Source organism: Leifsonia poae (assembly GCF_027921845.1).
GTDB classification, from domain to species: Bacteria; Actinomycetota; Actinomycetes; order Actinomycetales; family Microbacteriaceae; genus Leifsonia; species Leifsonia poae.
In genome coordinates this window covers 1-56,423 of record NZ_BSEN01000011.1, presented here as the reverse complement: position 1 = coordinate 56,423, position 56,423 = coordinate 1, and the positions used below count along the sequence as shown (strand labels likewise).

The 56,423-nt window shown below is 69.2% G+C and carries 53 protein-coding genes, 2 tRNA genes and 1 riboswitch (1 of these 56 running past the window's edge); of the genes, 36 read left to right on the top strand and 19 right to left on the bottom strand.

Going from position 1 to position 56,423, the window contains the following annotated elements:
* The 4 genes from PKE84_RS11750 to PKE84_RS11735 form a co-directional block, all read left to right on the top strand.
* A protein-coding gene (locus tag PKE84_RS11750; protein WP_271177437.1) for a UDP-glucose dehydrogenase family protein crosses the window boundary here: on the top strand, nt 1-285 show its end. Its footprint begins 1,026 nt before the window's first position; the window shows 285 of its 1,311 coding nt (coding positions 1,027-1,311); its start codon lies off the left edge, out of view; its stop codon occupies nt 283-285.
* A 75-nt stretch (nt 286-360) separates the two neighbouring features.
* On the top strand, nt 361-2,214 hold the full coding sequence (locus tag PKE84_RS11745) for a DUF4012 domain-containing protein (protein ID WP_271177436.1): 1,854 nt from the start codon (nt 361-363) through the stop codon (nt 2,212-2,214).
* Nucleotides 2,215-2,269: 55 nt separating this feature from the next.
* Nucleotides 2,270-2,851, top strand: a complete 582-nt coding sequence (locus PKE84_RS11740) for a hypothetical protein (RefSeq protein WP_271177435.1) — start codon at nt 2,270-2,272, stop codon at nt 2,849-2,851.
* Nucleotides 2,852-2,992: 141 nt separating this feature from the next.
* A complete protein-coding gene (locus PKE84_RS11735; RefSeq protein ID WP_271177434.1) occupies nt 2,993-4,006 on the top strand; it encodes an LLM class flavin-dependent oxidoreductase in 1,014 nt (337 codons plus the stop codon).
* A gap of 116 nt (nt 4,007-4,122) precedes the next feature.
* Here PKE84_RS11735 and PKE84_RS11730 read toward each other — a convergent pair.
* The 3 genes from PKE84_RS11730 to PKE84_RS11720 form a co-directional block, all read right to left on the bottom strand.
* Nucleotides 4,123-4,196 (bottom strand) — tRNA-Pro (locus PKE84_RS11730).
* Between the two features lie 97 nt (nt 4,197-4,293).
* Nucleotides 4,294-5,277 carry a metallophosphoesterase gene (locus PKE84_RS11725; RefSeq protein ID WP_271177433.1) on the bottom strand — a complete coding sequence of 328 codons (984 nt, stop codon included), beginning with the start codon at nt 5,275-5,277 and terminating at the stop codon, nt 4,294-4,296.
* Complete coding sequence (locus PKE84_RS11720) at nt 5,277-7,829, bottom strand: transglycosylase domain-containing protein (protein WP_271177432.1); 2,553 nt, start codon at nt 7,827-7,829, stop codon at nt 5,277-5,279. The genes PKE84_RS11725 and PKE84_RS11720 overlap by 1 nt, the downstream gene beginning before the upstream one ends.
* A 53-nt stretch (nt 7,830-7,882) precedes the next feature.
* Between PKE84_RS11720 and sp36 the strand changes: the two genes are divergently transcribed.
* Both sp36 and PKE84_RS11710 read left to right on the top strand, forming a co-directional pair.
* Complete coding sequence (sp36, locus tag PKE84_RS11715; RefSeq protein ID WP_271177431.1) at nt 7,883-8,050, top strand: Sp36 family protein; 168 nt, start codon at nt 7,883-7,885, stop codon at nt 8,048-8,050.
* Nucleotides 8,050-8,520, top strand: a complete 471-nt coding sequence (locus tag PKE84_RS11710) for a RidA family protein (RefSeq protein WP_271177430.1) — start codon at nt 8,050-8,052, stop codon at nt 8,518-8,520. The genes sp36 and PKE84_RS11710 overlap by 1 nt, the downstream gene beginning before the upstream one ends.
* 134 nt (nt 8,521-8,654) lie before the next feature.
* On the opposite strand, the gene acs is transcribed toward PKE84_RS11710, so the two are convergent.
* The gene (gene acs / locus PKE84_RS11705) at nt 8,655-10,604 is read right to left on the bottom strand and encodes an acetate--CoA ligase (protein WP_271177429.1); all 1,950 of its coding nucleotides are present in this window, start codon (nt 10,602-10,604) and stop codon (nt 8,655-8,657) included.
* 374 nt (nt 10,605-10,978) lie between these two features.
* Here acs and PKE84_RS11700 point away from each other — a divergent pair, with 374 nt between their 5' ends.
* The 5 genes from PKE84_RS11700 to PKE84_RS11680 all read left to right on the top strand — a co-directional run bounded on the left by PKE84_RS11700 (nt 10,979) and on the right by PKE84_RS11680 (nt 14,255).
* A complete protein-coding gene (locus PKE84_RS11700) occupies nt 10,979-12,118 on the top strand; it encodes a TadA family conjugal transfer-associated ATPase (protein ID WP_271177428.1) in 1,140 nt (379 codons plus the stop codon).
* A 13-nt stretch (nt 12,119-12,131) separates the two neighbouring features.
* The gene (locus tag PKE84_RS11695; RefSeq protein ID WP_271177427.1) at nt 12,132-13,136 is read left to right on the top strand and encodes a pilus assembly protein TadB; all 1,005 of its coding nucleotides are present in this window, start codon (nt 12,132-12,134) and stop codon (nt 13,134-13,136) included.
* Nucleotides 13,137-13,241: 105 nt separating this feature from the next.
* Entirely contained in the window at nt 13,242-13,493 is a 252-nt protein-coding gene (locus PKE84_RS11690; protein ID WP_271177426.1) for a DUF4244 domain-containing protein, read from the top strand.
* A 40-nt stretch (nt 13,494-13,533) separates the two neighbouring features.
* Entirely contained in the window at nt 13,534-13,824 is a 291-nt protein-coding gene (locus tag PKE84_RS11685; protein ID WP_271177425.1) for a hypothetical protein, read from the top strand.
* A complete protein-coding gene (locus tag PKE84_RS11680; RefSeq protein ID WP_271177424.1) occupies nt 13,821-14,255 on the top strand; it encodes an Rv3654c family TadE-like protein in 435 nt (144 codons plus the stop codon). The genes PKE84_RS11685 and PKE84_RS11680 overlap by 4 nt, the downstream gene beginning before the upstream one ends.
* Before the next feature lie 66 nt (nt 14,256-14,321).
* Here PKE84_RS11680 and PKE84_RS11675 read toward each other — a convergent pair whose 3' ends face one another.
* On the bottom strand, nt 14,322-14,567 hold the full coding sequence (locus PKE84_RS11675; RefSeq protein WP_271177423.1) for a hypothetical protein: 246 nt from the start codon (nt 14,565-14,567) through the stop codon (nt 14,322-14,324).
* Between the two features lie 211 nt (nt 14,568-14,778).
* Here PKE84_RS11675 and topA point away from each other — a divergent pair, with 211 nt between their 5' ends.
* From topA to PKE84_RS11645, 6 genes are all read left to right on the top strand, one after another.
* Nucleotides 14,779-17,688: a type I DNA topoisomerase gene (gene topA / locus PKE84_RS11670; protein ID WP_271177422.1), complete on the top strand. Its 2,910-nt coding sequence runs from the start codon at nt 14,779-14,781 to the stop codon at nt 17,686-17,688.
* Nucleotides 17,685-18,359, top strand: coding sequence for a dTMP kinase (gene tmk / locus PKE84_RS11665; RefSeq protein WP_271177421.1), 675 nt, complete (start codon nt 17,685-17,687; stop codon nt 18,357-18,359). Before topA ends, tmk begins: the two co-directional genes overlap by 4 nt.
* A gap of 38 nt (nt 18,360-18,397) precedes the next feature.
* Complete coding sequence (locus PKE84_RS11660; RefSeq protein ID WP_271177420.1) at nt 18,398-19,591, top strand: DNA polymerase III subunit delta'; 1,194 nt, start codon at nt 18,398-18,400, stop codon at nt 19,589-19,591.
* Nucleotides 19,588-21,147 carry an alpha/beta hydrolase gene (locus PKE84_RS11655; RefSeq protein WP_271177419.1) on the top strand — a complete coding sequence of 520 codons (1,560 nt, stop codon included), beginning with the start codon at nt 19,588-19,590 and terminating at the stop codon, nt 21,145-21,147. Before PKE84_RS11660 ends, PKE84_RS11655 begins: the two co-directional genes overlap by 4 nt.
* Before the next feature lie 83 nt (nt 21,148-21,230).
* A complete protein-coding gene (locus tag PKE84_RS11650; RefSeq protein WP_271177418.1) occupies nt 21,231-21,905 on the top strand; it encodes a TetR family transcriptional regulator in 675 nt (224 codons plus the stop codon).
* Between the two features lie 67 nt (nt 21,906-21,972).
* Nucleotides 21,973-22,045: transfer RNA gene (locus tag PKE84_RS11645), tRNA-Thr, on the top strand.
* Between the two features lie 84 nt (nt 22,046-22,129).
* Here the strand turns inward: PKE84_RS11645 and PKE84_RS11640 are convergent.
* Nucleotides 22,130-22,597, bottom strand: coding sequence for an iron chaperone (locus PKE84_RS11640; protein ID WP_271177417.1), 468 nt, complete (start codon nt 22,595-22,597; stop codon nt 22,130-22,132).
* Nucleotides 22,598-22,653: 56 nt separating this feature from the next.
* On the bottom strand, nt 22,654-23,127 hold the full coding sequence (locus PKE84_RS11635) for a hypothetical protein (RefSeq protein WP_271177416.1): 474 nt from the start codon (nt 23,125-23,127) through the stop codon (nt 22,654-22,656).
* Between the two features lie 352 nt (nt 23,128-23,479).
* Here PKE84_RS11635 and PKE84_RS11630 point away from each other — a divergent pair, with 352 nt between their 5' ends.
* The 12 genes from PKE84_RS11630 to PKE84_RS11575 all read left to right on the top strand — a co-directional run bounded on the left by PKE84_RS11630 (nt 23,480) and on the right by PKE84_RS11575 (nt 37,828).
* Nucleotides 23,480-26,026, top strand: coding sequence for a PKD domain-containing protein (locus PKE84_RS11630; RefSeq protein WP_271177415.1), 2,547 nt, complete (start codon nt 23,480-23,482; stop codon nt 26,024-26,026).
* Nucleotides 26,027-26,095: 69 nt separating this feature from the next.
* Nucleotides 26,096-27,667 carry a D-alanyl-D-alanine carboxypeptidase/D-alanyl-D-alanine-endopeptidase gene (locus PKE84_RS11625; RefSeq protein WP_271177414.1) on the top strand — a complete coding sequence of 524 codons (1,572 nt, stop codon included), beginning with the start codon at nt 26,096-26,098 and terminating at the stop codon, nt 27,665-27,667.
* 11 nt (nt 27,668-27,678) lie between these two features.
* Nucleotides 27,679-28,263, top strand: a complete 585-nt coding sequence (locus PKE84_RS11620) for an isochorismatase family protein (protein WP_271177413.1) — start codon at nt 27,679-27,681, stop codon at nt 28,261-28,263.
* A gap of 86 nt (nt 28,264-28,349) precedes the next feature.
* Nucleotides 28,350-30,551, top strand: a complete 2,202-nt coding sequence (locus PKE84_RS11615; protein WP_271177412.1) for an MMPL family transporter — start codon at nt 28,350-28,352, stop codon at nt 30,549-30,551.
* Nucleotides 30,552-30,618: 67 nt separating this feature from the next.
* Entirely contained in the window at nt 30,619-31,653 is a 1,035-nt protein-coding gene (locus PKE84_RS11610; RefSeq protein ID WP_271177411.1) for a thiamine pyrophosphate-dependent enzyme, read from the top strand.
* 4 nt (nt 31,654-31,657) lie between these two features.
* The gene (locus PKE84_RS11605) at nt 31,658-32,638 is read left to right on the top strand and encodes an alpha-ketoacid dehydrogenase subunit beta (RefSeq protein WP_271177463.1); all 981 of its coding nucleotides are present in this window, start codon (nt 31,658-31,660) and stop codon (nt 32,636-32,638) included.
* Nucleotides 32,631-32,954, top strand: coding sequence for a biotin/lipoyl-containing protein (locus PKE84_RS11600; RefSeq protein ID WP_271177410.1), 324 nt, complete (start codon nt 32,631-32,633; stop codon nt 32,952-32,954). The genes PKE84_RS11605 and PKE84_RS11600 overlap by 8 nt, the downstream gene beginning before the upstream one ends.
* 3 nt (nt 32,955-32,957) lie before the next feature.
* The gene (locus tag PKE84_RS11595) at nt 32,958-33,710 is read left to right on the top strand and encodes an alpha/beta fold hydrolase (protein WP_271177409.1); all 753 of its coding nucleotides are present in this window, start codon (nt 32,958-32,960) and stop codon (nt 33,708-33,710) included.
* 49 nt (nt 33,711-33,759) lie between these two features.
* Nucleotides 33,760-34,230, top strand: a complete 471-nt coding sequence (locus tag PKE84_RS11590) for an Lrp/AsnC family transcriptional regulator (RefSeq protein WP_271177408.1) — start codon at nt 33,760-33,762, stop codon at nt 34,228-34,230.
* A gap of 102 nt (nt 34,231-34,332) precedes the next feature.
* Entirely contained in the window at nt 34,333-35,796 is a 1,464-nt protein-coding gene (locus PKE84_RS11585; RefSeq protein WP_271177407.1) for an NAD-dependent succinate-semialdehyde dehydrogenase, read from the top strand.
* Nucleotides 35,797-35,798: 2 nt separating this feature from the next.
* Nucleotides 35,799-37,022: a thiolase family protein gene (locus PKE84_RS11580; RefSeq protein WP_271177406.1), complete on the top strand. Its 1,224-nt coding sequence runs from the start codon at nt 35,799-35,801 to the stop codon at nt 37,020-37,022.
* A gap of 44 nt (nt 37,023-37,066) precedes the next feature.
* Nucleotides 37,067-37,828 carry a 3-hydroxyacyl-CoA dehydrogenase gene (locus tag PKE84_RS11575; RefSeq protein ID WP_271177405.1) on the top strand — a complete coding sequence of 254 codons (762 nt, stop codon included), beginning with the start codon at nt 37,067-37,069 and terminating at the stop codon, nt 37,826-37,828.
* Between the two features lie 24 nt (nt 37,829-37,852).
* Here the strand turns inward: PKE84_RS11575 and PKE84_RS11570 are convergent, their stop codons facing one another.
* The gene (locus PKE84_RS11570) at nt 37,853-39,295 is read right to left on the bottom strand and encodes a helix-turn-helix transcriptional regulator (RefSeq protein ID WP_271177404.1); all 1,443 of its coding nucleotides are present in this window, start codon (nt 39,293-39,295) and stop codon (nt 37,853-37,855) included.
* A 113-nt stretch (nt 39,296-39,408) separates the two neighbouring features.
* Between PKE84_RS11570 and PKE84_RS11565 the strand changes: the two genes are divergently transcribed.
* Nucleotides 39,409-41,277 carry a phosphoenolpyruvate carboxykinase (GTP) gene (locus tag PKE84_RS11565; protein ID WP_271177403.1) on the top strand — a complete coding sequence of 623 codons (1,869 nt, stop codon included), beginning with the start codon at nt 39,409-39,411 and terminating at the stop codon, nt 41,275-41,277.
* Nucleotides 41,278-41,357: 80 nt separating this feature from the next.
* Here the strand turns inward: PKE84_RS11565 and PKE84_RS11560 are convergent, their stop codons facing one another.
* Nucleotides 41,358-43,322 (bottom strand): ABC transporter ATP-binding protein, encoded by a 1,965-nt coding sequence (locus PKE84_RS11560; RefSeq protein WP_271177402.1) that lies wholly within the window; start codon nt 43,320-43,322, stop codon nt 41,358-41,360.
* Between the two features lie 62 nt (nt 43,323-43,384).
* On the bottom strand, nt 43,385-43,600 hold the full coding sequence (locus tag PKE84_RS11555) for a hypothetical protein (protein ID WP_271177401.1): 216 nt from the start codon (nt 43,598-43,600) through the stop codon (nt 43,385-43,387).
* 158 nt (nt 43,601-43,758) lie between these two features.
* Here PKE84_RS11555 and PKE84_RS11550 point away from each other — a divergent pair, with 158 nt between their 5' ends.
* The 4 genes from PKE84_RS11550 to PKE84_RS11535 are packed head-to-tail and all read left to right on the top strand — an operon-like array spanning nt 43,759 to nt 47,075.
* Nucleotides 43,759-44,430, top strand: a complete 672-nt coding sequence (locus tag PKE84_RS11550) for a GAP family protein (RefSeq protein WP_271177400.1) — start codon at nt 43,759-43,761, stop codon at nt 44,428-44,430.
* A 49-nt stretch (nt 44,431-44,479) separates the two neighbouring features.
* Nucleotides 44,480-45,406, top strand: coding sequence for an ABC transporter ATP-binding protein (locus PKE84_RS11545; protein WP_271177399.1), 927 nt, complete (start codon nt 44,480-44,482; stop codon nt 45,404-45,406).
* A complete protein-coding gene (locus PKE84_RS11540; RefSeq protein WP_271177398.1) occupies nt 45,403-46,248 on the top strand; it encodes an ABC transporter permease in 846 nt (281 codons plus the stop codon). Before PKE84_RS11545 ends, PKE84_RS11540 begins: the two co-directional genes overlap by 4 nt.
* Complete coding sequence (locus tag PKE84_RS11535; protein WP_271177397.1) at nt 46,245-47,075, top strand: ABC transporter permease; 831 nt, start codon at nt 46,245-46,247, stop codon at nt 47,073-47,075. Before PKE84_RS11540 ends, PKE84_RS11535 begins: the two co-directional genes overlap by 4 nt.
* Nucleotides 47,076-47,115: 40 nt before the next feature.
* Here PKE84_RS11535 and PKE84_RS11530 read toward each other — a convergent pair whose 3' ends face one another.
* From PKE84_RS11530 to PKE84_RS11515, 4 genes are all read right to left on the bottom strand, one after another.
* On the bottom strand, nt 47,116-47,382 hold the full coding sequence (locus tag PKE84_RS11530; protein WP_271177396.1) for an antibiotic biosynthesis monooxygenase family protein: 267 nt from the start codon (nt 47,380-47,382) through the stop codon (nt 47,116-47,118).
* A gap of 11 nt (nt 47,383-47,393) precedes the next feature.
* Nucleotides 47,394-47,894: an SRPBCC domain-containing protein gene (locus tag PKE84_RS11525; protein WP_271177395.1), complete on the bottom strand. Its 501-nt coding sequence runs from the start codon at nt 47,892-47,894 to the stop codon at nt 47,394-47,396.
* A 52-nt stretch (nt 47,895-47,946) separates the two neighbouring features.
* Nucleotides 47,947-48,303 (bottom strand): ArsR/SmtB family transcription factor, encoded by a 357-nt coding sequence (locus tag PKE84_RS11520; protein WP_271177394.1) that lies wholly within the window; start codon nt 48,301-48,303, stop codon nt 47,947-47,949.
* Between the two features lie 109 nt (nt 48,304-48,412).
* Nucleotides 48,413-49,750 carry an MFS transporter gene (locus PKE84_RS11515; RefSeq protein ID WP_271177393.1) on the bottom strand — a complete coding sequence of 446 codons (1,338 nt, stop codon included), beginning with the start codon at nt 49,748-49,750 and terminating at the stop codon, nt 48,413-48,415.
* Nucleotides 49,751-49,964: 214 nt separating this feature from the next.
* Here PKE84_RS11515 and PKE84_RS11510 point away from each other — a divergent pair, with 214 nt between their 5' ends.
* Nucleotides 49,965-50,465 (top strand): DUF2269 family protein, encoded by a 501-nt coding sequence (locus PKE84_RS11510; RefSeq protein WP_271177392.1) that lies wholly within the window; start codon nt 49,965-49,967, stop codon nt 50,463-50,465.
* Nucleotides 50,466-50,492: 27 nt separating this feature from the next.
* On the opposite strand, the gene ribH is transcribed toward PKE84_RS11510, so the two are convergent.
* The 5 genes from ribH to PKE84_RS11485 all read right to left on the bottom strand — a co-directional run bounded on the left by ribH (nt 50,493) and on the right by PKE84_RS11485 (nt 55,217).
* Nucleotides 50,493-50,963: a 6,7-dimethyl-8-ribityllumazine synthase gene (gene ribH, locus PKE84_RS11505; RefSeq protein WP_271177391.1), complete on the bottom strand. Its 471-nt coding sequence runs from the start codon at nt 50,961-50,963 to the stop codon at nt 50,493-50,495.
* Nucleotides 50,960-52,228 carry a GTP cyclohydrolase II gene (gene ribA, locus PKE84_RS11500; protein WP_271177390.1) on the bottom strand — a complete coding sequence of 423 codons (1,269 nt, stop codon included), beginning with the start codon at nt 52,226-52,228 and terminating at the stop codon, nt 50,960-50,962. Before ribA ends, ribH begins: the two co-directional genes overlap by 4 nt.
* Complete coding sequence (locus PKE84_RS11495; RefSeq protein WP_271177389.1) at nt 52,225-52,887, bottom strand: riboflavin synthase; 663 nt, start codon at nt 52,885-52,887, stop codon at nt 52,225-52,227. Before PKE84_RS11495 ends, ribA begins: the two co-directional genes overlap by 4 nt.
* Nucleotides 52,888-52,889: 2 nt before the next feature.
* On the bottom strand, nt 52,890-53,969 hold the full coding sequence (ribD, locus tag PKE84_RS11490) for a bifunctional diaminohydroxyphosphoribosylaminopyrimidine deaminase/5-amino-6-(5-phosphoribosylamino)uracil reductase RibD (protein WP_271177388.1): 1,080 nt from the start codon (nt 53,967-53,969) through the stop codon (nt 52,890-52,892).
* An 85-nt stretch (nt 53,970-54,054) separates the two neighbouring features.
* Nucleotides 54,055-54,213: riboswitch (FMN riboswitch) on the bottom strand.
* A gap of 98 nt (nt 54,214-54,311) precedes the next feature.
* Complete coding sequence (locus tag PKE84_RS11485; RefSeq protein ID WP_271177387.1) at nt 54,312-55,217, bottom strand: SDR family NAD(P)-dependent oxidoreductase; 906 nt, start codon at nt 55,215-55,217, stop codon at nt 54,312-54,314.
* Between the two features lie 189 nt (nt 55,218-55,406).
* Between PKE84_RS11485 and PKE84_RS11480 the strand changes: the two genes are divergently transcribed.
* On the top strand, nt 55,407-56,423 hold a 1,017-nt coding region (locus PKE84_RS11480; protein ID WP_271177386.1), incomplete at its 3' end, for a DUF222 domain-containing protein.

Here is a 56,423-nt window from a genome sequence, read left to right as displayed (position 1 = left end):
ATGAAGCTCGCCGACGCGGGTGCCGACGTCGTCGCGACGGACCCGCAGGCGATCGAGCGTGCCCGGATGCTGGCGCCGCACTTGACCTACGAGTCGTCGATCGAGGAGACGCTCCGCGGCGCCGACGTCGTCGTACTGCTCACCGAGTGGCCCGAGTTCGTCGGTCTCGACCCGGTGGCGGTCGGCTCCCTCGTGGCGGGCAAGCGCGTGATCGACGGGCGCAACAGCCTCGACCCCGCCGCCTGGCGCGAGGCCGGCTGGGAGTACCGCGGCCTGGGGCGCTGAGCGCCCTTTCACGCGTCCCCGGTTTGGGGGTATGAAAACCTCACCCAAAAAGTGAGGAATTGTTAGATTAGTCGTATGGCGACCGACGGTCTCACTCCAGCAGGCCCCGGCGGGCCCTCCCGCCGCCGCCCGAACACGCGTCGCATCGTGGGCTGGTCGATCGCTTTCGTCGTGCTCATACTCCTCATCATCGTCGCCTGGGTGAGCATCCGGGGGCTCATGGCGAAGCGCGAGCTCGACAGTGCCGCGCCGTACGTCAGGACCGTGCAGGCGTCCATCACGACCGGTGACACGGCCGCCGCTGCCACAGCTGCAGAGCACCTGCGCGGCCATGCGGCGCAGGCGGCCTCGCTCACCGGGGACCCGGTCTGGCGCGTGGTCGAAATCGTCCCGGGCATCGGCCAGAACCTCTCGGCCGTGCGCACGGCGGCCGCCGCGACCGACACGCTCGCGACCCGGGTGATCGCGCCGCTCGTGAGCGTCGCAAAGGACGCCGACCCCTCGCGGATCAAGCCGGTCAACGGGGCGATCGACCTCACCCCGCTCGAACGCGCGCAGCCGGTGGTGGAACGCGCGCAGATCGCCTTCCACGAGGCGGAGGCGTCGGTCGATGGCATCGACGTGGACGCCACCATCGGTCCGGTTCACGACGCCGTGAAGCACCTGAGAGGCATGCTCGAGAACGCGGCGCCGGCCGTCGACGCTGTCGGCAACTCGGCGCGCCTCCTGCCGGCGATGCTCGGTGCCGACGGTCAGCGCAGCTATCTCCTTCTCGCTCAGAACCCCGCCGAATTGCGGGCGACGGGCGGGCTGATCGGCGCGCTCGCGCTCATCCGGGCGGACCATGGCAAGATCTCGCTGATCTCGCAGGCGTCGGGTTCGAGCTTCCGGCCGCTTGCTCAGCCGATCGCGGTCGTCCCCGCCTCGTCGACAGGGCTGTACGGGCCGTTCCTCGCGAACGCGATCCAGGCGGTCAACCTGACCCCGGACTTCCCGCTGGCGGCGAAGAACGTGTCTGCGCTCTGGACGGCCAAGTTCGGCGGGAAGATCGACGGCGTGCTCACCATCGATCCTGTGGCGCTGAGCTATCTGCTCAAGGCGACCGGTCCCGTCCCGCTGTCGACCGGCGACATGCTCTCTGCTTCCAACGCGGTTCAGCTGCTGCTCAGCGATGTCTACCGCCGCTGGAGCGATCCCGCCCAGCAGGATGCCTTCTTCGCGTCCGCAGCCGGGTCCGTGTTCAGTGCCGTGGCCTCGGGGTCGGCGGACGGCACGGAGCTCGTCAAGGCGCTGGCCCAGGCTGGGGGAGACCACCGGATGCTCATCTGGAGCGCCCACGCCGCCGAGGAGAAGGTGCTCGCGTCGACCACGCTCGCGGGGCGACTGCCGGAGTCTGATCCGTCGACCGCGGGCATCGGCGTCTACTTCAACGACGCGACCGGCGCCAAAATGGACTACTACCTGACGGCGTCCGTCGCGGCAGGCACTGCTCTCTGCCGCACCGACGGCACCCCGTCCACGCAGGTCAGGGTCACCCTCGCCAACAACGCTCCGGCCGATGCGGCGACCACCCTGCCGGCGTACGTCACCGGCAACGGCTACTTCGGGCTCGCTCCGGGGAACATCCGTACCAGGGTGGCCGTGTACGGCCCCGAGGGCGGTCTGCTGACGGCCACCCGCAGTGGCGATGTCAACTACCCGACGATCGCCGGTACCGACGATCAGCGGCCGGTCAGCGTGTTCACGGTGGATCTCGCGCCCGGTCAGTCGAAGACGGTCACCGTCGATCTGCTCAACATGAAGCAGACCGAGACGGGGATGTCGCTCACGATCACGCCCACCCTCCACGCGGCTCGAACCACGGCTTCCACCCCCGGTATGGGGGGCGCGTCGGTCATTGCTCTCGATTGCGGCGACACGGTAAAATGAGCAATATTCACGTTCAAACCCTCCGGTGATACGCCGGACTGCGAAAGGCTTCGAAATGGCCAAGAAACTCCTGGCGGCACTGATCGTCGGTGCTGCCGTCGCCCTCGCGGCACCGGCAGCAGCAAATGCCGCACCGGAGACGGCGGGCGGCACCTGCAGCATCAGCCCAACCACCGTCCCGGCCGGCGGCACCACGACCCTGACCTGTGAAGACGGCACGTTCGGCGCCAACGAGTCCGTGGCCTACACGGTCTCGGGCGAGAACGGCGCGGACGCCTCCCTCGCCTCGTACCGCACGTCGGTGGGCTCCGCTCACGCCACCAAGGCCGCGTCCAGCACCGGAGGCTCGGTGCTGCAGATCACGGTGCCGAGCGACGCGAGCGGCGCGTACACGGTGACGGGAACGGGCGCGTCCAGCCACGCGGAAGCCGCGGCGACCGTCACGGTCATCCCGGCCGACACGGCGGCCGGCGCATCCAGCACCGGGTCCTCGAGCACGTCGAGCGGGAGCAGCATCGCCTCGACGGGCTCCATCGTCGCCGGCTACCTCGCCTGGGTCGGCGGAGGACTGATCGTCGCGGGCCTGATAGCCCTCGCCATCATCGCGGCGGTCCGCCGTCGTCACGCCAACTCCTGACGCGTACCTGCGAATCACACGCCGACGCCCTTCCCGCAGCTCGCGGGGAGGGCGTTCGCGTCGCGACGTCGGAATGGTCCGAACCGTCGGAATCATCCGAACCGTCGGAATCATCCGGGCGCCTGCCCGGTTGCCATAGAGGTGAGTACCGAGTCCCGCATCCCCCTGAACGTCCTCGACCTGGCCAGCCGTCCCCACGACGGCAGCAACGCGGATGCCGTCGCCGGCACCATCCGCCTCGCGCAAGCCGCGGAGTCCCTCGGCTACCAGCGCTTCTGGGTCGCCGAGCACCACGGGATGCCCGCGATCGCGTCGAGCGCTCCCGCCGTGCTGATCGCCGGCATCGCGGGCGCGACATCGCGCATCCGGGTCGGCAGCGGGGGAGTGATGCTCCCCAACCACGCGCCGCTGGTGGTCGCCGAGCAGTTCGGCACGCTGCGTGCCCTCTACGGCGACCGCATCGACCTCGGCATCGGGCGCGCGCCCGGCACCGACGGGGCGACGGCGATGGCGCTGCGCCGCAGCACGGAGGGCCTCGGCGTCGAGGACTTCCCTCAGCAGTTGCTCGACCTCTTCGGCTTCTTCTACGGCGGCATGAGCGACGCCAACCCCCTGCACAGCATCACGGCGGTGCCGGGGCTCGGAGACGCGCCGCAGATGTGGCTGCTCGGCTCGAGCGGATACAGCGCGCAGGTCGCTGCGGCGCTGGGACTGCCCTTCGCCTTCGCGCACCACTTCGCCGGCGACAACACCGAGGCGGCCCTCGACCTGTACCGCTCGCGGTTCGAGCCGAGCGACATCCTGCGTGAGCCGCACTCGATGATCGCCGTCAACGTGATCTCCGACGAAGACCCGGAGCGGGTGCGAGCCCTGTCGCTGCCGGGCCAGCTCTCGTTCCTCCGGATGCGCCAGGGGGCGAAGCCGCAGCCGGTCAGCATCGAGGAGGCACTCGCCTACGAGTTCTCGCCGATGGAGGAGGAGTTCATCGCGTCCCGCAACGCGCGCCAGGCGATCGGCACGCCCGACGAGGTGAGGACCCGGCTGGATGCGCTGCTCGCCTCGACCGGCGTCGACGAGCTGATGGTGTCGTCAGGCGCGGCGACGATCGAGGGGCGTGTGCGTTCGCTCGAGATCGTGGCCGACGTTCTCGGCTGACGCCCGCGCCCGGGGCCCCTCGCGGCTGGGGCCCCGATAGACACCAGCGAGCATGGTTAGAGACAGAAAGAGGCGGGTCGCTGGGCGACCCGCCTCTTTCTGTCTCTAACCATGCGTCGGGGTGACAGGATTTGAACCTGCGACCTCTTCGTCCCGAACGAAGCGCGCTACCAAGCTGCGCCACACCCCGATGGCCCGAGGGCCTCAATAAGAATACACGAGGCTGAGGGGGGTCGCTGACCACTCGAGGCTCGAAGTGGGTGCCGACCGGCGTCAGGTCGGCGGCGTCAGACCGACGGCGTCAGAGTGACCAGCGTCGCCTCCGGACGGCACGCGAAACGCACCGGCGCGTAGATCGACGTTCCGAGCCCGGCCGAGACGTTGAGGAACGCCGAACGGAACGCATGCCGCCAGATGCTGAGGCCCTTCACCTGCGAGCGAGGGATGTCGCAATTGGTGACGAGTGCACCGAAACCGGGAACGCACACCTGGCCGCCGTGCGTGTGGCCGGCGAAGATCATCGACGCACCGTAGGTGACGAACGCGTCCAGCACCCGGCGGTACGGCGAGTGGGTGACGCCGATCGTGACGGTGCCGCGCTCGGCACGTGGGGCATCCTCCGGCCAGGTCGCGTCGTCGGAGTACGGGTCGTTCTCCCGCAGCTCGTCCAGCGCGCCGGGGATGGCCTCGACCCGGTCGAACCGGATGTGCGGATCGTTCACTCCGAAGAACTCGAGGTGGGTCCCTTTGATCTCGATCGCACCGGCGGCGTTGTTGAGGTTCACCCAGCCGAGACCGTCGAAGTACGACGTCAGCGCCGCGTTGTCGAGACGCGGAGCGGTTGACGAACCGCTCTTCGACGGCCCCGTGAAGTACTTGAGGGGATTCTTGAGCTGCGGACCGAAGTAGTCGTTCGACCCGTGCACGTACACTCCCGGAACGCCGCGGAACGGCTCGAAGGAGCGCTCGATACCCGTCAGCCCATCGGCGTGGCCGAGGTTGTCGCCAGTGTCCACGATGAGATCGGGCTCGAGGTCGGCGAGGCTGCGGATCCACTCCTGCTTGTCATGCTGCCACGGCGCCATGTGCAGATCGGAGAGGTGCAGCACCCGGATCGGCGCGGAGCCGGCCGGGAGCACGGGCACCGAGACGCGTCGCAACGTGTAGAGCTTGCGCTCGACGAGCGAGCCCCAGGCGAACGCGGCGGCACCGGCCGCGGCGAACACCGCGAGTGCGGTGCCCGCCGCGTGCAGACCGGAAGCGCGGGCCACTACTTCTTCGGCCCCGGGCTCGGTGTCGAATCGGCGGCCTTCAAGGTCAGCTTGACCTTCGACCCCTTCTTCACGGCTGTTCCGGCGGCGGGTGACATCGACTTCACGATACTGTCGCCGTTTCCCTCGCCGGAGAACGATACATCGAAGCCTGCGAGCGCCGCCTGGGCGTCGGAAGCCTTCTTGCCGACCACATCGGGCAGTGCGACGAGCGCGCCGTTGCTGGTGTAGACGGTCACGATCGCGCCCTTGCTGACGCTGGAACCTGCGGCGGGATCGCTGATCGCGACGGTGCCGGCCGGCTGCACGCCATCACGCTGACCGCCGTCGGCGAACTCCAGCCCGAGACCGTTCAGCGTCGTCTTCGCCTCGGCGGGGGACTTGCCGGCGAGATCAGGGATCGTCACCTGGATGCCGCGCAGGAGCGTGCTTCCGGGCTGCGGGAAGTCGTCGCCGCCGTACTTGCCATTGGCGGTGCGCATGATGTCCTGGATGATCGGGTTGCGGAGGGTCGACGCGAGCATCCCGCTCTCATAGAACGAGCGGAGCGACACGTGACCGTCGATGTTGCCGGTCCACGAGGCGGCGGCGACCTTGGTGCTGGACTCGACCAGCCAGAGCTGCTCGTTGTCCTCGGACGTACCGGTCTTGCCGAGAACGTCGATGCCGTCTCCGAGCGCGGAGCTCGACGCGGTTCCGCTCGTGACCACTCGCTTGAGGGCGAAGGCCATCGCCGCGGCCACCTCAGGACTCACCGCTGATTTGCACGTCGACTTGGGCACGGCCTTCGCCTTGCCCTCGGCGTCGAGGATGCGGTCGATCGCGACCGGCGTGCACGCCACGCCCTTGTTGGCGACGGCGGCGTACGCGGTCGCCATCGTGAGCGGGGCGACCTCGTTGGTGCCGAGGACGCTCGACGGGTTCTCGCCGAGCGGCTTGCCGTCGGCGCGGTGCACGTCGAACGCCTGAGCGGTCTTCATGATCTCGCACAGGTCGAGCTGGTGCGCCATGGCGACGAATGCCGTGTTGATCGACAGCTCCGTCGCCTCGATCGCCGAGCGGATGCCTTCCTCGCCGCCGGAGTCGTTGGTCGGCTTGTAGGGGCCGCCGTACTGCGTCGGGCAGGTGTTGGGGAAGCTCGACTGGTCGTAGGTGCGGATGTTCGCGTTGACCGTCTCATAGAGCGAGTGGCCCTGCTTCAGCCACTCGGCCAGGGTGAACGCCTTGTACGTCGATCCGACCGAGAAGCCGGTCGAGCCGCCGTACGCGTAGTCGGTGTTCCAGTTGACGGCCGTCGCGCCCGGGTTCTTGGCGAGGACCTCGGGGTCCTGGCTGAAGTCCCTGCTCTGCGCCATGAAGAGCACACGTCCGGTGCCCGGCTGCACGCCGACCGCGGACGAGCCCAGGTTGGCGTTGGTGCTGACCTTCGGCACGCGCGAGTGGATGGCGTTCTCCGCGGTGGCCTGGAGGTCCATGTCGAGCGTGGTGTAGATCTTGTAGCCGCCGCGGTTGAAGTTCGAGGCGCGGTCATCCTGGGTGGCGCCGAACGACGGGTCGTTCAGGATGATGCGCTGCACGTAGTCGCAGAAGTACGCGGCACCGGCGGCGGTCTGACAGCCGCGCACCGACGGCGTGATCTTGGGGACCACCGGCGTCTTGATCGCCAGGTCGTACTGCGCCTTGGTCAGCTTCTTGTACTGGTACATCTTGGTGAGGATGTAATCGCGGCGGTCTTTGTTGGCCTTGTAGCCGTTCGCCTTGCCGTTGGTCTTGCTGTCGGGCATGTCGATCTTGAGCGAGGTCGGCTCGTTGACCATCGCCACCAGGCTCGCGGCCTGAGCCGGCGTGAGCTGGATGGCCTTCACTCCGAAGTAGTACCGGGCAGCGGCTTCGATGCCGTAGACCGAGCCGCCGAAGCCGGCGATGTTGAGGTAGCCCGCGAGGATCGTGTCCTTCGAGTACTTCTTCTCGATGCCGATCGCGTACTTCATCTCCTTGACCTTGCGGTCGGGCGATACACCTGTGGAGTCGTCGACACAGGTCTGGTAAGCGACCTTGTCCTCCTTGGTCTTGACCGACTTCGCCTCGCACTTCTGCAGCAGCACGTTCTTCACGTACTGCTGAGTGATCGAGGAGCCGCCCTGCACGTCGTGTCCGACGACGGTGGAGAGGACACCGCGGATGGTGCCCTGGACGTCGACGCCGCCGTGGCTGTAGAAGCGCGGGTCCTCACCGGCGATGGCAGCGTCTTTCGCGGCCTGCGAGATCTTGTCGAACGTGACGGGCAGACGGTTCTGCGCGTAGAACGTGGCAAGGGCGACGTCTTGCGCGCCCTTCTTGGCGTAGATCGTGGTGGGCTGTGCGAGCTGGTCGATCTGAAGGTACTCGGGAAGACCCTCGAAGACACCGATGCTGTCGTTGGCGGCCATGCCGGTGACCGCGATAGCGGGGGTCACGGCAGCCGTCACCAGAAGTCCTGCGACGGCACTCATGCCGACGAACGCGAAGAGCGCTCCGAGCAGACCTCTAGCCTGGGGTTTTTGGGCAGACATAAGATCAAGGGTAGGTGACGAACCTGACAAACCCCCTGAACGCAAGGAGCACAATGCCGCGCTGGGAATACCTCACGACCCCTCTCATGATCCACAACACCGCCGCCATCCTCAACAACTGGGGCTCAGAGGGGTGGGAACTCGTCCAGGTCGTGACGGGTCCCGAGGGCGGCCTGGTCGCCTACCTCAAGCGCCAGCTGAGCGACGAGGCGGACGCCTGATGGCCGCGATCGAGGCTCGCCTGGCCGAGCTCGGCATCGACCTCCCGGATGTGGTGCCGCCCGTCGCCGCCTACACGCCGGCCGTCGTGGATGGCTCGCACGTCTACACGTCCGGTCAGCTGCCCATGGTCTCCGGCGCGCTGCCGGCGACGGGCAAGGTGGGCGACGGCCATGGTCGGGTGCCCGCCGACGACGCCAAGGCGTACGCGCGCATCTGCGCCCTGAACGCGCTGGCGGCGGCCAAGAGCGTCATCGGCTCGCTCGACCGGGTGACCCGCGTCGTCAAGGTCGTCGGCTTCGTTGCGTCCGAGCCGTCGTTCACGGGCCAGCCCGGCGTCATCAACGGCGCCTCCGAGGTCCTCGGCGAGATCTTCGGCGACGCCGGGGTGCACGCCCGCTCGGCCGTCGGCGTCGCTGTGCTGCCGCTCGACTCGCCCGTCGAGGTGGAGTTGATCCTCGCCTTCGAGTGAGCACGTGACGACACTGAGCACGTCACGACACTGAACACGTCACGGCACTGAACACGTCACGACAGTGAGAAGGGGCGGTGGCATCGACCGATGCCACCGCCCCTTCCACCATCACCGTGTGACCGGCGAGCGTCTTACGAGAGCTTGGCCTGGATCGAGCTCATCACGGCCGTGTCGGCCAGGGTCGTGGTGTCACCGACTTCCCGGCCTTCCGCCACATCGCGCAGCAGACGTCGCATGATCTTGCCCGAGCGCGTCTTCGGCAGCTCCGTCACGATGAAGATGTCGCGTGGCCGCGCGATGGCGCCGATCTGCTCGGACACGTGCTTGCGCAGCACCGCCGCGATATCCGTCGCCTCGGCCGCCTCGAGCTGATTCTGCTTGATGATCACGAACGCCACGACGGCCTGACCGGTGGTCTCGTCGGCGGCTCCGACGACAGCGGCCTCTGCAGTCATCGGATGCGCGACGAGCGCCGACTCGATCTCAGCGGTCGACAGACGGTGACCGGAGACGTTCATCACGTCGTCCACGCGGCCGAGGAGCCAGATGTCGCCCTCCTTGTCGTAGCGCGCTCCGTCTCCGGCGAAGTACTTGTCGCCGAACTTCTCCCAGTACGTCTCCTTGAAGCGCTCCGGGTCTCCCCAGATTCCGCGCAGCATGCTCGGCCACGGCTCGGTGGCGACGAGCAGACCGCCCTGGTCCTTGCCGACCGGCGTGCCGGTCTCGTCGAGGATGTCGATCGAGATGCCGGGCAGCGGCACCTGCGCGGATCCGGGCTTGAGGGTCGTCACGCCCGGCAGGGCCGAGATCATGATCGCGCCCGTCTCGGTCTGCCACCAGGTGTCGACGATGGGGGTGGAGGTGCCGCCGACCACCTCTCGGTACCACATCCACGCCTCGGGGTTGATGGGCTCGCCCACCGATCCGAGCACCCGCAGGCTCGACAGGTCGAAGCCCTGGGGGATCTGCCGGCCGAGCTTCATGAACGACCGGATGGCCGTGGGAGCGGTGTAGAAGATCGAGACCTTGTACTTCTCGATCAGTTCCCACCAGCGGCCAGGATGCGGCGTGTCCGGCGTTCCCTCGTAGAGCACCTGGGTGGCGCCGTTGGCCAGTGGGCCGTAGACGACGTAGCTGTGTCCCGTGATCCAGCCGACGTCGGCGCTGCACCAGTAGACATCCGACTCGGGGTGCAGGTCGAACACGTTTTTGTGGGTGAAGGCGACCTGCGTGAGATAGCCGCCCGAGGTGTGCAGGATGCCCTTCGGCTTACCGGTCGTGCCGCTGGTGTAGAGGATGAACAGCGGGTTCTCGGCCGGGAACGCCTTTGCAACATGGTCGGCGTCGACCTGGGCGATCTCGTCGTGCCACCAGAGGTCGCGCCCCTCGGTCCACTCCACGTCGTTCTCGCCGCGCTTGACGACGAGCACATGCTCGACCGTCGACTCGCCCGTCGCGAGGGCAGCATCCACGGCGTTCTTGAGCGGGAAGACCTTGCCTTTGCGCCAGCCGCCGTCCGCGGTGATCACGAGCTTCGCCTCGGCGTCGTCGATGCGGGAGCGCAGGCTCTCCGCGCTGAAGCCGCCGAAGACGACCGAGTGCACAGCGCCGATGCGCGCGACGGCGAGCATGGCTATGACCGCCTCGGGGATCATCGGCAGGTAGATGGCGACCCGGTCGCCGGCACGCACGCCCAGGCTGGTGAGCAGGTTCGCCGCCTTCTTCACCTCTGCGGTGAGTTCGGCGTAGGTGATGGAGCGGCTGTCGCCCGGCTCACCCTCCCAGTGGATGGCGACCCGGTCGCCGTTGCCGGCGAGCACGTGACGGTCGAGGCAGTTGTACGCGACGTTTAGCTCGCCGTCGTCGAACCACTTCGCGAACGGGGGGTTGCTCCAGTCGAGGCTCCGCGTGAACGGTGTGTGCCAGTGCACGAGCTCGCGCGCCTGGTCGGCCCAGAAGCCGAGCCGGTCGGCGGCCGCGCGCTCGTAGAGCTCGGCGGTGGCGACGGCATTCTGGGTGAATTCGTCGCTCGGCGCGAAGCGCCGTGTTTCGTGGAGCAGGTTGTCGATTGTGTTGCTCATGGGGAGTCTTTTCGCTCCTTTGCGATGCTGTTCTGACGGGTCGTGGCGCGACAATGCCTGACTCTACAACCACGCGGTGAAGCGGTTTGAACAGACTTGCGTTTGCATCGATTCTGCGTACACTAGAGCACGGCCGAATTTTTAATTCTGGCGTGCGGTGCAAACGATTCCCCCCAATCATGCACCGCAGTGGCCGCACCTGTTCCCCCCAATAGGTGCGGCCCCCCTTTTTTAACCGGACGGTTCCTCTGCGCCGGAATCGCGCGGACGACGATGCCCGTGTCGCCTCCTCCACAACGGCGGGCAACCCCGGTGTTTCCACCGATCCGCGTGCGATCGACCGGATGCGCGGCGCGGGTTCGTAGCGTCGCTCTATGAAGCGTCGTTCGAAGCCTCGATACCCTCCCGCCATCACTCCGCCGGCCCCACCGGCCCCGCGGTTCGCGCCGTCGATCGACCGCACAGCCGACACGACGGTGGGCGTCGGATCGGGCCCTCCCAGCGTTACCGCGTATGACGCACGCGCACCCCGGCCCGAGCGGCCACCGGATCGTGCTCGTACCCACGCCCGCGACGCCCGCACGCCCTGGCAGACGTTCGGCCCGCTCGCGCCCTACCTGCTGCGCGACGGCGTCACCGATCTGTTCGTGAACGGCGCGGGGGAGCTCTGGGGCGACGGAGGGCCGCGCGGGCTCCGACGACTCGAGGGATGGCTGGCCGACGAGCAGGCCACGAGGGAGCTGGCGGTTCGGCTCATCGCCCGCGGCGGCCGGCACATCGACGAGGCGAGCCCGTTCGTCGACGTCCGGCTGGAGGGGGGAGTGCGTGTGCATGCGGTGCTGCCGCCCGTGTCCACGCGCGGCACCGTGCTCTCCATCCGGATCCCGAGCGAGCACCAGCCGCATCTGCCCGACCTGGTCGAGAACGGATCGATCCAGCCCGCGCAGCACGAGGTGCTCTGCCGAGCGATCCTGGCGCGCACCAATCTGCTGATCACCGGTGCCGGCGGCACGGGCAAGACGACCCTGCTCGCGGCGCTGCTCTCGCACGCCTCGGTGCAGGAGCGTCTCGTGGTGATCGAAGACGTCGCCGAGCTCCGCATCGATCATCCGCACGTCGTCGGCCTGCAGACGCGGCAGCCGAATCTCGAGGGCGCCGGTGGCGTCGACCTGCGGCGACTGGTGCGCGAAGCGCTCCGGATGCGCCCCGACCGTCTGATCCTGGGCGAGTGCCGGGGCGCTGAGGTGCAGGATTTGCTCGGCGCCCTCAACACGGGCCACGACGGCGGCGCTGGAACGCTGCACGCGAACTCCCTCGCGGACGTTCCGGCGCGGCTCGAGGCGCTAGGGGCGATGGCGGGAATGGGGGAACGTGCCCTCGCGCGCCAGGCGGTGAGCGCCGTCGGGCTGGTGGTGCACCTCGAACGTGTCGGTGCGCTGCGCCGTGTCGCCGGTTTCGCGCAGTTCGTGGTCGAGCGCGAGGGCCGCCTGGGGGTCGTCGACCGTGGCGTCTGAGCGTCGCCGAGGAGTGCGCCCGGGACGCAGCTCCGACGAGGTGGCCACGACGGTCGATCGGCTCGCGACCCTGCTCGAGGCGGGCGTCGCACCCGAGTCCGCGTGGCAGTACGTGGGGGAGTTCACACACAACGCGACCGTCTCGGCGATCGCTCGCACGATCGCGGCGGGCGTGCGGCCCGTCGATGCCCTCACGCGCATCCTCGGGGCGCGTTCGGAGCGTGTTCCGACGCCGATGGCGATGCCGATGCCGCGGGGGTCACCGTCCCGCAGACGACGAAGCGCGCCGACCAGCCCGGGGATGGCAGACGAGTCCATGCTGCCCTGGCGGACGGTCGGAGCGGCCTGGTTCGTGGCTGATGCGGCGGGAGCTTCGCTGGCGCCGAGCCTCCGTCAGCTCGCAGCCGCGGCGCGGGATCGCGCGGAGACCGAGCGGGAGATCGCCCTCGGGCTCGCCGGCCCGCTTGCGACGGCGCGGCTCGTGGGCTGGCTCCCGCTGCTCGGCCTCGCGCTCGGCGTGCTCATGGGAGTCGATGTGATCGGAGCCCTTCTCGGCGGTCCGATCGGGTGGGGTCTGCTCATCGCGGGAGGAAGTCTCGCCCTCGCCGGACGCTTCTGGACCCGAGCCCTCCGTCGCCGTGCGCTGCCGACCGGCGAGGCTCCCGGGTGCGATCTCGACCTGGTGGCCGTCGCACTGAGCGGTGGCGTCTCGGTCGACCGCGCGATCGCGCTCGTCCGAGAGGGGTTCGCGCGGTACGAGGTGCCCGCCGGCGACTCGAGCGGGCTGAATGACACGCTCGCGCTGGCAGAGCGGGCGGGCGCGCCCGCCGTGGACCTGCTCCGCAGCTCGGCCCAGCAGGCACGCCGCGATGCGCGGGTCGACGGGATGCAGGTGGCGGCGGCCCTCGGGGTGCGGCTGATGCTGCCGCTCGGCATCTGCGTGCTGCCGAGCTTCATGCTCATCGGGGTCGCGCCCATGGTGCTCAGCATCGTGTCCTCCACAGTCGGTGCGATGTGAGCCTGCGTCCACAGATCCCTCGGGAGCAGGGGCGCCCGAGGGGGAGCGGGCCACGATTGATTCATCGGCGGTGCGAACCGCGAACGCGAAACCAGGGGGAGAACCATGAGATCACCGGCCACCAGAGACACCGCCATCCCACCGTGCGCGAGGGATGCCTTCCGGCCGTCGCCGAGCGCGGAGACCGGTTGGCGCGCCCTGCTTCAGGACGAGCGCGGCTCCGCGACGGCCGAGTATGCGGTCGCGACGATGGCGGCCGTCGGGTTCGCCGGACTGCTCGTCGTTCTGCTGCGGGGCGACGAGGTGCGCGGCATCCTGACCGATTTGGTCAAGCGTGCGCTGTCGGCCGCCGGCTGAGGCGTCGTCGGAGCGCGGAAGCGTCACAGCGGAATTCGCCGTGGCGATGCCCGCGGTCATCGTCTGCCTCGCACTGTGCGTGGCGGCCGTGCAGGCGGGAGCGCAGCAGGTGCGCCTTGCCGACGCCGCAGCAGTGGCGGCGCGCATGCTGGGTCGCGGCGACGACGCGAGCGGCGTCGTCGCCCGCGCCGGCGCGACCCTCGAGGCGGACCGGGTCGGAGGAATGGTCTGCGTGCGACTGACGGCGGCTTCGGCTATGGCCGGTCTCGGACCCTTGGGCTCTGCAGCCTCGGCGCGGGCATGCGCCCTCGACGATACGGCCGCGGAATGAGCGTGGGCCGCCGGGCTGAGCGTGGCGCAGCCAGCGTCGCGGGGTCGGAGCGCGGTGGGGTGTCGGAGCGCGGTCCTGCATCGGAGCACGGTCTGGCGTCGGAGAACGGGTCGGCGTCGGTGCTCGTCGTCGGTATCGCGGGCGCCCTCGTGGGCCTGACCGCTGGCGGGGTCGCCGTCGCCGGAGCCTTCGTCGCCGCTCAAAGGGCAGCGGGTGCGGCCGACACCGCCGCGCTCGCGGCCGCCGACGTCGCCTCCGGCGCCGTTCCCGGTTATCCGTGCACGCAAGCAGCGTCGATCGCAGAGGCCAACGGTGCGTCGCTCGTCTCGTGCGATCTCGATGGACTCGTCGTCACGGTGACGGCGTCCGTTCCCTACCTCGGCCTCAGCGCCGAGGCTCGAGCGAGAGCCGGCCCGCCGGGGTCGGGGTGATCGGTCGGGGTCGTGGTGGGAGTCGGTGTCGTGGTCCTTGTCCTGGTCGGGTGACTCACCCTCGAATCAGTCGAAGACCGCCTCGAGGTAGCGGTACTCGACCGCGCTCGGCCGGTCGTCGAGGGCGTCGTCGGAGGCGAACTCGATGCTGGAGGACCGTACATAGAGGTAGTGCTTCGAACCGGAGGCCGCGGAAATCTCGAGGCGGGGACGGGGGTCGCCGGAGTCGAGGAATTCGGTGCTGATCGTGGTGCCCTCGAGAGGGCCGTCGGTGAGTTTGGCGGTATACGTCGTCGTTGAAGTGATAGCCATGAACCTCATTTTCCTCGGGCTGCCGCCGATAGCAAGCGCTGTGCCCTGGGCGAACGAGTACGGATCGATTAGGCAGACAAGCGGCTCAGGTGTGTATGGTGTGCCTGTTGGGCGTGGAGCCCACGCTCGCCGCAGGGGTGCGGCGCCAGGGGGAGCGCGCTTACAGACGTCTAACTGTTTAACTGCAGTGCGTACATATAAGAGGAGTCAGGTGCCCGACACGAAGAAACTCGTCATCGTCGAGTCTCCGAACAAGGTGAAATCGATCGCCCAGTATCTGGGCGATGGGTACGAGGTCATGGCCTCGGTCGGACACATCCGCGACCTCATCGAGCCCAAGAACCTACCGCCCGAGCTCAAAAAGGGCTCGCTCGGAAAGTTCTCCGTCGACGTCGAGAACGACTTCGAGCCCTACTACGTCGTCTCCGACCAGAAGAAGAAGACGGTCGCCGACCTCAAGCGCGCGCTCAAGAACGCCGACGAACTCCTCCTGGCCACTGATGAAGACCGCGAAGGCGAGGCCATCGCGTGGCACCTGATCGAGGTGCTCAAACCCAAGGTCCCCGTCAAGCGCATGGTCTTCCACGAGATCACCCGCGAGGCCATCGAGAAGGCCCGCGACAACACCCGCGAGATCGACACCGCTCTCGTCGACGCCCAGGAGACCCGGCGCATCCTCGACCGGCTCTACGGCTACGAGGTCTCGCCCGTCCTCTGGCGCAAGGTGGGCCCCGGGCTCTCCGCCGGCCGCGTCCAGTCAGCCGCCACCCGACTCGTGGTCGACCGCGAACGCGAGCGTCTCGCCTTCGTGCCGGCCGGCTACTGGGGCCTGACCGCGCGGTTCGCTCCCGAGGCCGATTCGACAGGGGACGCCTCATCCGGTTTCGAGGCCAGGCTCGCCCGTTTGTCGGGGGAGCGCGTCGCCACCGGTCGCGATTTCGACGACCGGGGACAGCTCACGTCGTCCGCCCGCACCCTCGACGAGGAGGCGGCCAGCGCGCTCGCCGCGGCCATCCGCTCCGACAGCACCGTCGTGACGGTGGGCAAGGTCGAGTCCAAGCCCTACTCCCGGCGCCCGGCTGCTCCCTTCACCACGTCCACGCTCCAGCAGGAGGCGGCACGTAAGCTCCGCTTCTCCGCACGTCAGACGATGAGCGTCGCCCAGTCTCTCTACGAGAACGGGTACATCACTTACATGCGTACCGACTCTGCGTCGCTTTCGCAGCAGGCGACCAACGCGGCACGCACGCAGGCCGCGAAGCTCTACGGCGCCGAGACGGTGCCGGACAAGCCGCGCACCTACGCCTCGAAGAGCAAGAACGCCCAGGAGGCGCACGAGGCCATCCGTCCGTCGGGCGAGACGTTCCGCACGCCGTCCGAGCTCTCGTCCTCGCTTCACGGCAACGAGTTCCGGCTCTACGACCTGATCTGGAAGCGCACCGTCGCCTCGCAGATGGCGGACGCCAAAGGTCAGACCGCGTCGGTGACCGTCGAGGCGGCCATCACCGAGGGTCCGAGCAACGGAACGATCGCGGAGTTCACCGCCAGCGGCACCGTCATCACCTTCCGCGGGTTCCTCAACGCCTACGAAGAGAGCAAAGACGAGGAGCGCAACGCCTCGGCCGAGCCCAGCGAGGCGAAGCTGCCGCCGCTCGAGCCCGGTCAGTCGCTCGACGTGCGCGAGGTCGAGGCCGACGGTCACGAGACCACGCCTCCGCCTCGCTACACCGAGGCGAGCCTCGTGAAGACCCTCGAAGAGCTGGGGGTCGGGCGCCCGTCGACGTTCGCGAGCATCATCTCGACGATCGTCGACCGCGGCTATGTGACCCCCCGCGGTCAGGCGCTGGTGCCGAGCTGGGTCGCGTTCTCGGTCGTGCGTCTGCTCGAGGACTACTTCGGCGACCTGGTCCAGTACGACTTCACCGCCGAGATGGAAGACGATCTCGACCGGATCGCCGACGGCGAGGCCGAGCGCATCGACTGGCTGAACAGCTTCTACTTCGGCAGCGACAAGCACAAGGGCCTGCGACGGGTCATCGACAACCTCGGCGAGATCGACGCCCGTTCGATCAACTCGATCACCATCGACGACGGCATCACACTCCGCATCGGCAAGTACGGTCCCTACCTGGAAGTGCCAGACGAAGACGCCCCGGAGGGCGCCACCCCCCGACGGGTCAACATCCCGCCGGAGCTGGCTCCCGACGAGCTGACCGCGGCCAAGGCACGCGAACTCATCGAGGCTCCGGTCCAGACCGACCGCGTACTCGGCGTCAACCCGGCGAACGGCAAGAACATCGTCGCCAAAGACGGTCGCTTCGGACCATATGTGACCGAGCTCGACCCCGAGGAGCCCGAGACGGACAGCGCCACGGTCGACCAGGCCACCGGCGAAGTGGTCGACTCGCCGCCCAAGAAGGCGCCGGCCAAGAAGAAGGCCGCCGCCGTCAAGCCGCGCACCGCATCCCTGTTCAAGTCGATGGACCTCGGTTCGCTCGACCTGGGCACCGCGCTGCAGCTGCTCGACCTCCCGCGCACCGTCGGTGCCGACCCGGAGAGCGGCGAAGAGATCCAGGCGCAGAACGGCCGGTACGGTCCGTACCTCAAGAAGGGTGCCGACACGCGTTCCCTCCCGAGCGAGGACGACATCTTCGGCATCGATCTCGCCGGCGCCCTCGACCTGTTCGCTCAGCCGAAGTACGGCGCACGCCGTGCATCGAGTGCGCTCAAGGAGTTCGACGCCGACCCCGTCAGCGGCAAGCCGATCCGGGTCAAAGACGGTCGGTTCGGGCCGTACGTGACCGACGGCGAGACGAACGCGACGATTCCGCGCGGCGAGACCGTCGACGAGGTCGACTTCGCCAGAGCCGTGCAGCTCCTCGCCGACAAGCGCGCGAAGGGTCCGGTCAAGAAGGCTCCGGCCAAGAAGGCGCCCGCCAAGAAGGCTCCGGCCAAGAAGCCGGCCGCGAAGACGACCGCCGCCAAGACGACCGCCGCGAAGACGACAGCCGCGAAGACGACAGCCGCCAAGACGACGACGGCCAAGGCGACCACGGCCAAGACGACGACGGCTAAGGCGACCACGGCCAAGCGTCCGGCCGCGAATCCGTCGGCCGAGTGAGCGCGAGCGAGACCCCGGGCGCAGCGGGCCCAGCCGACGGGCAGCGTGGGCTGTTCATCACGCTGGAGGGCGGCGACGGGTCGGGCAAATCGACGCAGGCGGCGCTTCTCGAGAAATGGCTGACCCAGCAGGGGCGCACGGTGGTGCGCACCCGCGAGCCGGGCGGTACGGATGCGGGCGTCGAGATCCGTGAGATCGTGCTGCACCACCGCGGCGACATCTCACCCCGGGCCGAGGCGCTCCTCTACGCCGCCGATCGCGCGCACCACATCGAGACGCTGGTGCGTCCGGCGCTGGCTCGCGGTGAGGTCGTGCTGCAAGACCGGTACCTCGACTCGTCTGTCGCCTACCAGGGCGCCGGCCGCGTGCTCGACCCCCAGCAGATCCGCGACCTCTCGCTCTGGGCCGCAGAAGGTCTACTGCCCGATCTCACGATTCTGCTCGACCTCGACGAGACGACCGCGCGGGCGCGGCTCGACACCTCCCGCACCCGCTACGACCGGCTCGAAGCCGAGAAGGCGGACTTCCACGCACGCGTGCGCGCGGCCTACCTGGGACTCGCGGCCGCGGAGCCCGAGCGATTCCTCGTCGTCGACGCATCGCGTCCGGCCGAGGAGATCGCCGCCGAGATCCAGTCCGAGCTCGGCCGCCGCCTCCCGGCGTCCCGCTGAGCCACGCAGTGTCCGCGGCGAACGCTAGCCTGGATCACATGGCAGTGTGGGACGACCTGACGGGTCAGGATGACGCCATCGCCATCTTCAAAGCGGCAGCGGCAGGCGGCAGCAGCATCGACCCGAATATCGCGCGCGCCGGCAACGCGATGACCCATTCGTGGCTGATCACCGGCCCTCCCGGGTCGGGGCGTTCCAACCTCGCCTTCGCCTTCGCCACCGCCTTGCTCAGCCCGGGAACCCCCGAGGGCGACCACGCCACGCAGCGCCAGGTCGAGGCGCGCACACACCCCGACCTCGCCGTGCTGAGCACCGAGCGCGTCATCATCTCGATCGAAGAGGTGCGCACCCTCGTCTCCAGCTCGCAGTTCTCCCCGTCGGTCGGCCGCTACCGCGTGATGATCATCGAAGACGCCGACCGGATGAGCGAGCGCACCTCCAACGTGCTGCTCAAGGCGCTCGAGGAGCCGCCCGAGCGCACCGTCTGGATCCTCTGCGCGCCCAGCGACGCCGACCTCATCCCGACCATCCGGTCCCGGGTGCGCACCGTGCGCCTGCGCGTGCCGAGCGTGTCCGACGTCGCTGCGCTGATCGAGCGTCGTGACGGCGTCGACGCCGTCACCGCCGAGCGGGCCGCACGTCACGCGCAGAGCCACATCGGCATGGCTCACCGCCTGGCCACCAACGACGAGGCTCAGCGCCGCCGCGACGAGACGCTGAAGCTCGCGCTCAGCATCCGGTCGGTGTCGGATGCCGTACGCACCGCCGCGACGATGCTCGAGATCGCGGGCGCCGACGCGAAGGCGATCACAGAAGAGCGCGACGCCGAAGAGCGCGAGCACGCCCTGCGCTCCCTCGGCGTCGAACCGGGAGGCACCATCCCGCCCGCTCTCCGCTCGCAGCTGCGACAGCTCGAGGAGGACCAGAAGCGCCGCGCCACCCGCAGCCTGCGCGACGGCATCGACCGCATCATGGTTGATCTGCTGAGTCTGTACCGCGACGTCATGATGATCCAGCTCGGCAGTGCGAGCGAGCTCGTCAACGTCGAGCTGCGCGATCGGCTCGACCTTCTCAGCGCTCACACGACTCCCGCGGCTACGCTCGCTGCCATGGACGCGATCGCGACGGCCAGGGAGCGCATCGAGGGGAATGTCGCACCGGCACTCGCTTTGGAGGCCATGCTCACGAGCATCCTGCGCGGAGGCGCGCTGCGAAAGGGGACCATTCAGTGACCACCCGACCGACCGGGCGCAGCCCGCGCCGGCGTTCTGTCCGCCTCGCCATCGTCGCCTTCGCGGCGGTCACGGCGTTGACTCTCAGCGGCTGCGTCTCGATGTTCCTCCCCGGCAATACGGCCCACACGTCGACTCCGGTGAAGGAGACGGTCGCCACCGACCTGCAGCCCTTCTACGACCAAGTGCTCACCTGGACCTCCTGCTCCAGCGGTAAGCAGTGCGCGACGGCCAAAGTGCCGCTCGACTGGAACAACCCGTCGGCCGGCGACGTCAAGCTCGCCCTCATCCGGCAGCAGGCGAAGGGGACCAAGCAGGGGTCGCTGCTCGTCAACCCGGGCGGCCCCGGTGGCTCGGGCTACGACTTCGTCAAAGACTCCGTCGACTACGCCACCGACGCGTCTCTGCAGAACGCGTTCGACGTCGTCGGGTTCGACCCCCGCGGAGTCGGTCACTCGACCGCCGTCACCTGCTACGACGCGAAGCAGATGGACGACTATCTCTACGGCATCACCCCGGGAGTCCGGGGCTCCGACAGCTGGATCGCGGCCAACGCCACGACCTCCCGCGACTTCGGCGCCGCCTGCAAGCAGAACACCGGCGCGCTGCTGGAGCACGTCGACACGGTCAGCGCCGCTCGTGATCTGGACGTGCTCCGCGCCGTCCTCGGCGACAAGAAGCTCAACTATCTCGGGTACTCGTACGGCACCTACCTCGGCGCGGTCTATGCCGACCTCTTCCCCGGTAAGACGGGCCGGCTCGTGCTCGACGGCGCCCTCGACCCGGCGGCGACCAACTTCGACGTCACCAAGGTGCAGGCGCAAGGTTTCGAGAGCGCCCTGCGGGCCTACCTCACCGACTGCCTGAGTCAGAAGGGATGCCCGTTCTCCGGCACCGTCGATGAGGGAATGTCGACCATCTCGGACCTGCTCGCCTCCGTCGAGCAGAGCCCGATCCGCAACTCCGACGGCCGCGAGCTGGGCGCCAACACCCTGGTCACCGCCATCATCTATCCGCTCTACGACGCCACCGCGTGGTCGTACCTGAGCGACCTCTTCACCACGGTGATGAAGGGCGACGCCTCCTACGCCTTCACCCTCGCCGACGGCTACAACAACCGGCAGAGCGACGGGACCTACGGCGACAACTCGACCGAGGCATTCATGGCGATCAACTGCCTCGACTACACGTACGATGACAACCCCGCCACGATGCGCCAACAGGCGGCGGACCTCGCCAAGGCTGCGCCGGTCATCGGGCCGTACATGGCCTACGGCGACATCGGGTGCGGCAACTGGCCATACAAGACCACGTACAAGCGCGGCCCGATCGCGGCCGAGGGCTCCGCGCCCATCCTGGTCGTGGGTACGACCAACGACCCCGCGACCCCGTACGTCTGGGCGAAGAACCTCGCGGGGGAGCTGCAGAACGGCCACCTGCTCACCTACAAGGGCGAGGGCCACACGGCGTACAACAAGTCGAACTCGTGCGTGAACAACACGGTCGACGACTACCTGCTCAAGGGCACTCTGCCGGCCGACGGCAAGACCTGCTGACGACGGACGGAAATGCCGTCATACGGTGAAATCCGTTCGTGTTGTGAGTGGTGCAACTTTGCACAGAATGCAATAATTACCGCATGAGTGTGGCAGAGGAAGAACTGGGTCTCCGCGAGCGCAAAAGGCTGGCGACGCGGCGCGCCATCCAGCTGGCCGCGCTCGAACTGGCGAGCGAGCGCGGCTTCGACCGGGTGACCATCGACGAGATCAGCCACGTGGCCAACGTCTCGCCGCGCACCTTCTTCAACTACTTCCCGTCGAAGGAGTCCGCCATCATCGGCGAGCTCCCCGAGCTGCCGTCGGAGGAGCGCATCGAGCGGTTCATCGCCGCCGGCCCCGACGAGCCCATCCTCGACGGCATCAGCGAGCTGCTCATCGCCGCCATCGACACGGTCGAGCTCACCGGGGTCTCGACCGACGAGACGGACACCCGCAGCATGCACGAGCTGCACGGGCTGCGTCGCGCCCTGTTGAAGGACAACCCGGAACTGTTCGCCCAGCGCATGGCGAGCATGCACCAGTTCGAAGACGCCCTCTCCGCGATCGTGCAGCGACGCCTCGCACACGACGACCCGTCGCTCGCCGAAGACCCGGAGACCCTGCATCAGCGGGCCCGTCTGGTCACCTACGTGTCGTTCGCCGGCATGCGTCACGCCTGGTCGTGCTGGGCGGATCACGGCGGCGTCGAGCCGCTGGCCGACCGGCTCCGCAGCTCGTTCGCGCAGTTGCAGGCGCTCGGAACGCAGGTGCGCTGACCGGTGTCGGAACCGGTCGCGATGATCGGGTAAGCTATCTTCCTGTGTGCCGCTGAAGAGCGACCACGCCGCCCTAGCTCAGTCGGCAGAGCATCTCACTCGTAATGAGAAGGTCAAGGGTTCGATTCCCTTGGGCGGCTCCGAAAAACCCCCGGTCAGACACAGAGTCTGACCGGGGGTTTCGCTTCGGGCCGGCCGTTGCAGCCGGCTCGACAGCCGATCGATCAGCCGACCGCCTTCTTCAGGAGCGCAGCGATCCGCTTCTCGTCTGCAGCTGTCAGGCCCTTCACGGCGAAGGCGACGGGCCACAGGGTGCCATCGTCGAGGGCCGCCGTTTCGTTGAAGCCGAGCGTGGCGTATCGCGTCTTGAACTTGGATGCGGCCTGGAAGAAGCACACCACCTTGCCGTCCTTGGCATAGGCGGGCTGCCCGTACCAGAGCTTCGCCCGGAGTTCCGGAGCGTTCTCGGTGACGAGCGCGTGGATCCGCTCGGCGATGGCGCGGTCGTCCTCGCTCATCTCGCCGATCTTCTCGAAAACGTCGGCCAGGTCGTCCGCCGGGGTCGCCTTTCCCCGGCGGGCGCTTGTCTTCGCTTCGTTCGCCCTGTCCTTCATGGCCGCGCGTTCCTCGGCCGTGAAGGTCTCCGGCGCGCTGGAGGTCTTGGCCTTCGCTGACTCGTTCGTGGGGCTCATGACGGTGTCCTTTTCTACGGGGTCTGCCGCTGCATCGGTGGGGGCTGCTTTCAAGACTAGGGAAGCGTGCCGGCGCCCGCTTCTCCGGAACTGCTCGATCGCCCGAAGGGCACAGGCGTGCCCGAGGGGAGATCCGTCACTCCTTGCGACGGCGTGAGCGTGACCGGGCCGTCGCCGTCTCTGTACGCATAGACGAGCACGCGCTGGTCGTTCGCGAGGAGGTCGCCGTTCGCGTACCCGCCTCCGCCGTCGCAGTTGTCCGAGCGTGAACCGATCCGGATGGTCGACGAGTCCTCGGCGCCCTTGTAGGCCCGCTCGACCGCGAACCGGTAGGCGCGGGCCGGTCCGAGGCTCGTCTCCATCATCCCGTCGCGTCCGATGACGCGACCGACCACCACCGTGTCGGCCTGGCGGTAGGCGGCATCGGGGTCGCTGAAATCGGCCCAGCTCACGCACACCTGGCTGGTCGGCGCGCACCCGGAGAGTCCGGCGCTCGCCCACGCACCGAGGATCACGGCGATAGCGGCCACCCTTCTGGCCCGCCCCCTCACGGAAGTCCCCACCGTTCGATCTTCGCGTGTCGGAGATAACGAATCAACGCTTATCCGGGCCGGACGACCGGCCTGTTTTCGGCGAATCCCCGACTTCACAGGTTCAGCGCGGCGAAAGCGCGGTACGCTCCATTACAAAGCTGAGAGAAATTCAGGTTTGGTGGGCCCGTGTCCATCGAACTCGACGCCCGCCTCCGCCACAGCTGATGGATGGCATCCCGGGGGTGAGCGGCGAACCGATCCATTGCAGACGGAGGCGTTCACCCCGCTCTGTGCGCGGCGATCGATCCTGGCGGATGTCGTCGCTCTGAGTTACCTGCCCGAGGTTCTCATGAACACCCACACTACTCGCCGTGCCATCGGCTTCTTCACCTCCCTGATCACCGCGGTCGGTCTGGTCGTCGCGGGCGCAGCGCTCGCCGCGCCCGCCTCTGCCGATACCATGCCGCCGGATCCCAACAATCCGGCGTCGCCGCCCACGGTCAGTGCTGATCCGCTTCCGACGACGCAGATCGATGGTGTCGCGTGGGCGCAGGTCGTGGTCGGCAACACCGTCTACGTCGCCGGCAAGTTCACCACCGCCCGCCCCGCAGGAGCGGCGGCCGGAGTGAACACCACCCCGCGCAGCAACCTGCTCGCCTACGACATCACCACCGGCAACCTGATCTCCAGCTTCAACGTCCCCCTCAACGCGCAGGCACTGGCGATCACGGCCTCACCCGACGGATCCCGCATCTACGTCGGCGGCGACTTCACCACCGCAGGCGGCAACCCCTACTACCGGATCGTCGCCATCAGCACCGCCACCGGCCAGGTCATCCCCTCCTTCCGACCCATCATGGAGAGCCAGGTCCGCGCACTCGCCGCCACCAACACCGCCCTCTACGCCGGCGGCACCTTCTCCAGCGTCAACGGAACGCCGCGCGGCTACATCGCGAGGATCAACGCGAGCAATGGCTCGCTCGACACCTCATGGGGGGCGAGCGCGGACACCGTGGTCGATGCCATGGCCGTGAGCCCGGACGGCACCAAGGTCTACGCCGGTGGTCGCTTCAAGAACATGAACGGGGCGGCGCATTACGGCCTGGCGCTGCTCAACGGCTCCACCGGGGGCAATCTGCCGTTCGGTGCGAACTCGGTGATCCGCGACGCGGGCAACCAAGCCGGTATCACCGCTCTCGTCGCCACCGCCGACAGCGTCTACGGCTCGGGTTACGTCTTCGGTTCGGGCGGCAACTTCGAGGGCAGCTTCCGGGCGGACCCGAACGGCAACCTGATCTGGATGGAGGACTGCCACGGCGACACCTACTCGGTCTGGGCCCTCGGGAACGCCCTCTATGCGGCGGGCCACCCGCACTACTGCGGCAACGTCGGCGGATTCCCGCAGACCAACCCGTGGACCTACCACCACACGATCGCGTTCTCGAAGTCGCGAACGGGAACGCTCACCAACAACGGTGACCGCAGCTATGCGAACTTCTCGGGCCAGCCGGCGCCGAGCCCGCTGAACTGGTACCCGCAGTACGTGACCGGTTCGTACACCGGTCAGGGACAGGCGGCCTGGAGCATCTCCGGCAACGGCAACTACCTCGCCGTCGGCGGCGAGTTCCCGTACGTCAACAGCATCCCCCAGTACGGCCTCACCCGGTACGCGCTGGACAGCGTGGTCAGGAGCCGGGTCGGACCGAACAACAACACGGCGCTGACCCCCAACGCGACCTCGCCGGCGGCGGGTCAGGCCAGGGTGACCTGGACCTCGACCTTCGACCAGGACAACGTCAATCTCACCTACAAGCTGGTCCGGGATGGCGACACCGCGCATCCGGTCTCGCAGGTGAACCAGATCTCGACGTTCTGGAACCACCCCGCGATGAGCTTCCTCGACACGGGATTGGCGGGAGGCAGCTCTCACACGTACACGCTGTACGTGACGGATCCCGACGGCAATCAGATCTCGCGCGTGGGCAACGCGGTGACGATCGCGGGCGGCGGAGCGAACCAGAACCCGATCGCGTCGTTCACTGCCACACCCAATGGGCTGGCGGTGTCGGTGAACGGCAGCGCCTCGAGTGATCCGGACGGCACCGTGGCGTCGTACGCCTGGACCTTCGGCGACGGCGGCACGGCGACGGGGGTGACGGCCGGCCACACGTACGCGGCGGCGGGCACGTACACGATCACCCTCCGGGTGACGGACAACCGTGGCGGTCAGGGCACGACGACCAGGTCGGTGACGGTGTCGCCGAACGTCGGCAACACGTTGGCGACCGACGCCTTCGAGCGCACGGTCACCGGCGGATGGGGCACTGCCGACGTCGGCGGCGCATGGACGGGTTCCGGGGCGGCGGGCGGCTACTCCGTCGCCGCCGGAACCGGCCAGATGAACACCCCGGCCGGGTCCACGAGGACGGAGACGCTGAGTTCGGCCTCGTCGAGCCGCACGGACACGACGGTGACCTTCACCACGGACGTACCACCGACGGGCGGCGGGATCTTCGTCTCGGCGCTCGGGCGGGTCGTCGGCACGGCCGCCTATGAGGGTCGCGTCTGGCTCGCGGCGAGCGGCGCCGTCCAGGTGCAGCTCCTGCAGGGAGGCGCCGCGTTGCAGGCGGTGAGCGTTCCCGGTCTCACCTACACGGCGGGACAGCAGCTCACCCTGCGGGTGCAGGTGTTCGGCACGGCGCCGACCACCTTGCAGGCGAAGGTGTGGGCGACGGGGCAGGCCGAGCCGGCTGCGTGGCAGGTGAGCACGACGGATGCGACGGCGGCCTTGCAGGCGTCCGGAGCCGTCGGGCTGCGCGCCTACCTCTCGGCCAGTGCGACCAGCACCCCGGCCACGGTGCGCTTCGACAACTACGGCGTGGCCGTGCTGCCGTAAGCGACCAGCGGAGCACGCGCGGGGGAGCCGGTGATCCCGGCTCCCAGCGAACGCGGGTACTATACCCGGATGCGCGAACCAGACCAGCCAGAGACTGGCCTGCCGAGAAGCAGCGACGCTGACTCGGCGAGCATCACCCCCTCACACACTCCGACGCCGGGTACGACGTCGGCCTCCGAGGCGACCCCGGGCACGCCCGCGGCCCTCGGCGGACTGCTCACGGCCATCCGCACGCATCCGCGCGCCTGGATCATCGCCGGTGCCGCTGCCGCGTTCGTGATCCTCGGCGGCGGCAGCGTCGCGCTCGGCGCCACGGTGGCGACCCCGGCGACGGCCGAGGTCGCTCCGTCTCCGTCCGCCACCCGTACCCCCACCCCGACGCCGACCCCGGTGAAGACCATCGCGAAGCCGGTCCGCGCCGTGCCGGCCGCCGTTCCCGGCGCCACCCGGGTGCGCACCTGCTCGGTCGCCGGCCTCTCGCAGGACGGCAGGCTCGGCAACCTCGAGGCGCAGGTCGTCAACGCCAAGACCGGCGAGGTGATGTTCGACCGCAACGGCGGCAAGCCCGGCCCGACGGCCAGCGTGCTCAAGACGCTCACCTCCGCCGCCGCGCTCGCCGTGCTCGGCCCCGACTACCGGGTGTCGACGCGGGTGCTGAAGACGGCCACCCCCGGCCAGATCGTGCTCGTCGGAGGCGGTGACGTGACCCTGTCGCGCCTGCCGGGCGGTCAGGACTCGTTCTACACGGGTGCCCCCAAGATGCAGGATCTGGCGGACCAGGCGAAGCAGGCTCTCGGCGGCCAGCCCGTCACCTCGATCATCGTCGACACGTCGCTGTTCGGCGGCCCGGTGTGGCAGCCGAGCTGGGACGAGCAGGAGGAGCGCGTCGTCGAGGGCTCGACCTCCTACATCACTGCGCTGCAGGTGGATGGCGACCGCGACGACCCGACGGCGATCGAGTCCCCCCGCAGCACCGACCCCGTCGGCCGCGCCGTCGCGTCGTTCCAGCAGTACCTCGGCACGAACGCGCCGGTCACGCAGGGCACGGCCCCTGGCGGCGCGCAGCAGATCGGCATCGTCCAGTCGCAGCCCGTGACCACGCTGATCGATCAGGCCATGCGCGTCTCCGACAACACGATCATGGAAGAGCTCGCCCGCCTCGTCGCGATCAAGACCGGCGCCGGCAACACCTTCGACGCCGAGAACGCCGGTGTGATCGCTGGGCTCAAGCAGTACGGCATCGACACCACGGGCATCCACATCGCCGACGGCTCCGGCCTCAGCGGCGACAACGCCGTTCCGCCGTCGTATCTCACCCGCCTCTTCATCAAGGTGCTCAATCGTGAGAACGGCCTGGGCGTCGTCTACGACGGGCTGCCGGTCTCCGGGGAGTCCGGCACGCTGGCGTCGGGTTACAACCGGTTCACCGGCGACAACGCCGCCGCCCGCGGCGCTGTTCACGCCAAGACCGGCTGGATCGACAACGGCTACACGCTGTCCGGCATCGTGGATGCGGCCGACGGCACCAAGCTGACGTTCGCCGTGTTCGCGCTCGGCCCGGTGAGCGACAATGCCAAGCAGGCCATCGACACCCTCGTCACCGGCTTCTACCATTGCGGAGACAATCTCTCCAACAACTGACGGAGGCGGCCATGAGCAGGGCCCTGTTCATCATCGACGTGCAGAACGATTTCACGGAGGGCGGGGCGCTCGGCGTCGACGGCGGGACCGCGGTGGCGCAGGCGATCACGCGGTACCTCGCCGACCATGCCGGCGAGTACAAGGTGATCTTCGCGAGCCGGGACTGGCACGACGCCGGCAACGACAACGGCGGCCACTTCGCTGCGGATGCCGAACCGGACTTCGTGACGACCTGGCCGGTTCACTGCGTGGCCGGTACGAACGGCGCCGCCTATCATTCGGATCTCAAGACCGACAAGGTGACCTACCACATCCGCAAGGGTCAGGGTGTTCCCGCCTACTCGATCTTCGAGGGGCACACCGAGGCGGGCTCGAGCGTGCACAACCTGCTCGACGAACACGGCGTCGACGTGATCGATGTCGCAGGCATCGCCACCGACTACTGCGTCCGCGCCTCGGCGCTGGATGCGCTGTCCCACGGTCAGCGCGTGCGGGTGCTCACCGACCTGGTCGCTGGTGTCGCGCCCCGCTCGTCGGAGGCGGCGCTGGCCGAGCTCGCGCATGCCGGCGCCGAGCTCGTCGACACGGGCGCCTGACGACCGGATGCGGCGACCGGCTGGCATGGTTCGAATTTGCACACTAGGCTGATTGCTTACCTAGCTAGATAAATTCGGGAGCCGGCATGAAACCTCGTCACGACTGGACTCCGCCGCGGTGGCTGCGAGTGGTTCTGCCCTCGGTGCTCATCCTGGTGTGGCTGGTGGCCGCCGGCATCGGCGGACCGACGTTCGGCAAGCTCAGCTCCGTCTCGAGCAACGACCAGGCGTCGTTCCTGCCGGCCAGCGCCGAGTCGACCGAGGTGCAGGACTGGCAGAAGAAGTTCACCGACTCGTCGGCGATCCCCGCGATCGTGGTCGTCGAGTCGACGACCGGCGCGAAGCTCGACCAGCAGCAGCTCGCAGCGCTCGGCTCGCTCGGTGAGCAGCTCGGCGACGTGGCGGGCGTGCAGGAGCCGAGCGGTGACGCGACGACGAGCGTGGCCGGGCCGATCCCGTCGTCCGACGGGCAGGCGGCCGAATTCGTGGTGCCGGTCGTCGACACCGACAACGTGAAGACGGTCGTCGCCGACCTCCGATCGGTGGTCGACGACAACCTGCCGTCCGGAACGAAGGCGTGGGTGACGGGCCCCGCCGGCCTCACCGCCGACCTGGTGAGCGCGTTCGGCGGCATCGACGGCATTCTGCTCCTCGTCGCGGTCGGTGCGGTCTTCGTCATCCTGCTGCTCGTCTACCGCTCGATCGTGCTGCCGTTCCTCGTGCTCTTCACGTCGATCTTCGCGCTGTGCGCGGCCATCCTGATCGTCTACCTGTTCGCCCTGTGGGGGTGGATCAAGCTCAGCGGGCAGAGCCAGGGCATCCTGTCGATCCTGGTGATCGGCGCGGCGACGGACTATTCGCTGCTGCTGGTCGCGCGGTTCCGCGAGTCGCTGGAGCACGTCGAATCGCGGTGGGCGGCGATCGGCCGCGCCTGGCGTGCTGCCCTCGAGCCGATCACCGCGTCGGGCGCCACGGTCATCCTGGCGCTGCTGTGCCTGCTGTTCTCCGATCTGAACTCCAACAAGAGCCTCGGGCCGATCGCCGCGATCGGCATCGTCTTCTCACTCCTGTCGGCGCTGACGCTGCTGCCGGCGCTGCTCGCGGTGTTCGGCCGCGCGGCGTTCTGGCCCTTCCGGCCGAAGTTCGTGGGCGAGCACCCGCACGAGCACAAGCACGTCGACTCGGAGCAGATCGCCGGCCTCGAGGGAATCGGCGGCCTCTGGCGGCGGGTCGGCACCCTCATCGCGCGGCGCCCGCGCGTCACCTGGATCGTCGCGCTCGTCGTGCTCGGCGCCTGCGCCCTCGGCCTGACCCAGCTTAAGGCGAACGGCGTCCAGCAGACGGATGTGGTGCTCACGCAGTCCGACGCCGTCGACGGCCAGAAAGTTCTCGCGAAGCACTTCGATGCCGGCTCCGGCAGCCCCGTCGTCATCGTGACGAAGGAGGCGGACGCCGATGCGATGCTCTCCGCAGTGAAGTCGAGCGACGGGATCGCGACGGCGACGCTGTACGCCGGCAACGTTCGGCCGTCGTCGACCGGTCAGGCGGCGCCGCCCGTGGTGGAGGACGGCCGGGTGCTGATCAACGCGACACTCGACTCGGAGGCCGACTCCGCGGCGGCCGAACACGTGGTGCGCGACCTGCGCACGACCCTGCCGGCCACTGATCCGTCGGTGCTGGTCGGCGGCGTCACGGCGATCGCCCTCGACACCAACGACACGGCCCAGAGCGACCTGCTGAAGATCATCCCGATCGTGCTGGCCGTGATCCTGGTCATCCTGATGCTGCTCCTGCGGTCGATCCTGGCTCCGGTGCTGCTGATCGCGAGCGTCGTCGTCTCGTACGCGGCTGCGCTCGGCGTCTCCGCGCTGGTGTTCGACCACGTCTTCGGTTTCCCCGGCGCCGACGCGTCGGTGCCGTTGTTCGGGTTCGTCTTCCTCGTGGCGCTCGGAGTGGATTACAACATCTTCCTCATGACGAGGGTGCGGGAGGAGTCGCTGCGGATCGGCACCCGGCCGGGCATCCTGCGAGGGCTCGGGATGACCGGCAGTGTGATCACGTCGGCCGGAGTGGTGCTCGCCGCGACCTTCGCAGCGCTCGCCGTCATCCCGATCCTGTTCCTGGTTCAGATCGCCTTCATCGTCGCGTTCGGTGTGCTCCTCGACACGGTCGTGGTGCGCTCGCTGCTGGTGCCGGCGGCGTCGTACGACATCGGCTCGGCGATCTGGTGGCCCTCGGCGCTGCGAAAGGGCAATCTGCACAAGGAGAGTGGCCGCTCCGCCCCCTAAATGGACAGGATGAGCAGCCCGCGCTGTGCGTGTTGCTCGATGCTGCTCATCCTGCGACAGTGACGGAATGACCATCACAGCTCCCGGTGCCGCCCTGCGGCCGGCCGGTGACGAGGACTCCGCCCTGCTGCGCCGGTTGTACCGCACCATGGTCACCGTTCGCAGGCTCGATCTCGACGGGGTCGCGATGCAGCGCCAGGGGATCGTTCCCGGCTATGCGCCGATGCGGGGGCAGGAGGCGGCCCAGGTCGGCAGCGCCGCGGCCCTCGACCTGCGCCTCGACTTCGCGTTCCCCACCTACCGCGAGCTCGGCGTCGCGGTGACGATGGGCGTCGACCCTGTCGCGTACCTCGCATCGCACCAGGGCGCTTGGCACGGCGGGCTCTGGGATGCCGCGGCCGCACGCCTCGCGCCGATCAACGCCGTCGTCGGCGGGGCCGTCACACACGCGGTCGGCTGGGCTCTCGGGGCCAAGCTCGACCGCAACGGCGGCTGCGCGATCGCTTACTTCGGCGACGGCGCCAGCTCGCAGGGCGACATCCACGAGGCGATGAACACCGCAGGCGTCTCGCAGCTGCCGGTGGTGTTCTTCTGCCAGAACAACGGCTGGGCGATCTCCGTACCGACGTCGAAGCAGGTGGCGGGCGGCTCCGTCGCCGCGCGTGCAGCAGGGTACGGGATGCCGGGCGTGCGCGTCGACGGCAACGATGTGCTCGCCGTGCACGAGGCCACGATCGAGGCGCTGGAGCGTGCCCGCACCGGCGGCGGGCCGACGGTGATCGAGGCGATGACCTACCGGTCGGGCCCGCACTCGACCTCCGACGACCCCGGCCGCTATCGCACCCTCGACGAGGAGCAGAGCTGGCTCGCCCGCGATCCCCTCGCGCTGTGCGAAGATCGCCTGCGCGCCACGGGCACGGTCGACGACGACTTCTTCGCCGAGGTGTCCGACACGGCGAACGCCCTCGCCGAGCGGGTGCGCGCGGACGTCGCGGCCCTGGGCGGCCGCCCGGGCGAGGAGATGTTCGACTTCGTGTTCTCCGATCCGCCGGCCGCGCTTCTCGGGCAGCGCCGGGCCTGGGAGGACACCCGCCGTGGCTGAGGTGATGACGATGCAGCGCGCACTCAACCGCGCGCTCGACGACGCGCTCGCCGCCGACGAGCGCACCCTGGTGTTCGGCGAGGACGTGGGGACGCTCGGCGGGGTGTTCCGCGTGACGGACGGGCTGCACGCCAAGTACGGCGAGGAGCGGGTGTTCGACACGACGCTCGCCGAATCCGGGATCATGGGCATGGCGGTCGGCCTGGCGATGGCCGGCTGGCGTCCGGTTCCGGAGATCCAGTTCGACGGCTTCTCGTACCCGGCGATCGACCAGATCGTGAACCAGGTCGCGCGCATGCACTATCGCAGTCGCGGCGCCTTCGAGATGCCGATCACGCTGCGCCTGCCGAGTTTCGGCGGCATCCGGGCTCCCGAGCATCACGGGGAGAGCCTCGAGGCGCTCTTCGCGCACGTTCCCGGCCTCAAGGTGGTCGCGCCCTCGTCGCCCGCCGAGGCCTACACGCTGCTGCGGCAGGCGATCGAGGATTCCGATCCGGTCATCTTCATGGAGCCGAAATCCCGGTACTGGCACAAGGCGACGGTCGAGACCGAGGAGTGGGACGAGCGGCTGCCCGTCGGGACGTCCCGCGTGGTCCGGCCGGGCAAGCACGTCACGCTCGTGGCCTGGGGCGCGATGGTCTCGCGCTGCTTGCAGGCAGCGGAACTGGGCGCGGAGGACGGTGTCGAGATCGAGGTGGTCGACCTGCGCTGGCTGAAGCCGATCGACGCGGACGGTCTCGCCGCATCCGTGTCGCGCACCCGGCGTGCCGTCGTGGTGCACGAGGCGCCGCTCACGGCCGGCCTCGGAGGCGAGGTGAGCGCGCTCATCACCGAACGCTGCTTCGACGACCTGCGGGCGCCGGTGCAGCGGGTGACCGGCTGGGACGTGCCGTATCCCTCCCCGGTGCTCGAAGACGAGTACCTGCCGACCATCGACCGGATCCTCGACGCCGTGCAGAAGACTCTGGAGTACCGCCGTGGCTGAGATCACATTCGCCCTGCCCGACCTGGGCGAAGGGCTGCAGGAGGCGACCGTGCTGGAATGGCTCGTCGCCGAAGGGGACTTCGTCGAGCGCAACGCGCCGCTCGTCGAGGTGGAGACGACCAAGTCGGCTGTCGAGCTTCCGTCGCCGCAGTCGGGCACGATCAGCCGGTTCCACGCCGACGAGGGCGCGACGCTCGAGGTCGGGGCCCCGCTCATCACGTTCACGGTGAGCGACGACCAGGCCGGCATCGTCGGAACGGTTCCCGTCGAGGAGGCCCCAGCGCGTCGTGTCCGGCTGCGTTTGCCGGAGGATTGAGTCGTGAGCTTCGCAGAGACCCCCGCGGGACTGATCGCGTACGAGCGGCACCCGGGTGTGCATCCGGTGCTGCTGGTGCACGGCTTTGCGACGAACGGCGCCCTGACCTGGGAGTCGACGGGCTGGGTGCGGGCGCTCGCCGAGGCAGGGCGGGGTGCCATCGTTCCCGACCTGCGGGGACACGGTGCGAGCTCTGCTCCGCACGACCCGAGCGCATACTCGCCCGAGCTGCTCGCCGGCGACCTGCTCGCCGTGCTCGACGCCGAGGGCCTCGACCGCGTCGACGTGATCGGCTACTCGATGGGCAGCTGGGTCGCCCTCGCGCTGGTGGGCCTTGCGCCCTCGCGCGTGCGGCGTCTCGTCGTCGGGGGAGTGGGCACGGTGGAGCAGTTCGCGCGCTGGGGGGTCGAGGCCGTGCGGTCGTCGCTGCTCGACGGCGTCGATCCGGTCTCGCTCGCGGAGTCGCCGCTCGCGCCGCTGCTGGCGTCGCTGCGCCAGGCGCCGGGCGTGGACCGCGATGCGCTCGCAGCCTGCGTGTCCGGCATGGCCGAGCATCCGCTGCCGCTGGCCTCCACGGTTCCGACCATGCTGGTGGTCGGCGACGCGGATCCGGTGACCGAGGGACGCGACGAAGCGGCCGCCGCGCTCCGCGCCGAACTCGTCGTGCTGCCCAAACGCAACCACGTCACCACCTTGAGCGCGCGTGGTTTCAAGCAGGCTGCGCTGCCCTTCTTGGAGTCCGCTGGCAGCCTGTAGCCGATCGCCTCCAGCGGACGTAACATGTGCGAGGACCGAAGGAGGCCGCATGGCGATCGACAAGCTGGATGCCGACCTGATCGCATTGCTCACCGACGAGCCGCGCCTCGGGGTCTTCGAGGCCTCCCGTCGGCTCGGCGTCGCCCGGGGCACGGTCCAGGCCAGACTCGACCGCCTGATGCGCTCGGGGGTCATCCGGGATTTCGCCCCGACCGTCGACAGTGTCGCGCTCGGCTATCCGGTCACCGCGTTCGTCACGGCGGAGATCGCGCAGGGAGACACGGACGCGAAGGTCGTCGAGCATCTGCGCGGCATCCCGGAGGTGCTCGAGGTGCACACGATCACGGGCGCCGGCGACCTGATGATCAGGGCCGTCGCCCGGTCGAACGCCGACCTGCAACGCGTGATCGACCGGATCGTCAGCGATCCGAACATCGCACGCACGTCGACCGTGATCGCGCTGGCGACCAAGATCGACCACCGGTCGGTGCCGTTGGTATCGGCCTCGGCCGAGGCCTGACGGCGACACGGCGGCCGCTGACGACCGACCACCCAGGACCGACGAGCGCCCGGCGGCCACGGACCCGGGCCCCATGGACACGATAGGAATCGAGGACGACGCATGGACGAGAACACGCTGCTCGAGCAGGTGCCCGACCGCCTCTTCATCGGGGGCGACTGGGTCGAGGGGAGTGCCGGACGCTTCGACGTGACAGACCCGGCGACGGGGCGCACGATCAAGACTATCGCCGATGCCTCCGTCGACGACGGGCGCCGCGCGCTCGACGCCGCCGTCGCCGCCGCCGACGACTGGGCCGCCACGGCACCGCGCGCCCGCGGAGAGATCCTGCGCCGGGCGTTCGACCTGCTGCAGGAGCGGCGCGACGAGTTCGCGCTGCTGATGACGCTCGAGATGGGCAAGCCGCTCGCCGAGGCGAACGGCGAGGTGACCTACGGCGGCGAATTCCTCCGCTGGTTCAGCGAGGAGGCCGTGCGCATCGCCGGCCGCTACGGCACGAATCCCGAGGGTACCGGGCGCATGATCGTCTCCCAGCACCCCGTGGGGCCGTGCTACCTGATCACGCCGTGGAACTTCCCGCTGGCGATGGCCACCCGCAAGATCGCTCCGGCGCTCGCCGCGGGCTGCACGGTGGTCGTGAAGCCCGCGGAGCTCACCCCGCTGACAACCCTGTACGTCGCGAAGCTCTTCGCCGACGCCGGCCTCCCCGCCGGGGTGCTCAACGTGATCACCACGACGACCTCCGGAAAGGTGTCCGGCCCGATCATCGCCGACCCGCGTCTGCGCAAGCTCTCGTTCACGGGCTCGACCGAGGTCGGCCGCGCGCTGCTGAAACAGGCCGCCGACAACGTTCTGCGCACGTCGATGGAACTCGGCGGCAATGCGCCGTTCGTCGTGTTCGACGACGCCGACCTCGACAGGGCGGTCGAGGGCGCGATGCTGGCGAAGTTCCGCAACATCGGGGAGGCGTGCACCGCGGCCAACCGGTTCATCGTGCACGAGTCGGTCGCCGACGAGTTCGCCACGCGGGTGACCGAGCGCGTGAAGGCGATGCGTGTCGGCCGCGGCACGGAGCCCGGCGTGACCATCGGTCCGCTGATCAACGAGGACGCGGTCGAGAAGGCGGCCAGCCTGCTCGACGACGCGGTGCGTCGCGGCGCGCGAGTGCTCGCCGGCGGTTCCCGGGTCGAGGGCGCCGGAACGTTCTTCGAGCCGACCGTGGTGACGGATGTGCCGCCGGGCAGCGAGATCCTGCGCGAGGAGATCTTCGGCCCCGTGCTCTCGATCGTGCGGTTCTCCGACGAGGACGAGGCCGTGCGGATCGCGAACAACACCGAGTTCGGGCTGGTCGGATACGTGTTCACCCGCGATCTCGCCCGCGGGCAGCGGATGATCGACCGGCTGCAGACCGGCATGATGGGCCTCAACGTCGGGGTCGTGTCGAACGCGGCCGCTCCGTTCGGCGGTGTCAAACAGTCCGGACTCGGACGCGAAGGCGGCCTCGAGGGCATCCACGAATACCTCTCGACGAAGTACACCCTCACGCCCGACCCGTTCGGAGCCTGACGATGGCGAGCATGGCGGCGCAGGCCGCAGTGAACCGCGACACGACGGATGCCGTGATCGTGGATGTCGTGCGCACCCCGTCCGGGCGAGGCAAGCCGGGCGGAGCGCTGTCCGACATCCACCCGGCCGACCTGCTCGCGGGCGTGCTCGTCGAACTGCTGCGCCGCAACGACCTCGATCCGGCGCTGGTCGACGACGTGATCGGCGGGTGCGTCACCCAGTCGGGCGAGCAGGCGGGCAACATCACGCGCACCGCCGTGCTGAGCGCCGGATTCCCCGAGAGCGTGCCCGCCGTGACCGTCGACCGGCAGTGCGGGTCGAGCCAGCAGGCGGCGGCCTTCGCGGCGCAGGGGGTGCGGGCCGGCGCCTACGACATCGTGATCGCCTGCGGTGTCGAATCGATGAGCCGCGCACCTCTCGGCTCGAACGTCGGTGGCGCCTCGCTCGGCGGTGCGCTGCTCGCGCAGCGGTATCCCGACGGGCTCGTGAACCAGGGCGTGGCCGCCGAGCTGATCGCTCAGCAGTGGGGGATCGAGCGGGATGCGCTGGACGCGTTCGCGGCACGCTCCCACCAGCGAGCGGCGACCGCCGTGGCATCCGGGGCCTTCGAGAACGAGCTCATCCCGGTGCCGACGCCCGACAGCGGAAGTGTGACAGCCGACGAGACGATCCGCCCGTCGACCTCCCCCGAGGCTCTGGCTGCGCTCTCCCCGTCGTTCCGCACGGACCGGCTCGCCGAGCGGTTCCCGCACCTCGACTGGCGGATCACCCCGGGCAACTCCTCCCCGCTCACGGACGGGGCGTCGGCGGCGCTCATCATGAGCGCCGCGGCGGCCGAACGACTCGGCCTGCGCCCGCGCGCGCGGTTCCACTCGTTCGCCGTCGCCGGCAGCGATCCGCTGCTCATGCTGACGGGCATCCTGCCCGCGACGCGCAAGCTGCTCGACCGCAGCGGCGTGCGCATCGACGAGATCGACGCGTACGAGGTGAATGAGGCGTTCGCGCCCATCCCGTTGCTGTGGCTGCGCGAGTTCGACGCGGATCCCGCGCGCCTGAACCCGCGCGGTGGCGCCATCGCGCTCGGCCACGCGCTCGGCTCGTCGGGCACCCGCCTGCTCGGCACACTGGTCAACGAGCTCGAGGCGACGGGCGGCCGCTACGGGCTGCAGACGATGTGCGAGGGCGGCGGAACCGCGAACGCCACGCTCATCGAGATCCTCCGCTGACTACCGACCCCGATCCGACCACCGACCCCGAAGGGACCCACTCCATGAACATCGACGGATGCTCCGCCATCGTCACCGGCGCGGCGAGCGGACTCGGCAATGCCACCGCCCGCGCCCTCACCGAGGCGGGAGCGCACGTCGTCGTGCTCGACCTGCCCCGCTCGGAGGGGGAGAAGGCGGCGACGGCGCTCGGCCCGACCGCTCGCTTCGTCGCGGCCGACGTCGCCGACGAGGAGCAGGTGCAGGCCGCGGTGGACGTCGCGACGTCGCTCGCGCCGCTGCGCGTCGTCGTGAACTGCGCGGGCATCGCGACCGCGACCAAGGTGCTGGGACGCGACGGCCTGCATCCGCTCGACCTCTTCGAGCGCGTGCTCAGGGTCAACGTGGTCGGAACGTTCAACGTGGTGCGGCTCGCGGCGGCGGCGATGGCGCAGACCGAGCCCGTGGGGGAGGAGCGCGGCGTGATCGTGAACACGGCGTCCGTCGCCGCGTTCGACGGGCAGATCGGCCAGGCCGCGTACTCAGCCTCCAAGGGCGGGGTGGCAGCGATGACGCTTCCGCTCGCCCGCGAGTTCGCGCGGAGCCTCATCCGGGTCGTCACGATCGCCCCCGGCATCTTCGAGACGCCCATGATGGCCGGGCTCCCGCAGGCCGCCCAGGACTCGCTGGCGGCGCAGGTGCCGCATCCGTCGCGACTCGGCAAGCCGTCGGAGTACGCGTCGCTGGTGCGTCACATCGTCGGCAACCCGATGCTGAACGGCGAGGTCATCCGGCTCGACGGCGCCATCCGGATGCAGCCCAAATAGGGCCGTCCTCCGCGGCGGCTCGGCTCACGACGCCGAGTGCGCCTCCAGGAACGAGTAGACCTCGGTGTCGTCGACGCCGGGGAACGAACCGGACGGCAGCGGCGAGAGGATGTGCGCGTGCAGCCGCGCGCTGGGCCACGCCTGACCGGCCCAGCGGCTGGCGAGCCCCGCAGCCGGTCGCTTGCAGCACGACTCGTCCGGGCAGCGCGACTCTGCCCTTACGGTCGTCTCGCGGCCGCGGAACCACTTCGCCTGCGCGAACGGCACGCCGACGCTGATCGAGAAGCCTCCGGCCGAGGTGCTGCCCGTCTGCGTCGCGCACCAGTAGGTGCCCGCCGGTGTGTCCGTGTACTGGTAGAGCTCCGTCGTGCGGTTCGTGTGGGTGAAAGCGGTGCGTGCGCCCCACTTGCGGCAGACCACCTGGCCCTCGATCGAGCCGGTGACGTCCGTCGGGAGCGGCAGTCCGTCGTTCTCGTAGCCCTTGTAGAGGGCCCCGTCGTCGCCAACGCGCAGAAAGTGCAGCGTCATGTCGAGGTGGCTGGTGGCGAGGTTGGTCAGGCGCAGCGCCGCCGCCTCATGCGTGACGCCGAACGCATCACGGAAGTCCTCGACGGCGAGATCGCGCTCCTGCTTCGCCTGCTGCAGGAAGGCGACAGCGGCCTCCCGCGGCATCAGGCAGCACGCGGCGAAGTAGTTGATCTCGAGGCGCTGACGCAGGAAGTCGGCGTAACTGTCCGGCCGCTCGTGGCCGAGCAGGCGGTGCGCCATCGCCTGCAACGCCATCGACCGCAGGCCGTGGCCGCCCGGGATGCTCGCCGGTGGCAGGTAGATGCGCCCGCTGGCGAGGTCGGTGATCGACCGCGCCGAGTGCGGCAGGTCGTTGACGTAGATGAGATCGAAGCCGAGCTGCTCGGCCATCACGCTCACCTCGCGGTGGGTCAGTGCTCCGCGCGTGTGACCGGAGGCCCGCACCCGCTCCTCGGCGAGCTCCTCGATCTCGGGGATGTAATTGTTCTGCGCCCGCATCCGCTCGCGCAGTTCGGTGTTGGCCCGCCGGGCCTCCTCGGGGGTGGCGATCGCCTCGGTCGCCCGCCGGCTCAGCTCGCGGTGCAGGCCGACGATGGCCTCGAGCGTCTCGGTCGGGGTGCCCTTCGTCGGCTTGACCGGCGGGAGGCCGAGCGACGCGTACAGGGAGCCGCGCTGCAGGCGGGCGAGCTCGATCTCGAGGGCCGAGCGCGCATCCGGTGGCTCGGGGGAGAGCAGATCGGCCAGCTGCACGCCGAGTGAGGCCGCGATGGTGGTGAGCATGCTGATGCGCGGTTCTCGGCGCCCGTTCTCGATGAGGGAGAGCTGGCTGGCGGCGACGCCCGCGCGCGCGCCGAGCTCGTCGAGCGTGAGGCCGGCGGCCGTGCGGAAGTGACGGATGCGATGACCGAGCGTCGCGACATCGGTGGCTGACGAGTCCATGCCTTCACGATAGCGAAAGAATCGTGATTCTTTCCAGGGTCCGGATGCTCTCAGCGGTCGATTTCTCTCGCAAGCTGGATTCAGAGCCGATATTTCGACCGAGAGGAACCCGAATGTCCATCGCGGAGCTGCCCTTCACCGACACGGAACGCGGCGCTGACCCCGTCCCGGAGTCCGCCGCCGATCGCCCGGCTCACGGTCTCGACGACCTGCGGGCGTGGGTCGATGAGATCGCCGCGCTCACCGAGCCCGACGAGGTGGTCTGGTACGACGGGTCGCTGCGCGAGGCCGACCGGCTCACCAAGCTGCTGGTGGCCGAGGGCAAGCTGATCCGGCTCAACCCCGAATGGCGGCCGAACAGCTTCCTCGCCCGCACCGATCCCGGCGACGTCGCGCGCGTCGAGGACCGCACCTTCATCTGCTCGGACGACGAACAGGATGCCGGCCCCACCAACAACTGGCGCGAGCCGTCCACGATGCGCGCCGAGCTCCGCGAGGTCTTCGCCGGCAGCATGCGCGGGCGCACGTTGTACGTCGTCCCGTTCTCGATGGGTCCTGTCGGCGGGCCGATCTCGCAGCTCGGCGTGCAGCTCACCGACTCCGCCTACGTCGCGGTCAGCCTGGGCACGATGACGCGCGTGACCGACGACGTGCTCGCCCTCATCGACGCCGGCGCACCCTGGGTCGCGACGGTGCACAGTGTCGGCTACCCGCTCGTCGACGATCACGACCACCGCCGCGACGACGTCGCCTGGCCGTGCAACGAGACCAAGTACATCGTGCAGTTCCCGGAGACCCGCGAGATCTGGTCGTACGGATCGGGCTACGGCGGCAACGCCATCCTGGCCAAGAAGTGCTTCGCCCTGCGCATCGCGTCGGTGATGGCCCGCGACGAGGGCTGGCTCGCCGAGCACATGCTGATCGTCAAGGTCACCTCGCCGGAGGGCCGTGCGTACCACCTGGCGGCCGCCTTCCCGTCTGCGTGCGGCAAGACCAACCTCGCGATGCTGCGGCCGAGCATCCCGGGCTGGACCGTGGAGACGATCGGCGACGACATCGCCTGGCTGCGTCAGGGTCCGGATGGCCGGCTGCGCGCGATCAACCCGGAGGCGGGCTTCTTCGGGGTGGCCCCCGGCACCGGTCCGTCGACCAACGCGACCGCCGTGGACACGCTCTGGGGCAACACGATCTTCACGAACGTCGCCCTGCGCGACGACGGCGACGTCTGGTGGGAGGGGCTCACGGAGCAGCCGCCGGCGCACCTGATCGACTGGCGCGGCGAGGACTGGACGCCGGACTCGGGTCGCCCGGCCGCGCATCCGAACTCGCGGTTCACCGTGTCGGCGGCGCAATGCCCGGCCATCGCCGACGACTGGGACGCCTTCGACGGCGTGCCGATCGACGCCATCCTGTTCGGCGGGCGCCGTGCGACCAACGTGCCGCTCGTCTCCCAGGCCCGCGACTGGAGGCACGGGGTGTTCCTCGGGGCGACCATCTCGTCGGAGCAGACCGCGGCGGCCGAGGGCACGGTCGGCGAGCTGCGCCGCGACCCGTTCGCGATGCTGCCGTTCTGCGGGTACAACATGGCCGATCACTGGGGGCACTGGCTGGCGGTGGGGGAGAAGCTGGGTGGCGACGCACCCGCGGTGTTCCAGGTGAACTGGTTCCGCAAGGGCGACGACGGGTCGTACCTGTGGCCGGGGTTCGCGGAGAACGCGCGGGTGATCGAGTGGATCGTGCGCCGGATCGAGGGTGAGGCGGGCGCGGTCCAGACGCCGATCGGACGCCTGCCGATCGCCGACGAACTCGACCTCGACGGCCTCGACCTCGCCCCGGATGCCGTCGACGCGCTCTTCCGCGTCGACCAGGATTCGTGGCTCGCGGAGTGCGATCTCACCGAGGAGTTCTTCGACCGCTTCGGCGGCCGCGTTCCGCCTGCTCTCCGCGCCGAGCTCGCCTCGCTCCGGTACCACCTCCGCTGAGCCCACCGCGATCGAGTCCGGGAGAAATCGCACTCCTCATCCCGAGGACCGCGATTTCTCCCGGACTCGATCGCGTCGGCCTAGACGAGCAGCTGGTGCTTGGCGAGGTCGCGGTAGAGCGGCGTCGTCTCGACGAGCTCGGAGTGCGTGCCGGTGCCGATGACGCGGCCGTGGTCGAGTACGACGATCTGGTCGGAGTCGACGACGGTCGACAGCCGGTGCGCGATCACGATCAGCGTGCGGTCGACGGCAACGGCGTCGATCGCCTCGCGCATCAGCTGCTCGTTGCGCCCGTCGAGGCTCGAGGTCGACTCGTCGAGCAGCAGCACGGGCGGCGCCGCGAGCAGCGCTCTTGCAATTGCGAGCCGCTGGCGCTCGCCACCGGAGAGCATGATCCCGTCTTCGCCGACCGGCGCGCTGAGCCCGAGGTCGTTGCGCTCGAGCACCTCGGTCAGGTTGACCGCGTGCAGCACGTCGATGCACTCCGCGTCCGTCGCGTCCGGCGCTGACAGCGTGAGGTTGTCGCGCAGGGAGCCGGCGAGCACCGGGGCGTCCTGCTCCACGTAGCCGATCTGCGCGCGCAGCGCCGTGCGGTCGAGCGTCCGGATGTCCAGTCCGCCGAACTTCACGGCGCCCTCGGCAGGGTCGTAGAACCGCTCGATCAGCGACAGGATGGTCGACTTGCCCGCGCCGGACGGCCCGACGAGGGCCGTGCGCTTGCCGCGCGGGGCCGCGAAGTCGACGCCGTGCAGCACGCCGCCCTGCCGGTGCCGCGGAGCGTCGGCCGACCCGATGCCTGCCGCCGCCTCGGCCTCCGCCACGACGTCCTCGCCACTGAGTGCGCCGAGCACGGGCCGGTCGTCACCGAGCGCGACCCGGGCGGGGTCCGACGGCTCCTCTTTCACCGCGGAGTCCGGGTAGGCGAAGTGCACCCCGGCGAACTCGATCGCGGGTGCGTCGGGTGCGAGGCCCTCGTTGGCGGCGCCGACGGTCATCGCGAGCGGCGCGATCTCGCGGTCGAACTGGTCCTCCGTCGGCAGGTCGATGATCTCCTGGATGCGCCCCAGCGCTCCGAGCGCGGCGTTCACGGCGGTCACCGCGCCGAACGCCTGGCCCAGCGGCAGGATCATCATGAACAGGAACAGGATGAACGCCACGAGGTTCGCCACCGTGATGGCCCCGCTCGCCACGCGGAAGCCGCCGACGCCGAGCACCACCAGGAACGACACCTGCATCGCGATGCCGGCCACGGGAACCACGAGTGCCGAGATCTTGGCGACCGTGATCCCCATCTTCCAGGCGCCGGTGGCGTCGTTCTCGATGGAGGCGATCTCGCGATCGGTCGCGTTCGAGGCGCGGATCGTGCGCACCGAGCTGATCGCCCGCTCGACCGACGCGGCCAGATCGCCGACCTTGTTCTGCGCCTTCTGGCTCGCCACCCGGATGCGCCCCGACAGCAGGGTCACGACGACGATCGACACCGCGATGACGAGCACCGTGAGGCCGAGGAGCACCGGGTCGATGATCAGCATCGCGATGAGCGCGCCGACGAAGGTGAGCGCTCCGCCGATCGCTTCGACGAGTCCCTGGGTCAGAACCGCGCGCAGCAGCGTGGTGTCGGAGCCGACACGCGAGACGAGGTCTCCCGTGCGGCGGGTGTCGAACTCGCTGATCGGAAGGCGCAGCATCCGGCCGACCAGGCGGCGCCGCGACGAGAGCACGACGCCCTCGCCCGTGCGCTGCAGCAGGTAGTGCTGGTAGCCGGAGATCAGGCCGGAGACGATGACCAGGATGACGAGGAGCCAGACCAGCCCGCCGAGGGGCTGCTGCTTGCCGACCACCTCGATGACCTGGCTGACGAGCAGCGGCTGCGCGAGGCTCGCGGCGGCGCCGAGGATGCTCAGCACGATCACGATCGAGAGCACGGCGCGGTGCTCGAGCAGGTAGGGGAGGAGCTGGCTGAAGCGGGCGCGGGGGCCCTCGTCGCCGTCTTTCGCCGGGCGGCCGAAGCGGCGGCGCGGAGTGGTGGTCTTTTCGGTGCTCATGTCGGTTTCGTTCGTTCCGTATCGGGATTCGGGGGTGCGCCGGTCGGGGAGGGGTGCAGACGCTACATTCGACCGTACTTCTTGTGAACTGCTTGTTTGCTCACACCGAGGGCGAGCGCGATGAGCTGCCAGGTCGCGTTGGCGTTGCGCGCGCGCCGCACAGCAGCGGATTCGACGCGGTCGAGTTCGCTGCGGAGTTTCGCGATCGCGCGCAGGGCAACGATGGGGTCGTCGGATCCGGCATCGCCGGCGAGGGTGTGGATGGTGCTGACGTCCATGCGGTCAACGCTAGTTGACGAGGACCCCAGCGTCAACCTGGATTGACTTCGCTCGCCGCGAACGGGTGCACGAGCCTCGTCAGCGCTGCACCTGGCTCAGCAACCACCGGTGCGCTAGGTTCGGCACAAGTGATCCAGGCTGTCGAGAGGGGAACGACGTGAACGGTGTCATCGGGGAGATCCTGCCCAGCGCGCTCGGGGTGGCGATCAGTCCGATCCCCATCATCGCGGCGATCCTGATGCTCCTCTCGCCCAAGGCGCGCGGTACCAGCGTCGGCTTCATGATCGGCTGGCTCCTCGGCATCGTGGTCGCGGTCGTGGTGTTCACCCTGCTCTCCGCGGTGATCCCGGCGGCCGACCCGTCCGCCTCCAAGCCGATCGCCGGCGTGATCAAGATCATCCTCGGGCTCGCGCTGCTCCTGCTGGCCTGGAGCCAGTGGCGCAAGCGCCCGCACGCGGGGGAGACGGCGGCGACACCGAAGTGGATGTCCGCCATCGACTCCATGAAGCCGGCCGCCGCTCTCGGCCTCGGCTTCCTGCTCGCGGCCGTCAACCCCAAGAACCTGCTGATGGCGGTCGCCGGAGGCCTCGCGATCGGCGGTTCGGGCATCGCCGTCGGCCAGCAGGTGATCGCGATCGTGATCTTCGTCCTCATCGCGGCGTGCACCGTCGTGATCCCGGTCGTCGCCTACCTCCTGGCGTCGGCCAAGATGGCCGGCCCGCTCGACGCGCTGCGCGTCTGGCTCCTCGCGAACAACGCGACGATCATGACGGTTCTGCTGCTCGTGATCGGGGTCGTGCTGATCGGCAAGGGCATCGCCGACTTCTGACCTGCCGGGCCCCTGGCAATGTCGGCGCATCGGGCTAGTGTTCTGAACTATGCCGACGCCCGTCATCACCGCGAACAACCTCGTCAAGAAGTACAAGGAGTTCGCCGCTGTCAACGGAATCAGCTTCGAGGTCGATTCCGGGGAATCGTTCGGCCTGCTCGGGCCCAACGGTGCCGGTAAGTCCACCACGATGCGCATGGTGGGCGCGGTCTCCACCCGCACCGACGGCGAGCTGAGCATCCTGGGCCTCGACCCCGATCGCTACGGTCCCGAGATCCGGTCGCAGCTGGGCGTCGTGCCCCAGGCCGACAACCTCGACACCGAGCTGAGGGTGCGCGACAACCTCATCGTCTACGGCCGCTACTTCGGCCTGCCCGGCGCACGGGTGCGCAAGCGCGCCGACGAACTCCTCGAGTTCGCACAACTTCAAGACAAGGCCAAGGCGAAGGTCGACGACCTCTCCGGCGGCATGAAGCGGCGTCTCACGATCGCCAGGGCGCTCATCAACGACCCGCGCATCCTGCTGCTCGACGAACCGACGACCGGCCTCGACCCGCAGGCCAGGCACATCCTGTGGGACCGCCTGTTCCGGCTCAAGGAGCAGGGCACCACTCTCGTGCTCACGACGCACTACATGGACGAGGCGGAGCAGCTCTGCGATCGACTCGTCGTGGTCGACAAGGGCACCATCATGGCGGAGGGCGCGCCCGCTGCGCTCATCCGGCAGTATTCGTCGCGCGAGGTGCTCGAGGTGCGGTTCGGCTCGGAACGCAACGCCGACGTGGCCGGCCAGCTCGGCGGCATCGGGGAGCGCATCGAAGTGCTGCCCGACCGCATCCTCGTCTACAGCGACGACGGCGAGGCGGAGCTCACCCGCATCACCGAGCGCGGGCTGCATCCGATCACGAGCCTGGTGCGACGGTCGAGCCTCGAAGACGTGTTCCTGCGACTCACCGGCCGGAGTCTGATCGAATGACCGAGCTCTCGACGGCCTCGCCGGATGCCCGCGTCGCCATCGCCGGCGCCGTCAAGCCGCGGCGGTTCGGCGCCTGGTACGTCGCGGAGCACCGCTTCCGGGTGATGCGCTCGTACCTGCAGACCGTGCTGATGACGGCCTTCGGGTACCCGCTGCTCTACCTCTTCGCCATGGGGATCGGGCTGGGCAGCCTGGTCAGCCACAACCTCGGCGATGAGGGCGTCGACGGTGTGAGCTACCTCGCCTTCGTCGCGCCGGCGCTCCTCTGCACCGCCGCCGTCACCATCGCGAGCGAGGAGTTCACCTATCCGGTGATGCTCGGCTTCAAGTGGAACCCCACCTTCTACGGCATGAACGCCGCGCCGATCGCACCCGGGCAGATCATCGACGGCATCGTGATCTCCGTGGTCGCCCGCCTGCTCGCGGCCAGCATCATCTACTACGCCGTGATGCTGCTGTTCGGCGCGGTGCCGCTGCCCACCGGGTTCCTGGCCATCCCGGTCGCCGTACTCGGCGGCCTCGCCTTCGGCGTCCCCGTGATGGCGTACGTCGCCACGCTGGAGCAGGACACCGGCCAGCTCGCGATGCTGATGCGCTTCGTGCTGCTGCCGATGACGTTGTTCTCCGGCACGTTCTTCCCGCTGTCGTCGATGCCCCCGTTCCTGCAGTGGATCGGCTGGATCTCACCGCTGTGGCACTCCACGGAGCTGGCGCGCGTCTTCACCTACGGGTCGCCGGAGCCGATCTGGCTCACGATCACGCACGTGCTCTATCTGAGTGCGCTGTTCGTCGGCTTCTGGATGTGGACCCGGCGCATCGCCGCGAGGAGGTTGAACAAGTGACCGTCACCGACGAGAAGCTGATCGCCTCCGTCTCGCACACACGGCCGTTGCGTTCGCTGTACGCCGGAAACGCGTCGGCGGTCATGCAGCGCGGGTGGCTGGCGACGCGCAGCACCAACTGGCTGGTCGTGGTCTCCGGCTTCTTCGAGCCGATCTTCTATCTGCTCTCGCTCGGCATCGGCCTCGGCGCGCTCGTCGGCGACGTGGTGACCTCGACCGGGCAGCCGGTCTCGTACGCCGCCTTCATCGCACCGGCCCTGCTGGCCACGGCGGCGATGAACGGCGCGGTCTACGACTCCACCTGGAACGTCTTCTTCAAGATGCACTTCGCGAAGCTCTACGAGGGGATGCTCGCCACGTCGCTCGGGCCGCTCGACGTGGCGCTGGGGGAGATCCTCCTCGCCCTCGCCCGCGGGGCGCTGTACGCGGTCGGCTTCATGTTGGTGATGCAGGTCCTCGGACTGAACCTGTCGTGGTGGGCGATCCTCGCGCTGCCGGCGGTCCTGCTGATCGCGTTCGGCTTCGCCAGCTTCGGGATGGGCATCACCAGTTACATGAAGACGTTCCAGCAGATGGACTGGATCAACTTCATCATGCTGCCGATGTTCCTGCTGTCAGCCACCTTCTACCCGATCACGGTGTATCCGGAGGGCATCCAGTGGGTCATCCGGGCCATGCCGCTCTGGCAGGGCGTGGAGCTCGTGCGCGGGCTCACGACCGGGGCGGTGTCGTGGGGACTGCTCTGGCACGTGCTCTATTTCGCGGTGATGATCGCACTGGGGCTCATCCTGACCACGCGGCGGCTGCGCACGCTGTTCCTCGACTGAGGAGCGGGCAGCGAGGAGCGCTGTGGCGCTCCGATCGGGCTCACGCCTCGAGGTAGAAGTTCTCTGCGGGCGCGGCCGACCAGACGTCGAACGGGTCGTCGGCGACCGCCCCGAACATGCGCGGAGCCGCGGCTTCGAACGCCTCGCGCGACTCCCACATCGCGATGCCCACGAGCCGGGGACCGTCGATCTCGCTCCAGGCGTTGATCCGGATCAGGCCGGGCGATCCGGTGGCGGCTGCGTCGACGCGCCCCATCGAGGCGCGCAGTGCGTCGCGGTGCTCCGGCTTCGGATGGTGGATCGCCATGTGCGTGAACATCACGCCCCCGCGTCGCCGGCCCGCGCGGCGCTCTCGCCGTCCTGCGCGGCGCTCTCGCCGAACCAGCCGAGCAGCTCGACCCATCCCGAGCTGTAGCCGCCCAGGCTGTCGCGATGCCCCGCGGTGTCCCAGCCGCCATGCCGCACGGTGACCAGGGTCGCGTCGTCGCCGTCGGCGTCGAACCGCACGTCGACGGTCGTGAACGCCTCCGGCTCCCAGCTCGCCTCACGCCAGGTGAAGCCAAGCAGCTCTGCCGGCTCCCACGCCGTCACCCGGCCGATCTCGTAGGCGCCGTCGTCGTACACCTCCAGCAGACGACCGCCGACGCCCGGCTCGAACTCGAGCCGCAGGCCGCGTGCCGCGTCGTTCCAGTAGTGCGTGCCACGCCGCCACCAGCCGCCGATCTGCTCGGTGAACACCCGGAACGCCACCGCAGGCGGCGCTGCGACCCGGATGCTCGTGGTCGCGACCGCCTCGTCGCTCTCCGCCGTCTCGCTCATGTCGTGCTCCTCTCACTGACTCCGTCGGACGTGCCGACTCCGTCGGGCGTGCTCACTCCGTCGGGTGCGCTCCCGCGGCCCCCGGTCGCGCCATCTCGTCGTCGACCGCGGCGGCGAACGCACTCAGGCGGTCGCGCCAGAACGCCTGCACCTGGTCGATCCAGGCGCCGAGGTCGCCGAAAGGCTCCGGCCGCAGCCGGTACACCTTGACCCTGGCGTCGTCGGCGACGCGGGTCTCCTCGATGATGCCCGCCGTGCGCAGAACGCGCAGATGCCGGCTGATCGTGGGAGCGGCCACAGGGAACTCGTCCGCGATCGTGCCCGCCCGCAGCGGCTCCCGCACCAGGAGCTCGACGATCCGTCGCCGGGTCGGGTCGGCCAGCGCATCCCACACCGCATCTGTAGCCACACGCACAATATATAGCCGCCCAGCTAACTAACACAACCGTTGAAGGGCGGCAAACGCACCCAACGCGAAGCGGTTGGATGCGTTCGCCGCCCTTCAACGAAAGACAGCCCTAGGAGACGTTGTCGGTGAAGTCGATGTCGCGCGTCTCCTTGCTGAGCAGCAGGGCGATCAGCGTGAGCACGCCCGCCACCGAGAGGTAGACGCCGACCCACACGGTGCTCCCGCCGGCCATGGTCCACAGCCAGACCGCGATGGTCGGAGCGACCGCGGCACCGAGCACGCTCGACAGGTTGTAGCTGATCGCCGACCCGGTGTAGCGCACGTTGGTCGGGAACAGCTCGGGCAGTTCGGCGCCCATCGGCCCGAAGGTGAGGCCCATGAGGGTGAATCCCACGATCAGCAGCGCCATCGTGCCGACGGTGCCGCCCGCGAACAGCGGCACGAAGAGCAGGCCGAACACGATGATGCCGATGGTCACCCAGATCAGCGTCTTGCGGCGGCCGAAGCGCTCCGCGAGCGGTCCGGCGACCAGGGTGAACACGCCGAAGAAGACGACGCCGACGATCAGCATGATCAAGAACTCGTTGCGCGTGTAGCCCAGGCCGGCCGGCTTGGCCGTGGTGCCGTAGGTGAGCGTGAACGCGGTCATCAGGTAGAACAACACGTAGGTCGCCAGCATGATGAACGTGCCGAGCACGATCTGCCGCCAACTGCTGCGGAACACGCGCGCCAGCGGCAGCTTCGCCACCTCGCCGGTGTCGACGACCTTCTGGAAGGCGGGCGTCTCGACGAGCTTGAGGCGCACGTAGAGCCCGACGATCACGAGCACGGCGCTCAGCAGGAACGGCAGCCGCCAGCCCCACGCCGCGAACGCCTCAGCGCTCATCGACAGGTTCAGGATGAGGAACAGGACGTTCGCGACGATGAAGCCGATGGGCGCGCCCAGCTGCGGGAACGTGCCGTAGATCGCGCGCTTGCCCGCCGGTGCGTTCTCCGTGGCGAGGAGGGCGGCGCCACTCCACTCGCCGCCGAGGCCCAGTCCCTGGCAGAACCGCATGACCACCAGCAGGAACGGCGCCCAGAACTCCCAGCCCGGCACCTGCGCCGTGGGGAGGCAGCCGATCAGCACCGTGGCGATGCCCATCGTCAGCAGCGAGCCGACCAGCGTGCCCTTGCGCCCGATCCGGTCGCCGAAGTGGCCGAACACGATCGAACCGATCGGCCGCGCGATGAACGCGACGCCGAAGACGGCGAATGACGCGAGCAGGGCGGTGGTCGGATCCTCGTTCGTGAAGAACAGCGACGGGAAGACCAGCACGGCGGCCGTCGCGTAGACGTAGAAGTCGTAGAACTCGATCGAGGTGCCGATGAGGCTGGCCAGGATGACACGACCGCGCGTGTTGGCGGGGGCGGGGGTGGGCGGGGTGACGGAAACCGTCGAAGACATGAGAGAACTCCGGATGAGGGATGCCGCGTCAGGACGGACGCGACGGTGCGAGCCGCCTGAAGGCGCGGCAGGAGACGAGGGGACAACGCGGTGTGACGGGCGTCGGTCGGGCGTCTGCGAACACGTGAGCGGAACTGGATGCGCTTGTGGCGCCCTTCCACCCTATGTCGAGAGCGCGACGGCGCCGAATCGGGCGCCTCGTTAGTCTGGTCGCATGGATACCCTGTTCAACGTTCTGCACGTCGTGTCGGCCGTCTTCATCGTCGGCCCGATGGCGATCCTGCCCATGACGGCCATGCGCGCCGTCCGCGCCGGAAACGCCTCCCAGGTGAGGACATTGGCGAAGTCCACGAACATCTTCTCGCTGCTGTCGCTGCTCACCGTGCTGTTCGGGTTCGCCGTGATGGGAATGTCCGACCCGAAGTACAAGACGTCGATCACCACGCCGTGGATCCTGTGGTCGATCATCGCCTACGTCATCGCGCTCGGGCTCACGCTGTTCGTGGTCGTGCCGGCGATGCGGCGCGCGGCCGACGCCCTGGACGGGCTGACCTCCGCGACCGCCGCTCCGGCCGTGGCCGGCGGGTCGGTTCCGACGCCAGCGGCCGAAGCGGCCGATCTCGAGGCGCGCGGCTACCCGGCGATCGCTGCGGGCTCCGGCGTGGCGAGCATCCTGCTCGTCGTGGTCGTCGTCCTCATGGTCTGGAAGCCGTAGCCCGCAGCCGGGGCTAGCGCACGCGGGCTAGAGCCCGCGCAGCACGAGCGCCGTCGCGAGGGCGGCGTGGGCCGCCTCGGCGCCCTTGTCCTCGTGGGAGCCCTCGAGACCAGCGCGGTCGAGGCCCTGCGCCTCGTCGTCGAGCGTCAGCACGCCGAAGCCCACCGGCTTGCCCGTGTCGATGGCGACGCGGGTGAGGCCGTCGGTCGCCGCCGACGAGACGTACTCGAAGTGCGGGGTGCCGCCGCGGATGATCACGCCGAGCGCGACCACCGCATCCGCCCCGCCCTCGAGCGCCCGCTTGGAGGCGACCGGGAGCTCGAAACTGCCGGGGACACGCACGAGGCTGTACTCCGCACCGGCCTCGCGCAGCGTCCGTTCCGCGCCCGCGATCAGCCCGTCGGTGATCTGCTCGTGCCACGTGCCCGCGATGATGACGACCCGCAGGCCGCTCCCGTCGAGCTTCTCCGTCGCCTCCGGTGCTCCTGCTCCGCTCATCGTCCGGTCCTTTCTGCTGCGATCTCAGCCTGGGGGATGTCGTGACCCATCCGGTCACGCTTGGTCTCGAGGTAGCCCTCGTTGAAGGCGCCGACGCCCACGACGAGCGGGACGCGCTCGTCGACGGCGATCCCGTGCTCTTCGAGCTGGCGCACCTTCTCAGGGTTGTTGGTCAGCAGGCGCACCGACGAGATGCCGAGGTCCTGCAGGATGGCCGTCGCCGCGCGGTAGTCGCGGGCATCGATCGGCAGCCCCAGGGCGAGGTTGGCGTCGAGCGTGTCGAGTCCCTCCTCCTGCAGCTTGTAGGCACGGAGCTTGTTGATCAGGCCGATGCCCCGGCCCTCGTGGCCGCGCAGGTAGACGACGACGCCTCCGTCGCGCTGGATCGTGTCCAGGGCTGCGTCGAGCTGGGGTCCGCACTCGCACTTCAGCGAACCGAATGCTTCGCCCGTCAGGCACTCCGAGTGCACGCGGACCAGCGTGCCGTTCGCGGTGGGGTTGCCGGCGACGATCGCGACGTGGTCGGCTCCGGTCATCCGGTCGCGGTACGCGCGCATCTTGAACGGCCCGTGCGTGGTGGGCACCGTGGTCTCGACCTCGAAGATAACTCGCGACGTCTCGGGGATAGGGGTGACCGATTCGAGCTGCTGGTCGCAGTGGAACTCCTGAAGGTAGGCGATCAGCGCCTCGATCGTGATGACGAGCACGTCTTCGCGCTCGCCCAGTTCGATGAGGCCCGGCAGGCGCATCATCTCGCCGTCGTCGGCGACGATCTCGGCGATCGCCGCGACCGGGGTGAGACCGGCGAGCTTCATCAGGTCGACGGCGGCCTCGGTGTGGCCGTCGCGCTCGCGCACGCCTCCGTCGACGGCGCGCAGCGGCAGGATGTGGCCGGGGCGGTGCAGGCTGGCGGGCGTCGAGTCCAGGTCGGCGAGCACGCGCAGGGTGTGCGCGCGATCCGCCGCGCTGATGCCGGTGCTGAGGCGGTCGGCCGCGTCGACGCTCACGGTGTAGTTCGTTCCGCGGGCATCCTCGTTGACGGCGACCATGACGGGGAGCTCGAGCCTGTCGGCGATCTCGTTCGTCATCGGAGCGCAGATGAAGCCGGAGGAGTTCTTGACCGTCCAGGCGATCCACTCCTGGCTGGCGAGTTCGGCGGCGATGATGACGTCGCCCTCGTTCTCGCGGCTCTCGTTGTCCGCGACGATGACCGGTCGGCCTTCGCGCAGTGCGCTGAGGGCCTGGGGGATGGTGGCGAGGCTCATGAAGCGCTCCGTTCCGGTTCGATGATGGACGAGGGGAGGACTTCTTCCCGTCCGAGGTAGCCCAGCCCGAGCATCCGCTCGACGTGGCGGGCCAGGATGTCGGTCTCGATGTTGACGCGGTCGCCCACGACGCGGTCGCCGAGGGTGGTGGCTTCGAGGGTCTCCGGGATGAGGGACACCTCGAACCAGCCGTCGTCGAGGCCGCCGCCGACCTCGCTCACGGTGAGCGAGACGCCGTCGATCGCGATGGAGCCCTTGCGCGCTACGAGCGGAGCGTGCTCCGGGTCGAGGCTGAGCCGCACGACGCGCCACGCGCTGCCCTCGGTGATCGCGAGGATCGTGGCCGTGCCGTCGATGTGACCCTGCACGATGTGGCCGCCGAGGCGGTCTCCGACCTGTGCGGCGCGCTCGAGGTTCACCCGGCGTCCGGGCTGGACCCCGTCGAGGGTGCTCATCGCGAGCGTCTCGGCCATCACGTCCGCGGTGAAGCTCACGGCATCCTGGTCGATGACCGTCAGGCACACGCCGCTCACAGAGATGGAGTCGCCGTGTTTGGCGTCGCTGACCGCGACGGGTCCGCGCACCGTGACGCGCGCCGCGTCGTCCGCCCAGTCGACCGCCGTGATCTCTCCGAGCTCCTCGATGATTCCGGTGAACATCCTCAGTCTCCTTCTGTCTGCTGCGCTGTATCGCTTGGTCGCTGCGCTACGTCACCCGGGCGCTGCGCCGCTTCGCTTCTCAGGGGAACCGCCCGGATGAGCAGGTCGCTCCCCAGCTGATCGACCGACAGGATGCGCAGCTTCAGCTGCTCGCCGATCGTGCTGATCCCGATGTCGCCGAGCGCCAGGCGGTTTCCGCCCAGCAGGGTCGGCGCGAGGTAGATGGCGAACTCGTCCACGAGCCCGGCGGCGACGAACGCGCTGGCGAGCGTGGGGCCGCCCTCGACGTAGACCCGCCGGAAGCCGCGTGCTCGCAGATCCCGCACCACTTCGTGCACGTCGTGCGTGCCCTCGAAGATCACCGGATGCGGGTGCCGGAACACGGCGGCATCCTTCGGGATGGCGCGGGTGCCGACGACGACGGGTGCCGGCTGGCGGGCCATCAGCTCGCCGGCGTCGCCGCGTGCGGTGAGGCTCGGGTCGTCGGCGAGCACGGTGCCCGTGCCGACGATGATCGCGTCGGAGGCCTCGCGCTGCTCGTGCACACGCTGCCGCGCCGCGGCACCGGTGATCCACGTGCTCGTGCCGTCCAGCGCCGCGATCCGCCCGTCCAGGCTGCTGGCCCACTTGACGGTGATGTACGGACGCCCGAGGCGTGCCGCTGTCAGCCAGTCGTCGAGGAACGCCTCCACCTCGGAGACGAGCACGCCGCCCGTCACATCGACGCCGGCCTCGCGCAGCCGCGCGGCTCCGCCACCCGACATGTGCCCGGGGTCGCTCGCCGCGTAGACGACCCGGCCGATGCCCGCGGCGATCAGCGCCTCGGAGCAGGGCCCGGTGTGACCTGTGTGATTGCAGGGCTCGAGCGTGACGACGGCCGTGGCTCCGCGAGCGCCGCCTTCGGGCAGCTTGCTGAGGGCATCCACTTCTGCGTGCGCCGTTCCGACGCCGCGGTGCCAGCCCTCGGCGAGTGTCACGCCGTCGGCGTCGAGGATCACGCAGCCCACGCGGGGGTTCACACCTGTCGCCGGCCCGTTGTGCGCGAGCTCGATGGCGGTGCGCATGGCCGCTTCCCACGTCATCCGGTCAGTCCTGTCTCTCGGTCGAGACGTCTTCCGGGGTCGCGTGACAGAAGTCACCCGTGCGGAGCGGTCGAGACGACCGTCCGCCGTGCTGCCTCCCATCCGGACTGAGCGGCCAGGCTCACGCCTGACCCCATTACCGTCGGTCCCGGAATTCCACCGGATCAGCAGGCTGCGTTCGCACGCAGTCCCGCTCGCGGACTGTCACCGCCGGTTCGGACTTTCACCGACCCCGGAGCACGTTTATCGTTCTGAGTCTAGATCAACGCGTTACAGCGCGGTCTATTCCCGAAGGATGCGACGGGGTGTTACGCACGCGCCAGTCGGTGTTCTACGCCCACGTCAGGCGGTCGCGACCCAGCCGGCGGTGAGGCCCTGCACGGCGGAGCCGTCGAGGTCGGCGAGCTTGACGCCGACGAAGCGCTTCGCCGCCTCGGAGGTCTGCACGCGGGCGGGAGGTTCATCCGAGAGGAGCAGCTCGACCAGCACGTCGGCGACTCCCTCGGCCGTCTGCGCGTTGGCAGGATCGAAGGCCGTCCGCGTCCGCTCGAGATACGCGGCGAAGGCCGGCTCGTACGGCGTGCCGTCCGTCGGCTGCGACCCATCGACGCCAACGTTCGCGACGAACTCGGTCGAAACGGCGCCCGGCTCGACCACCGTCACCCTGACCCCGACCGTCGCGGCGACGGGAGCGAGCGATTCGAGGAACCCCTCGACCGCGAACTTGGCCGCGCAGTATGCCTCGTTGAACGGCTGCCCGACGACGCCCCCGACGCTCGAGACCGTCACCAGCCGTCCCCGGCTCTCGCGCAGCAGAGGCATTGCCGCCCTGCTGACGGCGACGACGCCGAAGAAGTTCACCTCCATCACTGCACGCACCGCGTCGAGCGGCTCGGCTTCGATGGTTCCGACGTGACCGGCGCCGGCGTTGTTGAGCAGGGCATCCAGCCGGCCGTAGGTGGCGATGACGTACCCGATGCCGGCTTCGATGGAGGCGGCGTCCGTCACGTCGAGCGGCTGCACGTCGACGGTCACGCCGGCCTCGAGCGCTGCGGCCCGGAGCGGGGCTGCCTTGGTCACATCGCGCATCGTGGCGACGACGGTGTATCCGGCCCGGGCGGCGGCGACGGCGGTCGCGCGGCCGATTCCGGATGAGGTGCCGGTGATGAGCAGGACGGGCGCCGATGCGGATTCGGAGGCGGGTGCGGGTGCTGATGCTGGTGCTGGTTCAGGTGCTGATGCGGTCATGCGGCCAGTTTCGCATCGGCGGGTGAACGGGGGCCGGGAGGGGGCGCTTGCACGTCGGCACCTTCGGCGGCGCGTGGTTGCACCTTCCTCCACAAGCCTGGAGTCCTGCGATCTATCCACAGAAAAAGTGCCGGTCAATGCTTGTTTTTAGGACGCCAAAGTGTCGGTGGTCGGTGATGGGATTAAGTCATGACCGCAACACCAGCCGACGCTCTGCGCAGCTCCCTCCGGGAACTCGGGTCACCCGCAGAGCTGTCGCGCGACGGGTTGCTGGCGGCGCTCGATGTGCTGGCCGATGCACAGGCCGTCCTCGACGCGGTGAAGGTGGGAGTTGCCGGCGAGCTGGCACGCCGGTCGCTGATCCTTGGCGATGAGAACCCCGTTCGCCGCGCAGGTCACTCCCGGCCCGCGGCGTTGATCGCGGAGAGGTGGCGGATCTCGCTCCCGACGGCGCGCCGGTTCTGCAGCGTGGGGGAGGCGACAACACCACGCGTCTCGCTCGCGGGCGAGCCTCTGCCGGCGACGCATCCCGCGCTCGCCGCAACGGTCACCCGTGAGCTCGATCCGGTCGGTAGCGACGCAGGCGTCGACGGTTCCGGTGCGGCACGCGTCAGTGTTGAGCAGGCGGCGGTGATCGTGCGGGAGCTGTCTTTGGCGGCGCCCGCGTGTTCGTCGGATGCGCTGGCGCTGGGTGAGCGGCTGCTGGTCGAGAATGCTCCCGATCTGACGGTGGCGCAGTTGCGGGCGTTGGCGGTCCAGGTGCGGGACCGTCTCGACGATGACGGCATCCTGTCGCGGGAGAAGCGTCGCCGCCAGCGCCGCTCGTTGACGATCTCGACCACCGCCGACGGCATGACCCACGTCGACTGGTATCTCGATCCCGAGTCCGCCGGGTATGTGGTCACCGCGATCGACGCAGCCGTCGGGCGCGACCTGCGCACGGTCCGCTTCCACGACCCCGACGCTGACGTTGGAGTCGACGCCGCTCACGCGGATGGTTCGCACGCTTCAAGTGCACCGAGTGAGCCGGTGGAGTCTCGGAGCATGGCGCAACTGCGGTCGGATGCAGCCACCGAGATCTTCCGGCACCGCATCAGCTGCCCGCGCACCGGCTCTGACGCCGTCACTGCCACCGCACCGGTCACGGTCGTCGTCCGGATCGGTCTGGAACAACTCCGAAACGGGCACGGCACCGGACAGCTCGAC

Bases quoted from the DNA above. Each gene is read 5' to 3' on its own strand.
- PKE84_RS11745 (WP_271177436.1), top strand. From the start codon at position 361: ATGGCGACCGACGGTCTCACTCCAGCAGGCCCCGGCGGGCCCTCCCGC.
- PKE84_RS11740 (WP_271177435.1), top strand. From the start codon at position 2,270: ATGGCCAAGAAACTCCTGGCGGCACTGATCGTCGGTGCTGCCGTCGCC.
- PKE84_RS11720 (WP_271177432.1), bottom strand. From the start codon at position 7,829: ATGTCTGCCCAAAAACCCCAGGCTAGAGGTCTGCTCGGAGCGCTCTTC.
- sp36 (WP_271177431.1), top strand. From the start codon at position 7,883: ATGCCGCGCTGGGAATACCTCACGACCCCTCTCATGATCCACAACACC.
- PKE84_RS11710 (WP_271177430.1), top strand. From the start codon at position 8,050: ATGGCCGCGATCGAGGCTCGCCTGGCCGAGCTCGGCATCGACCTCCCG.
- acs (WP_271177429.1), bottom strand. From the start codon at position 10,604: ATGAGCAACACAATCGACAACCTGCTCCACGAAACACGGCGCTTCGCG.
- PKE84_RS11700 (WP_271177428.1), top strand. From the start codon at position 10,979: ATGAAGCGTCGTTCGAAGCCTCGATACCCTCCCGCCATCACTCCGCCG.
- PKE84_RS11690 (WP_271177426.1), top strand. From the start codon at position 13,242: ATGAGATCACCGGCCACCAGAGACACCGCCATCCCACCGTGCGCGAGG.
- PKE84_RS11680 (WP_271177424.1), top strand. From the start codon at position 13,821: ATGAGCGTGGGCCGCCGGGCTGAGCGTGGCGCAGCCAGCGTCGCGGGG.
- PKE84_RS11675 (WP_271177423.1), bottom strand. From the start codon at position 14,567: ATGGCTATCACTTCAACGACGACGTATACCGCCAAACTCACCGACGGC.
- PKE84_RS11660 (WP_271177420.1), top strand. From the start codon at position 18,398: ATGGCAGTGTGGGACGACCTGACGGGTCAGGATGACGCCATCGCCATC.
- PKE84_RS11650 (WP_271177418.1), top strand. From the start codon at position 21,231: ATGAGTGTGGCAGAGGAAGAACTGGGTCTCCGCGAGCGCAAAAGGCTG.
- PKE84_RS11640 (WP_271177417.1), bottom strand. From the start codon at position 22,597: ATGAGCCCCACGAACGAGTCAGCGAAGGCCAAGACCTCCAGCGCGCCG.
- PKE84_RS11630 (WP_271177415.1), top strand. From the start codon at position 23,480: ATGAACACCCACACTACTCGCCGTGCCATCGGCTTCTTCACCTCCCTG.
- PKE84_RS11625 (WP_271177414.1), top strand. From the start codon at position 26,096: ATGCGCGAACCAGACCAGCCAGAGACTGGCCTGCCGAGAAGCAGCGAC.
- PKE84_RS11620 (WP_271177413.1), top strand. From the start codon at position 27,679: ATGAGCAGGGCCCTGTTCATCATCGACGTGCAGAACGATTTCACGGAG.
- PKE84_RS11615 (WP_271177412.1), top strand. From the start codon at position 28,350: ATGAAACCTCGTCACGACTGGACTCCGCCGCGGTGGCTGCGAGTGGTT.
- PKE84_RS11610 (WP_271177411.1), top strand. From the start codon at position 30,619: ATGACCATCACAGCTCCCGGTGCCGCCCTGCGGCCGGCCGGTGACGAG.
- PKE84_RS11605 (WP_271177463.1), top strand. From the start codon at position 31,658: ATGACGATGCAGCGCGCACTCAACCGCGCGCTCGACGACGCGCTCGCC.
- PKE84_RS11590 (WP_271177408.1), top strand. From the start codon at position 33,760: ATGGCGATCGACAAGCTGGATGCCGACCTGATCGCATTGCTCACCGAC.
- PKE84_RS11585 (WP_271177407.1), top strand. From the start codon at position 34,333: ATGGACGAGAACACGCTGCTCGAGCAGGTGCCCGACCGCCTCTTCATC.
- PKE84_RS11580 (WP_271177406.1), top strand. From the start codon at position 35,799: ATGGCGAGCATGGCGGCGCAGGCCGCAGTGAACCGCGACACGACGGAT.
- PKE84_RS11575 (WP_271177405.1), top strand. From the start codon at position 37,067: ATGAACATCGACGGATGCTCCGCCATCGTCACCGGCGCGGCGAGCGGA.
- PKE84_RS11570 (WP_271177404.1), bottom strand. From the start codon at position 39,295: ATGGACTCGTCAGCCACCGATGTCGCGACGCTCGGTCATCGCATCCGT.
- PKE84_RS11565 (WP_271177403.1), top strand. From the start codon at position 39,409: ATGTCCATCGCGGAGCTGCCCTTCACCGACACGGAACGCGGCGCTGAC.
- PKE84_RS11560 (WP_271177402.1), bottom strand. From the start codon at position 43,322: ATGAGCACCGAAAAGACCACCACTCCGCGCCGCCGCTTCGGCCGCCCG.
- PKE84_RS11555 (WP_271177401.1), bottom strand. From the start codon at position 43,600: ATGGACGTCAGCACCATCCACACCCTCGCCGGCGATGCCGGATCCGAC.
- PKE84_RS11545 (WP_271177399.1), top strand. From the start codon at position 44,480: ATGCCGACGCCCGTCATCACCGCGAACAACCTCGTCAAGAAGTACAAG.
- PKE84_RS11540 (WP_271177398.1), top strand. From the start codon at position 45,403: ATGACCGAGCTCTCGACGGCCTCGCCGGATGCCCGCGTCGCCATCGCC.
- PKE84_RS11530 (WP_271177396.1), bottom strand. From the start codon at position 47,382: ATGGCGATCCACCATCCGAAGCCGGAGCACCGCGACGCACTGCGCGCC.
- PKE84_RS11525 (WP_271177395.1), bottom strand. From the start codon at position 47,894: ATGAGCGAGACGGCGGAGAGCGACGAGGCGGTCGCGACCACGAGCATC.
- PKE84_RS11515 (WP_271177393.1), bottom strand. From the start codon at position 49,750: ATGTCTTCGACGGTTTCCGTCACCCCGCCCACCCCCGCCCCCGCCAAC.
- PKE84_RS11510 (WP_271177392.1), top strand. From the start codon at position 49,965: ATGGATACCCTGTTCAACGTTCTGCACGTCGTGTCGGCCGTCTTCATC.
- ribH (WP_271177391.1), bottom strand. From the start codon at position 50,963: ATGAGCGGAGCAGGAGCACCGGAGGCGACGGAGAAGCTCGACGGGAGC.
- ribA (WP_271177390.1), bottom strand. From the start codon at position 52,228: ATGAGCCTCGCCACCATCCCCCAGGCCCTCAGCGCACTGCGCGAAGGC.
- PKE84_RS11495 (WP_271177389.1), bottom strand. From the start codon at position 52,887: ATGTTCACCGGAATCATCGAGGAGCTCGGAGAGATCACGGCGGTCGAC.
- ribD (WP_271177388.1), bottom strand. From the start codon at position 53,969: ATGACGTGGGAAGCGGCCATGCGCACCGCCATCGAGCTCGCGCACAAC.
- PKE84_RS11485 (WP_271177387.1), bottom strand. From the start codon at position 55,217: ATGACCGCATCAGCACCTGAACCAGCACCAGCATCAGCACCCGCACCC.